Genomic DNA, 57,671 nt, shown 5'->3' on the forward strand with positions numbered 1-57,671 from the left:
AATATTATACGGCTGATCTTCAAGGAAAAGTTCCATGATCGATTTTCCAAGATATTCAGGATTTTCAAGTGGTTGTGCGATCACCTCACCATTTTCTGTATCAACCAATGGTTTTACAGGCGATAATGTTTTGTGTTGGTAATTAATATCCAGTTTTTCCAGCGAATGACTATTCATCATTCGGCTCACTTTATAATTTTCTTTCAAGCTAAAAGCTTTCTTCAAAATAGGAGCTAAACTTTCTGGTTTATAGCATTTTCTGTAGTCAATACTATATTTTTCAAAACCAATTTTTTCTTGTATAAACTCACCAGAAACTATTAAGGATTCTTCAAATTGCATATAGGTTTCGTTTTCTAATCCAATTCCCCAATAATATTTTTTTGTCTGATTGTCTTTCATTTATACTTGCTTTCTTTTTTAAGGTTATTATAGTTGTAAAGTCATTATTTTTTTAATCGAAATAGGAACCTAATTAGTTAAAATTAGAGACAGAAAACCTATAACGGATTAAGCATTATCGCCTCCATTATAAAAGTTTTTAGTTTACTTTTAAAAATATAGGAATTTATATTTTAGAAATTTTGCACTTGTATCGACTTAATGACAGATTAAAAAGTAAAATTTTATATTGGGGTAATAAAACTACTATTGTTATTAATCTCTTTTATATCAATAATTTAGGCAGAAGAATGGCGCAATCACAATTTTTGACATCCTTATTTTTTCTAAGTTGCAAAAGTAGTTTATTATTATCGTATTTGCAAGTGCTTAACAAGCTGATAATCAATATTTTTTTTTGAATGTTAGCGCAAATTATTGAATTGTATTTTTATTCATGGTAATAAAAGACATGAGAGGAATATAACTCGTCATTCCACCAATCTTTTCTAACTTCTGAAAAGTAATTATAATTAAGTTTTCCTGCTTGAGATTGTAGCGGATATACTACTTTGTTATTTTCGCGATACGCTTTATGTAAATCTGTTTCAGGAACAACAGGAACAATATGTCCGGAAAGTCCTTTTTCTTTTCTTTTGGCACAAATCATTCCAATTCCGCCATTAGTATTTACTTCATTCTGAATTTCATCAACAGAAAACATTCTTTTCCATCCAAAACTGGCTCCCCATTGTAAAAACCAATCGTGTATCGCGCTTGAGTAAATACGATCTACAGTTTCTTCAAAAATGGCTTCAACTTCTTGTCCATTTAATATCTTTTCAAGAGATTCGTCTGTCCACCAAACCGTCGGGAGATACACTTTAGAGAAATAACAATAATCATAAGAGTATACATTGCAATAGGTATCTTCTACAGTTCTTTGATATCTGATGTTTTGTTCAACATCCAATTTATCAATAAGTTGGTGAATGCTTTCTTTTTTACTCGCAATAGTAGTCAAATCTCTAAACGGAATAGTGGAATCCGCGATAGGTTTTTCTTTCATTTCCATAGAATCTAATCGAGATTCAGGATCTGGTAATAAATCGGCTTTTTTTATTTGACTATTCGGTATCGGATTATCATCCAATTGTACCGATGCTACTGATACGGTAGATTCTTCCATCTTAACTGCTTAAAATTATCTGGTTTTATGTTATAGAAATTAACCATTATTACAACATATTATTGTGAACCAAAAAGTAAATATAGTTATTTAACTTTCTAAAGGCTTACGAATAAAGACAAATTATAGAAAATAAGAATCGAATTAACACAAAAAGGCAAACTATAAGTTCGCCTTTTTGTGTTTGAAACAGTTAAGTTCAATAACTATTTGTCTTCGTTGTCATTATTTTTCTTTTCATCATTTGAAATCACATGTTGCTTATTTGCAATTTCTTCCTGACTTAAAGTGTTTTGTGACTCAACATATTTACTATTTTCCGGATTTTTAAGATCTTCAATAAACTCTTCCTTATATTGATATGGATCTTCGTCTCTCGCATAATTGTCATTATCGACAAGAGTATCTTGTTCTATATAATCAGGATCACTTTCTCCAAATTCTAATTTATCTTCCTGATTTGGTTTTTGTTCATATTGATTTTCATTTAATATATAACTTCCATCAATAAGCGTATTTTGATCAATATAATCAGGATCTGTCTGACCATATTCGTGGTTGTTTTGCTTTTCCATAATATTGCTTTTTTTTAAAATTATAATTTCTAACTCTTCAATTTTCTTCTGATTTTGAAGAACCCAAATTCGATATATTACAAATTTACTTTAGATGAATACAGAACTTATTACAGAAAAATAAAGTATAATTGCATAATTAATAGCTGGTTATCCAATAACTTAAAATTGATACAAATGATAAAATTTAACTATGCCGATTTTGAAATAGTAAAAAATATTGCTTTATCATTCCCCAATACCGAAGAAGGAATTTCGCACGAAGGAACGCCATCAGTAAAAGTTCGCGGTAAATTAATGTGCCGACTTCATGACAGCGGAGAATTTATTCCTATTCGGTTAGATTTTGAAATACGGGACAAGTATCTGGATAGTCATCCCGAAATTTTTCATTTGCCCGACCACTTTAAGGCGTATCCTTATATCTGTATGTGGCTGCATAATTACGATCGGAAATTATTAACCGAAATACTTGAACAGAGTTGGAAAGGCCTTTCAACTAAAAAACAAGTAATTGAATATAATGAAAGAAAAGCCGCAAATAGTGGAAGATAAATAGTATTGACATAAATTTTTAAAACCTTTTTTATTTTAAATATCAAGACCTCCATAATAAAATAGCGAAATAAAATAAAATTACAAATCAGTTTGTTTTTAATTCGATGATTTATAGTGATTTATATTTATGGTATATTCATTGTTTATTAGTAAATTTAATTATTGTCTTTAATAGTCTTTTATAGAACTCAAAAAAAGCTTTATAAAAAGAGGTAAAAGGCTGTCTAATTTTTTTTTAATATAATTCGTTAATAACCGATAAATATATAAATATGGAAAATGTAAAAGCATCTTTAACTGCTATTGATAGTTTGTTTTTAGATGAAAATAGTATCCCCCAAGAATATCAGATTTCAGAAATCCATCAAAGAGAATATCTCTTAAACGGTAAATTAGTTCCGTGGAACGGAGACGTTACAGAGGTTTTTTCTCCCGTTTTTGTGAATGGTGCTGACGGACTTAAACGTAAACTGGTTGGAACAATTCCGCATACTTCTGCAAAAGAAGCATTAGAATCGTTAGAAGCAGCTGTTGCAGCTTACGACGACGGGCAAGGAGTTTGGCCAACAATGAGCGTTGAAGACAGAATTAAATGCATGCAGAAATTTGTGTATTTAATGATTCAGCAACGTGAATTAGTTATTAAACTTTTGATGTGGGAAATTGGAAAAAGTCTTCCTGATTCTACCAAAGAATTTGACCGAACTGTAGAATATATCAATGCCACAATTGATGCCTTAAAAGATTTAGACAGACAATCTTCACGATTTGAAGAAGCAGAAGGCGTTTTGGCTCAAATCAGACGATCTTCTCTTGGTGTTGTTTTGAGTATGGGACCATTTAATTATCCTTTAAATGAAATTTTTACCACGCTGATTCCGGCCTTAATAATGGGAAATACCATTTTATTTAAACTTCCAAAACATGGTGTTTTAGCGCATTATCCGTTATTGAATGCCTTTAAGGAAGCATTTCCTCCGGGAACGGTAAATACACTTTACGGAAGAGGCGCAGAAATTATTTCTCCATTAATGGAAAGCGGAAAAGTAAATGTATTGGCTTTTATTGGGTCAAGTAATGTCGCAAATGGATTAAAAAAACTGCATCCAAAAGCCAACAGATTACGTTCTATTTTAAGTCTTGATGCAAAAAATGCGGCCATTGTAACCAAACATGCCGATATAAATGTTGCTGTAAGTGAATGTTTACTTGGTTCATTATCGTTTAACGGGCAACGCTGTACGGCATTAAAATTAATTTTTGTGCAGAAAGAGATTGCCGATGAATTTGTTCAAAAATTAAGCGAAGCTGTTGCAGCCTTAAAACCGGGACTTCCGTGGGATAAAGATGTGAAAATTACACCGCTTCCGGAATTTGATAAACCGGCTTATCTTAAAAATTGTCTGGATGATGCTTTGGCAAACGGAGCAAAAATTATAAACGAAAACGGAGGATATACTAATAATTCATTCGTTTTTCCGTCTGTTGTTTATCCAGTAAATGATAAAATGAAATTATATCACGAAGAACAATTTGGTCCAATTATTCCGGTTGTTCCTTTTGATTCTATCGATGAACCAATTGATTATCAAATTAATGCTTCGCATGGAATGCAGGTAAGTATTTTTAGTGAAGATCCGAGAGAAGTAGCCAGTTTAATTGATCCGTTTGTGAATTTGGTAAGCCGTGTAAATATTAATTGCCAATCACAACGTGGACCGGACGTTTTTCCGTTTACCGGAAGAAAAGACAGCGCAGAAGGAACTTTATCGATTTCAGATGCATTACGTTCTTTTTCAATTCGTTCGCTCGTTGCCACTAAAGCTACAGATGCCAATAAAAAATTGTTTAACTCGATTGTAAGAGATCATGATTCTAATTTTTTAAGTACAGATTATATATTTTAAGGGAAAGCGAGCAATTGTATTATCTTTGTTAAGCTAGAAAAATTAGCTTTTTAAAGTTTTATACCCACGATATGTTTGAAGTTTTTGCCAAATATTTACTGAATCAGATACAATTAAGTGATGAAGAATTAGAAATGATTCGGGAAGTTACCGTTGTACGCAAATTGAGAAAAAATCAATACCTGCTTCAGGAAGGCGATATTTGGCGTTTTAATGCTTTTATTACAAAAGGCTGTTTGCGAACGTATAGTGTAAATGATAAATCGAACGAGCATATCATTAATTTTGCCATTGAAAATTGGTGGATAGGAGACAGGGAAAGCCTTCTTAACGGAACGCCTTCACGTTTTAATATCGATGCAATCGAAGACAGCGAAGTATTATTGATAAGCAAAGATAATTTTGCAATACTTACCAAAAGCATTCCTCAATTTCAGGATTTGGTGAACCTAATTATTGAAAGAAGTTTTGTTGCAAGTCAAAACCGAATTAACAGCAGTATAAGCCATTCTGCCGAAGAAAAGTATAAAAACTTTATGGAAAAACAGGCTCATATTGCTTTAAGAGTTCCGCAGCACATGGTCGCTTCTTATTTAGGAATAACGCCTGAAACTTTAAGCAGGATTAGAAAGCAGAGTTTGAAGAAATGAGTTGATAATTATGAATTGTTAATTAGAAATACGGAATACTAAAAAAGGGTAGAAAACAATGTTTTCTACCCTTTTTTATTTTTATAAAATTGAATTATGCGTTTTGTCCGCCATCAACTGTAATGGTTGTTCCGGTAACAAAAGAAGCTTCGGGACTTGCAATGAATGCTACTACATTTGCAATTTCAGAAGGATCAGCATAACGTCCTAATGCTACACTTGCTTTTACAACTTCTGAAAAATCTGTATTATCAGGGTTCATATCGGTCGCTGTTGGCCCGGGATGAATGGTGTTTACCGTAATTCCTTTTTTTCCTAAATCCCAAGCCCAGCCTCTTGAATAAGCCGCAAGAGCAGCTTTTGAAGCCGCATAATCTGCAAAACCTGCAAAAGGTAAACGATCTGCAAAAGTAGAACCAATATTGATGATACGTCCGCCTTCGCCTAAATATTTGGTTGCAGCTCTTACGCCTGCAGCAACACCTGCCGTATTTACAGCGTGTAATTCTTTTAAAGCATCCAGTGTTTCATCAGCATTATCAACTACACTATAAACAGAAACTCCCGCGCTGTTTACTAAAATGTCTAATTTTCCAAATTTTTCAGCTGTTTGGTCTACAGTATTTTTAACAGAAACAGGATCTCCGCTGTTTGCTTTTATTGCAAATGCTTTTCCGTCGTTATTTATAATTTCATTGGCTAATGCCTGTGCTTTTTCTTCAGAACTTACATAAGTAAAGGCTACAGCAGCTCCCTCTGCAGCCAATTTTTTTACGATTGCAGCACCAATTCCACGACTTCCACCAGTTACTAATGCTACTTTGTTTGCTAATTTTTCCATGATCTAATTTTTAATTTATGAATTCTATTAATGTATAATTGATTTAATTTGAAGTGTTTAATAAATGCAATCCCGAAAGTGGTCCGCCTGGAAATTGCTGCATTGCGCCGCCGGGAACCAAACTTCCGAGATCAACTCCTGAAAAGTTTAAGGTTTCTAAAAATACTTTGACACTGTTTTTAGCTTTTGAATTATCACCGGAATAAAAGATGACAGTTCTTTCTTGATTTTTACCATTTGAACCAATCACCGCAGGCTGTAAAGTATTGAATGCTTTTACAATATGTGCATTCGGTAAAAGTGAAGCCACAATTTCGCTTGATGTTTTTCTGCCCAAATCAGGAAGAATAAATCCGGGATTAATAATGGGATTGTTGGCGTCAAGAATAATTTTTCCTGTCATATCCGGCAAATCCTTAACAGAATCTTCCAGTTTTTGCCACGGAATAGAAAGCATGATAATATCAGCTTCTGCAGCTTCTTGTTTACTGACTGCTTTTACATTATAACCTATTCTTTGTGCTGCATCTTTTAGTGAATCTGCTCCTCGGCTGTTGCTGATAAAAACTTCGTGTCCGGATTGAGCTGCTCTTTGAGCAAAAGCTAAACCTATAGCTCCGGCTCCTATAATTCCTATTTTCATATCGTTTATTATTATATTGTTGATATTGATTTTAATAAGACAAAGTTATAGCAGGAGTGAGGGGCAGACCAATGACCTTTAAAGCAAAAAAGCCTTGACTTATGTCAAGGCTTTTGTTATTTTTTGGCAGATAAACTTCTGATTCTGCTTAATCTTTCGGCCGAAACGCCCAAATAAGAAGCAATCATGTGCAGGGGAACGCGATTAAAAATATCGGGAAATTTTTGAATAAACTGATTGTATCGTTCTTCTGTACTAAACGTCATGGCATCATTTACTCTGTTTTGTGCCGCAATGTAGGTTCTGTTTATAAGATTATTTATCATTGAGAGAAATTCAGGAATCTCAATAAATAAGTTATCCATATCTTCTCTTTTAATTAGTATCAAAATTGATTCTTCGAGAGCATCAATATTATATTTGGATGGCGTTGCATTTAGTAAAGCTTCGCGATCGCCAGCCCACCAGTTTTCTATGGAGAATTTTATAATATGTTCGGCACTTTTGTCATCTACGGTATACGTTCTCAGGCAGCCGGAACATACAAAAGCATAATGTTGCCAAAGATCGCCTTCCTGCAGCAAATATTGTTTTTTGCGCAGTTTTTTAATTTTTCCAACCTCACGAATCTTTTCAAAATCATGATCAGAAATAGTGACTTTACTATTAATATAGGTCTTAAAAAATTCGAAGGCAGTATTTTGAGTTTCCTCAGTATTTTTCATAATCGGTTACAGACTTTTTGATGAGCTAAGTTACTTCAAAAAAAGATAATTCAAGAGTTAAAAACCTTGATTAAAGTCAATTTGTTTGATATTATATATCAATGTTTTCCAAAGTTAGAAACAAGAACTTTGTAACATTTATAATAATTAAACGATTGTATTATGTCACATTTTAAAAGCGATGAAGCGCTCTTGTTAACAACCAAACTTTATGTAGGAGCGTGGCTTTTATCTAACAGAAGATTACACAATTTAATTATCAAACTTTCTGAAGAAGAAATCTATAAAGAAATTTCTCCCGAAAGAAACCGAGGGATTTATCTTTTGGGACATCTTGTTTCTACAACCGATACGATGATTGAGTTATTGGGTTTTGATAAAAAAAGATATCCTGAACTCGATGCTGTTTTTGTTTCTGCACCCGATAAATCAGGCAAAATTTTTCCAGATTTTGAAGTTTTAAAACAAAATTGGGAAAAGATAAATGCTGTTATGTTAGAACATATCGAAAATATGTCGCCGGAACAATGGTTAGAAAAACATGCTTCTGTCAGTGAAGATGATTTTAAGAAAGATCCAACCCGAAATAAACTGAATGTTTTAATTAGCAGAACCAATCATCAAAATTATCATTTAGGACAATTGGTTTTGTTATTATAATATTTATATCAATATCTTTTATGATATAAATTTTTTATTAAACACATAGAGACATAGATTTAAAAAATGATTTATTAAGGTGTTAAAAAAAATCTAGATTTTAACACATAGACTTACACGCAGAACTATGTGAATTAATGCAAGTGAAACGCCTTTTTAACCCACAGAAAAACTATGTTCCTATGTGTTTAAAATAATTACACACAACAGCATATTTATATTTTTTTGGTGTTTTGATTTCTAATTCGACTAAGCGTTTCTGCAGAAATTCCCAAATAAGAAGCAATCATGTGTTGCGGAAATCGGGAATGTACATCCTGAAATTTATGAAGGAAATTGGTATATTTTTGTTCCGATGTTAAACTGATATTCGACAAAACCCGATTTTGAGATTCTATAAAACTAATCTCAAACAGCTTTTTCATGAATTTTGCAAAATCAGGGATTTCAGCTAAAAGCTTTTCAAAATTTACTTTCGAAATCAATACCACTTCAGAATCTTCGAGAGCATCAATATTTAGATTTGAAGGAATTTCAGAAGAATAACTTTCCATATCTCCCGTCCAGGAATTCTCCAAAGAAAAATCAATAATATGCTCAATGCCGCGATCGTCTACACTATACGTGCGCAAAAGTCCTTTTAAAACAAAAGCATAATAACGCCAAATATCACCTTCCTGCAGCAGAAATTTTCTTCTCTTAATGTTTTTATGAATAAGAGATTCCTGTATTAATTCAAATTCGGGTTCAGAAATTTGAAGTTTCGTTTTTAAATAATCGAGAAAATCCTGATACATAAGAATGAGTTTGAGTAAAATTATCGATTTTTTGATATATAATAAAAAAATCCCGCCATAAAGCGGGATTTTGAAGTTAAAAGAACTTGGATGTTTATTTTTTTAATCCGTCGATAAAAATGTAAAGCGATTTAATTTTGTTGTTTTCTATCGCAAAAACATCCTGACCAGTAATTGTATCGGGTTTGCTTTCTGGGCCAAACTGCCAGAAAAGGCGTGCAATATTATTGTGTGTTTCAATTGGTTTTGCCAAAGAGAATTTAAATCCCGGATGTTTTTTCTGAAGATCATCAATAAACGGATTCAAGTCTGCAGTTCCGTTTAAAATAAAAAACGGATCTACAATATTCACATCTTCGGTATAAATCAGTTTGAAGTTTTTGGTTCTTTTCTCTACATTTTTTTCACCCCAGGTTGCCAAATGTAACTGAAGTAATTTTTCTACTTCAGTTGTAGCCATAACTTTTGTTGCGCTGGTAATCGCAAAAGATTCTCCAGCCAGTTTTGGTGACCATAATTTAGTCTTCGGATTTTCTTTTTCATACGCTTTTCCGTTAGGGTACGAAACCAGTTCAAACTGCGCTCCCCAAGGCGCTAAAAAATAAACCCATGATTCGCCTGCAGTTGGTCCCGCAGTACTTATATTAGGATCACTCAAAACGGTTATCCCTTTTGATTTAAGATATTTTACGCTGTTATTAATATCATCAGTATAAAAAGCAGTATGATTCCAGCCAAGATCATCTCCATAAGGTACTTCTTTATTTCCTTTTGGTGATTTGTATTCAAATAATTCAATATTAGCTCCGTCACCAGCTCTTAACGATATGATTTTTTCAACCTGAGCACCAGAGTGAATTTTGTATTTTTCTCTCCAGGCATCATCAAGTTCAAAAGGGCCAATTTCTGTTACAGGCGTAAAACCTAAAATATCTTTAAAAAATGGCAAAGCCGTTTTCATGTCAGGAACTGTAATTCCAATGTGTTCAATGCCTTTAACTACAGGAGTTTGAGCAGATGTATTTTGCGAAAATATTGTTGTTAGCGTTAACATATAGATTGTTTTATAAATTGTTTTCATTTGTTTTATCATTTTATTTCTGTTAGAAACTCTGAAATTGGTTTTCTAACTTTTTTTACTTTTAAATTATAATCGTTGGTTTCGTCTCTGTAGCCTAAAGCTAAAAGCATGGAACTTCTTAATCCTTTTTCCGGTAATCCTAATAACTCATCAAGTTGTGGAGGATTGAAACCTTCCATTGGTGTTGCATCAATTTTTTCGAGTGCGGCTGCAGCTACAGAAAGCCCAAGTGCAATATGTGCCTGTTTTGCGGCGTGATGGAAATTTTCTTCTTTAGTAAAATTCCCAAAGTAATTGATGGCGAAATTCTTTTGGCGTTCGGTTACGGTTTCTTCCTGATTTCGCTGTTCGTTAAGATGTTTAAAAACACCATCAATTCTTTCAGGCGTATAATTATCCCAGGCTGCAAATACCAATAAATGGGATGATTCAATGGCTTGCGGTTGATTCATGGCGATTGGCAGAATTTGTTGTTTAAGCTCCTGATTGCTGATCGCAATGATTTCATAAGGCTGTAAACCAATTCCCGAAGGTGCAAGATGAGCGGCTTGAATAATGCGTTCGACAATTTCGTCAGGAACTTTCTGGCCTGTCATTTTCTTGGTTGCATAACGCCAGTTCAGTGCTTCTATAATAGATTTCATAGTAGTTTATTTTGAAGAGTTAATAAGGCTTTACGAGTTTTGCAAAGCCTTATTTTAGTTGAATTAGTTGCTGTAAGCAGAAAGCCATTTCGCTTTAATCTCTGCTCTTGCAGTAATAAATTCCTGATCTGTTCCCTGGGCAATGGCATCAAGTGGTAAACGTAACGGACGAGTACCTTTTTCCATGTTTACAAGAGACAAAATACCGTCGGCAATAGTTTGAGGGTTCATATCGTATTGCGCCATTTTTCCAAATAAAGCACCGCCAAGCGCGTTGAATTTAGCCGCAGCTTCTTCTCCGTATTCGGCAATAATATCTGCTTTATCAGCTTGAAGTCCTGATTTTTGACCGTTGTTCATTTCTGTTGGATAAACGCCCGGCTGAATACTTACGTTTTCAATTCCGAATTCGCTTAATTCATCCTGAATTCCTTCTGTAATACTTTCTACACCAAATTTAGAAGCTAAATAAGGACCCATAAAAGATAAAGTATGTCCGCTAGCGCCAGAAGTAAGGTTGATAATTAAACCATTTTTAGCTTTACGCATACTTGGTAAAACGGCTTGATACGTACGAATAACTCCGTAAAAGTTAACTTCAAACATGTTTCTGATCTGGTCTAAAGTCCATGATTCCCAAACACCATATCCGGCAACTCCGGCATTGTTTATAAGTACGTCGATTGTACCATGTTTGGCTAAAGTTTGTTCGAATGCTTTTGTTACAGACTCATCGTTTGTAACATCAATATCAACGACTTCAACATTTGGCAAAGCTGCCAATTCTTTTGCAACGGCTTCGTTTTTACCGTTTGTTCCGCGCATACCTGCAATAACGGTATGACCAGCATTTGAAAGTGTGATTGCAGTTAATTTACCAAATCCTGTACTTGTTCCTGTAATAAAGATTGTTTTTGACATTTTGTATATATTTTAGATAATAATATACACAGGTTACCACTTTATTTTTTAATCTGACTGAGGAAGTTTTTAATATAAAGATATACCTGTTTAATTATATATAACACTTCCTTATACAAAAATAAAAAAGAGCAAATAGAAATATTTGCTCTTTAAGTGCTTATAAAAATCACAAAATCACAGGTTTGGACTTAGGTTAATTTTTAAAGTCTTATTTCTGTGTTATTTGCATGGGCATATAAAATTTTGATGATTGAATAATTCAATTCGCACATGTAAATAACACATTATCAAATATATAAAAAACAAAAGTAAGTTTATACTTACTTAGTGTTAAAGTTTAGATAATGATTTACCATCATCTTCTATTATTTATGACGTGAATTAATTATCCAATTCATTATATCTTATGTATTTATCCGCCACATTAAATAAACCAACAATTTAATACTCATCCATTTGATTTATATTTCTTAAATTCACATAAGTGTATAATTTGAAATTTAAGATATGGGAACACGTAAAATTTACGATCGCAATTTCAAAATAAAAGCAGTCCAATTAGGTACTGAGAGAGGTCTTTTAAAAGTTGCAAAAGAGCTTGACATTTCACACTCACTAATGATAAATTGGCAAAAAGAATATCTTAAATATGGATCAGAAAGTTTTTGCGGAATTGGTAACTTTAGAAACTCCGAACAAAAAAGATTACATGAACTAAAAAGAATACTTAAATTAAAGCTTCAATTATCAGAACTGAACATTGAGATTTTTAAAAGTGGAAGTGAATATATTTCTCAAGGCAAGCCAATGATTTATCATTTTATTGACAGTAATAAAGATAAGTATCCACTTAGAAAAATGTGTAAATTTTTAGGTACAACTCACAGCTCATATTGCAAATGGAAAAATCAAGTATTTTCACCACGACAACGTCAAACACTTTTATTAGAAGAAGAAATAAAGTCCATATTTTATGAATTTAAAGAAATCTATGGAGGTCAAAAAATTACTGCAGAATTACAAAGTCGAGGTTTTAAAATAAACACGTCCCAAGTTTCTGTCTATATGAAAAAACTAGGTCTTACTAGCAAAATTAGAAGAAACAGGAAGCGGACATCTGATGCACGTCATAATCATTATGTTTTTCCAAATCTTTTAAAGCCAACGTTGAATATTGAAGCACCTTGTCAGGTGTGGCTTTCTGATATAAATCATATTCAAACAGTAACAGGAGCTTTATACCTTACAATTATTATGGATTTATTTGACGAAAACATTGTTGGATGGAGTCTAAGTAATGTTTTAACCGTTAAAGGGACTACTGTACCGGCATGGGAATCGGCTGTCATCAATCTAAAAACTACGAAGAAATTAATATTTCATTCCGATAGAGGCATTCAATATGCCAATAAAATGCTTTCTGAGAAACTAGAGTCTTATAAATATATAAGACGAAGTATGAATCGAAAAGGAAGTCATTGCAATAATGCTGTTTCAAGCTTTTTTAAATCCATTAAAACTGCTCTAGTAGATTCAAATATGCTTTTAACGGACAAAGAGATGACAGAGAAAGTATTTGCATATATTGAAAATTGGTATGACAAAAAAGAGGGGATTCTACAATAAGTTATTAAACTTTAGCCTATGAAAACGTATGAACGTACTTTCAAAGAGAATGCAGTTAAATTAAGCTACGAACGAGGCAAAGGTCAAATTGTCAATATCGAAAGAGAGCTGGGAATAACTCCAAGTTGTTTAAACAGATGGCGACAAGACTTTGAAAAATTTGGAACAGGAAGTTTCTGTGGAACTGGTTACCTGAAATTAACTCCTGATCAGGCAATAATTACTACCCTTGAGAAAAAAATTAAAAATTCGGAACTTACATTGGAAATTTTAAAAAGTGGCAGTAAATATGTAGCTCAAGGAAAAGTAATGACTAAGGAATTCATTGAGAACAATAAACATAAATTTTCAATTTTAAAAATGTGTGACGCATTACAGGTATCTAGAACCACATATTATTTAAGGAAAAAACAAGAACTTTCAGGCACAGAAATTCGAATAAATTTATTAAAAGACGAAATTACATCCATATTTTATGAAAATAAGCAGAGATATGGATGTACAAAAATTGCTAAAGAACTTGAAAAGAAAGGATTTATACTATGTAGTTCACAAGTAAATATTTATATGAATATTTTAGGTCTACGTAGCAGACCTAAAAGAAAATATAAGCCGACGACAGATTCAAATCATAATCATTATGTATCTCCAAATGTTTTAAATAGAGAGTTTAAAGTTAGTGAGCCTGCTAAAGTGTGGGTTTCGGACATTACATATATACAAACAATGAGAGGCTTTGTATATCTTACCATTGTGATGGATTTATTTGACAGGAAAATCATAGGATGGAGTTTAAGTGACACAATGAGCACTAAGCAAACTACTTTGTCTGCTTGGGAAATGGCAGTTAAAAATAGGAAAATCAGTAAAGATTTAATCTTCCATTCTGATAGAGGTTCTCAATATGCTAATAAAATTTTCACTGATACATTAGACTCTTACAAGTGTGTTAGAAGAAGTATGAGTCGTAGACAAAATAATTATGACAATGCTGTTTCGGAAAGCTTTTTCAATTGTTTTAAAGCTGAATTAATTAGAGGAACTAAACTTTTAACGAGAAAGCAAATGAAGTTAGATGTAATTGAATACATCGAAAACTGGTATAATAAAAAAAGAAGGCATTCATATTTGGGGTTTAAAACAATCGAAGAATTTGAAAATATTAATAAATCCCTTTATGGTGTTGTTGTTTAGTTTTATCAAATGTAAAATTCATAATAGCATGTATCACAGTAATAATATCAGACACACCATTCCAAATATTGTTTAATTATATATAAACTATAATATTAAAACAAACATATCATGAAAACACTTTCAGATCACATTCAAGAAAGCTTCAGTCCTAAAGAAGAACAAAATACAGTTATAGAGAATCTAAATGACAATCAAGAAGAAGTTGTTAATGAGGATGAATCTGTAGAAAAAGAAAAACCGTCTGAATAAGGACGGCTTTTTTATTATTTCACTACGTATAAATACCTGATTTATTGCAAAATAAGCATATTTTGTTTTTTCTATTCGGTTTTTTGCTATATTAGTTTTGAATTAGTTTAACAATTAATTTCTTAATAGTAAAATTCAATTTTATTTATGACATTTATCGCTTCAGTTATTGCTAAAGACGGAGTAGCTATTGTAGCAGATTCGTTTGTAACAACTCTAGATCAATCCATTGACAGAGATTCTTTTCTGGATTATCTAAGTAAAACCAAGAATAAAAAATCGATACCAATTGAAGATATCGTTGATCTTTTCAACAAAAGGCCTTCCCATACCAGAAATTTTGCCGATAAATTATTTCAATTTGATCAATTTTCAGCCATCTCAACTGCAGGTTCAGCATATATAAATGGTAAAGAAATTAAAGATATTGTAAAATCAATAGCTATTGATATTCAAGCTGACGAAGGTGTTTATTACGCAAGAGATATCGAAGATATATTAAAAGACTTATGCTCAAAAGTAAGAGTTGAAGTTTTTGAACATCTAAAAAATAATGATTTCGGTGAGACTGACTTTGTTTTTTCACATTTTAATAGAGGCAAGAATAAACCACAAGTTTTTGTAATTCGAATGAGAGCTTCTAGCAAAGACAATTATGATGTTGCAGATGATACGATTGTTTCATATTCTGAGAAATCTCATTTAAAGATAATAACAGATGGTCAAGATGGTTTTGTCGATCGATTGATTTTTGGCTCTTTATATACAAACATAATCGATGTTAAAGATTTTTTCATAGAATATATTATAAAGAAATGCAAGCCAAAGTCTACTAAAAAAGCAGAAATAATTTCAGAAATAGAAGATATGTCCTTTTTAGAAAATATCATAAAAAATGATGTTTTTTACATAAAATTTAGAGAATTAAGTTTGCAAGAAGCAGTAGATTTGGCATCTTTATTGATTAAAATAATAATGGACATTCAAGTTTATACAGAAAAAATTCCTACAGTAGGCGGGCTTATAAGACTTGCTATAATCAATAAAGAAACTGGTTTTCAATGGATTTCAGGAGATAAGATTGTACCATCCAAAATAATTTAATACTTTTGTGTAATTTTTAAATCGAATAAGTTATGAAAGCAGAAAATAAACAAATAGAACCTTCGGCTTGGACTCAACTTACTGATAAGATAAAAGAAGTCGATAGAATGAAAAAACAAAGCAATATGCTTTTACAACAACAAATTGATTCTATCTTAGGAAACAAAAAACTTAAAATAAATGTCCCTAAGAATTTTAAGGAAACTGAGTTATTTAAAACTAAACCGTGCTAATATATTAAGCCAACTCATTTGAGTTGGCTTTTTTATTAAATATAAAAACTTAAATCCCTAATAGTCCTTTCGAAGCACCTAAACTATCTGTAAATTGTCTTCGAGTATTTGTCATGGGATCAAATGGCACAAAAGAAGGATTTCCTGCATATAGTTCTCCTAATTTTGAAATTTGATCGTTAAGCTTTTGTGCTTGTGATGTTGCATTTTTCCAAGCATTTATGTTTCCTGTGGACAATTTACTTTTCTGAATTCTGTATAATCCTAAATATTTATCAAGAGTTTTAGAATGTGGAATAGTCTGTTGAACTAGTGATTTGAGCTTGATTTGATAATTGTCTAGTGAAGTTATGTATGACGGATTATTTTTTAGTTCATTATATGTCCAATTATCTAATTTAACCTCACAGGTTTTAGATTTGATGTAATAATAGTTTTCGTAGTAAGCTTCCTTTGTTTCATACACCTTGTACCCTTGTTTCTCTACAATCTTTATTAGTTCTTGCGTTTGAATGAAAGCCATAATAGATTTTAAATTTTCTTCCTTCATTACATATAATTTACCAGAAGAATCATTTTTATAAATACTGTAAACGATTTCAGATAAACCACCATCATTATTATATTCATTCGATGTATCAACCAACTCATTTTCAATATAATTTCCTCGACGGTCGTCTCTTCTAGCGTAACGATATTGATTAGGTGTCTTCGAATAAGAGCCAATGATTTGATTGTCACTTGGAATCTCATTGCTTAGAAATAGTACCGGTCTTTTAGTCTCGATAATAGTGTCATGTAGAAGAGACCATAATTTAAAGTCTTTATCTTTCATGTATTTATATACATTTCCTGAAATCGATAGAGAATTGTTTTCTTGGCCTACTGCCCGTGTAGTAAATAAAAATGTTGAAGTGGAAATAATGGCGTACGCGAAATGCATGCAGTACTTTTGATAGTGCTTTTTCATTGTGTGGTAATTAGGATTTATAAATGTTTATTGCAAAAAATAAGCGTGGACATTTACACCAAGCTAAATCCAGGATTACCACACCCTTAAACAAGCAATGATGCAAAGCCACGCCATGACGGCGCACTTCACATACATTATTTGCTTGTTAAATCGAGAAGCTGTTGAGCCTCAGGGTGGTAATTCGGATTTAGCAATAACGTAATTAAGCACGAATATTTTTACATTACAAAAATAATTAAAAAGGATGACGTGGGACAATGAAAGTTACACAATGTTTTGATTGTTTATGAACAGAATAGTTCTGATTTTACTTATGATAGATGTTATATTATAAATAATTTAAAACATCTATATCATGTTCAAACTTCGTCTGTATAAATTTTTGAGTACCTTTATTCCTTACTTTAAAAGGAAACTAATGAATTCTATTTATAATCTTATTAAGACTAGTGCGGACAATCACATTAAGGGATATATTCAGAAAGATCTATTTACAATAGTACCTATTACTAATTCAGTAAAACCAAATAATGTTAAATATGCAGTAAAATATCAAAATGTAAACTTTTCAATTGAAATAGAATATATTAACAATCAAATGGAAATTTCATTTCTTTCAACTGAATTAATTTCTTCTAAAACAGCATTATTTGATATTTCTCGTTTTGTACAATTTGTTGAATCAATATCAACTCAAAATTTAATAAGACAAATTCAATTCGTTTTAAGCCATGGATAAAGGAGTTATTTTATATTAATTTAGTAAGTTTCTTTAAAGTTTTTATTTCGATAAATGTATATAAAACCAGTATTTATACTTGTAAAGATTTAATATCAAGTCTGTATATTTATCGAAATTTAATGTATATGAAAATTGATCTTTTTTCTGCTTGGAATTGGTTTTGGTTCTTTGTTATTTTTTCAGCTGGAGCCTCTGCAACAGTTTATTCTCTTTATCAATATTATCAAAGTGTTGTATCCGATGATGAATTATCAAATCAAAAAGTGAAAACAGAATATTATCAAAATGAAACACTTAAATATGCTCTGGGTGACGGTTATGCAGTAGTTTTATTAGGTGAGAATCCGAATCAAAATACTTTTAACGTATTTTTAGAAAATACTTCTAAATACCCGATTTATGATAGTGAGTTATCAGGTATAAATTACACTCAGTTAAAAAATTGTGGAATAAATGAATCTGCAAACGAAGTGATTGTTAACAGAGCTTGTTTCTTAGCTAACAACGCTATCATATTCGAAAATCACAATTTAAAACCAGGAAAAATATCTCCATTGAATTATGCATTTCGAAAGGAAACACGATCATTATTTTATGTATTTCAACTAAGTGCAAGACACATTACAACTATTCAATACTGTATAAATTTGTACGATGTTGCGACCAGCAGATACACATATAGCTATAAACTATTTAAAATAGAACCGAATAATAGTTATACATTATTGAAAGAAGGAGGTCCTCAATTGAATCCTGAGATATGGAAGCAAAATTTACCATACTGTAAAGAAATCAGAATAGAAGGACTTTAATTATTTCTTTTCTTCCTCATTCTTCAAAGTACCTTTCATAATACCACCCTCCTTTGCAGGACTTGTCATCATTAGGGTGGATAAATCTTCTTCTATAGGCTTCTCTTCGAAAACTTCTTTTACTGTTTTTTTATTTAGCGATTCTTCCATATGTTTTGCAAGTGGTTTCATAAGATAGAGTTTATAATATATATAAGGATTTAAAAAATACTTTTGTTAAAATGATGCATTTTGTCGAGTTTATTTTCCGTTTGTCTATAATTAAGCTCTTGTCAAAATATTCAGCATAAAATTAGTTTCCGTTTTATTATATTTGAATGATTTACGCTGAGTAAATCTTAAAATTATCAGATATAATTAATTTATGAATACTGAAAATCAAATTGAAGAGTATAATAGTTTAAGACAAGATTGCTGGAACGATGCGCTACATTCTTTTGGAACAGCATATATCTATTCGAAAAAGAGTCAAAAAATTGGTTGGCTTTTAAAAACAAATAATTTTCTAGGTATAATAGTTCCCGTTGTGATTGGGGGTATTGTAACGTCCTACAACATTTCTACTGAAGCATTAAAAGTGATATTGTTTTTTGCTGCGCCTATTTCATTAATGCAACTTATTTTATCAGTCCTATCTCTCAGTAATAAATGGGATGATTCTTACTCTTATTATCTCGAATCAACCAACGATAATTCTCAACTATCAAATGATTATAATAATTTAGCTAGATATCCTCCAGAAAGCAAAAATGAATTAAAATTAAAAAAAGACCTCATTGATGTGAAGTATCAAATTAGAAATACCAATGATACTAAATATCGATTATCTGATAAGCAAAAAAGAGAAGGTATGAGATATTCTTTAAGAAATTTTCAACGTACATGTGCTGGATGTGGCATAAAACCAGTTGATATGAAACCAACTAACTGTGGCGTATGTGGTGATTTTTAATATTTAACTAACAATTTATAATATGACTAATAACAAAAATGTACTTAGGGTACTTAATGGATTTCTAGAATTATCTACTTCAGAAAAAATTGAGTTAAAAAAAGAAATTGATGATTTAATCATTTCGGGAGTTTTGACAAATGAATATACCAACCTAAGTAAGAAAAGAGAGATTTCAGTCAAAATGTCTGCAAACTTAGGGCCAACAAACAATAATAATTGTAAATGTTGTGGAAGAGGTTAATAGTCAATCCCAATCATTAGATTGGGATTTCTATTATTAAACCTTTGCTATCAACTCCTTATAACTTAACCTTTCATCAGAATTGATCAATGTAAGGTTAAATTGTTCCCCCGTACTTAAAGTACGTATGTTATATCTATATGCAAATTCATCACAGTATCGATGTAGATGTTTATCACTTGTGAAGTGATATATTCCAATAATACCTCTTTTTAATAATCCCCAAAATCCTTCGATTCCATTCGTATGATATGAGCCGACCTTGAATAATCCTAAATTATGCTGGATAACTTTATGACTATAATGTTTTTCCAATCCACGATATCCTCTCCATCCATCACTAACAATAGTAGAACCTTTTTTAACTTTTCCATTGATGATACCTTTGAGAGTTATTCCTTCTGTATTCTCAACTACTTTCGTATAAACAATTCCATTGTTAAGCATTCCAAATACAGGTGTTTTAGTTTTGGTACTTCTACCTTGTGTATTAGCAATCTTTTTACCTTTACTGCGATTTTTATTTTTCCCTCCGACGTAGGTTTCATCAACTTGAGTTATTCCGTCAAATTCAAAATCAACTCTTGTACGAACCGAATTTCGAAGCCTACTTAGCATAAACCAAGCACTTTTCTGTGTAACTCCAATTTCTCTCATTAATTGATAGCTACTTACACCTTTCTTATTTGAGGTAAATAAATAAACAGCTCTGAACCATTTTTCCAAAGGAATAGTTGATTTTTCAAAGATTGTTCCTATTGTTACACTAAATGGTGATCTACAATCTTTACATTTGTAATAACCGTTGTCATATCCTCTCTTTTTGATTCGATAATGACTATCACGTTGGCTTCCACAATGTGGACAAATTGGTTCTCCATTCCAACGCAATTTTTCTAGGTGTTCTCGACAAGCTTTATCGGTGTTTAATACCTTTCCCATGTCGTATACAGATTTAAAAATCTGTGCAGTATCAAGTTCAATATCAATATGTTTGCTCATATTTGTTTTATTAAAAATAATACTTTTTGGCGTAATTGGTAAGGTTTTTCGTACTTTATTTAGACGAGTTGTTAACAATTTTGTAGGGTCAGGAAACCTAACAAAGGAGGGTTTTGGATGTTCTATCTCGCATTGAACTAGTAGAGCATTTAAAATATCTTCAACACTTTCTTGTAAAGAATTTGACTCGTAATCATGTATTAAGTCATCATAGTCAAACTGTGAGAAATCATATGTTTCATAGCAAGATTTAAAGTCATATTTGATGTCAGTCATAATTTTTGAGTTAGAATTATGACGAATTCAACAATGTTTGAAAAATGAAATGAATTTAATTTGAAAAGTTTTGAAAATCGAGGAGGTAAATCAATGATATTGTTTAATTTCTTATAATAGAAAACCTTACCTACTGGTAATAGATAAGGTTTTTGAAAAACAATTACTTTATGAAAACATCAATGAATTCTAATCCAATTGATATGACAGGAATCAAATCCCATAAAATTGATGAAAGCAATTTGTTGGTTTCGCTTTGAGAATTGTCATTTTCAGCTTCTGAAATGATTACAACTGTTACTTGGCAGTTGTAGAAATTTAAATTTTGCATATCAAATATTTTTACAGTTAATATTTGAATTCAACAACATTGTCAAAAAGATTAAATCACTTTTGGAAAGTTTGAAAAAGCCAGTTCGAAATGAACTGGCTTTTAAATGTTAGTTAAATGATATTTTGAGTATTTTTGAGTTAGAATATATACTAAAAACAAACCAAACCAATCTTATATTTTTAAGATATTCGTAGTTGGTAACCTGTGTATATTATTATCATATTTTAATTAGTGAAATATTTATAGTACAAAGTTGCGCCAGGAACACTAGTGAAGCCATTGATGTTTATTACAAAAAATCTTGACATTTGTCAAGAGAATGGAAGAACGGGACGTATTGTTTTATTTTTTATAAGCTAATTTCCTTATTCTGCTTAAGGTTTCAGGGGTAACGCCTAAATATGAGGCTAACATATGCCTCGGTACGCGATTGGCGAGTTGTGGATAAAATTCAAGAAAATGAAGGTATTTTTCTTCCGCAGTATAACTAATATCGGCCTGAATTCTTTTTTGCGTGGTATTCATACTTTTTTGAAGTATGCTGCTTATGATAGAACTAAAGGTTGGAATTTTTTCGCAGATTTTATCGAAATCGTCTTTATGTATTAAAAGTACAGTAGTGTTTTCGATGGCTTCGATATTTAGTTTCGAAGGTGTTTCGTTTAATAAACTGTCGCGATCGCCTGTCCACCAATTTTCTATAGAAAACTGAATCGTATGTTCAACATTATCAGCATCTACAGAATAACGTCTGACGCAGCCGTCGCAAATAAAAGCGTGAAAATTCCAAACATCACCTTCTTTTAATAAAAGTTGGTATTTGCGGAATTTTTTAACGGTACTGACAGATTCTATAAACGCCCATTCGTCATCAGACAAAGTCGCTTTACTTTCGATATATTTTTTTAATACACTAAACATATTACAAAGATATAGTATTTATAAACGGCTTAAATGAAATAAAAAGGCCGGAATTAGTGATTAATTCCGGCCTTAAATTATGATGTTATGATTGTTAGTTTCCGATAATAGTATTGGTCTGAAAAATGTTTATTTTATTTCCGTCAACATCTGTAATCATAGTACATAACATTTTATCACCTGCAAGATATTGTTCTTTCCAGACAAAACTAACTCCTTTTTCTTCAAGTTCTTTTGTAGCAACCGCCAGATCTTCAACTTGCAAAACAATTGATTTATTGCCAAGCGGAATTAAGTGGAGCGGGGCATCGGCAAATAAAGCTTCGATTCTTTCGGGATTCGGAATATTCAAAAGTTCGATACGCATTCCGCCGGCTTCCAAAATAGCCGCTTCTGCAGATCCTGATGGAATGGCAAATGTAGTACGGCTGACTAATTTGAAATCAAATATATCAGAGTACCATTTAATAGACTGATCGATATTTGAAACCGTAAAGGCTATATTGTAAAGTGAGAAGGAGGCAAGCCCTGTTTTATTTATTGCTGTATTTTGCATGTTTAGAGGATTTTAAAAGTTTGTATTTTTTGTAATGTATTTTTATGATACAAATTTCAAACAAATCTTATTTTAAAACATTGACATTTGATATGAAATGTATTGATATAGATCAAGGATATTTGATCTTTTAAACAAAGTAAATTGAGCTTTTGACTAAAGCGACTAGTTTTAATTCGGTCTAATTTTGCCTTTATAAAACAACCACTTAATAAAAAGAATTATGCAAAGAGTAGTATTGGTTACAGGTGCATCTGCAGGTATTGGTAAAGAAACGGCAAAACATTTAGCAGCAAATAATTATATCGTTTATGGTGCTGCCAGACGAGTAGATAAAATGAAGGATCTGGCTCAGCTAGGTATAAAATGTATTGAAATGGACGTTACAAATGATGCATCGATGCTGAACGGCATCAATACCATTATTACAAATGAAGGAAGAATTGATGTTTTGATAAATAATGCCGGTTTTGGTTCTTATGGCGCAATTGAAGACGTTTCTATGGAGACAGCAAAGTATCAGTTAGAGGTAAATGTATTTGGTGCAGCACGATTAATTCAATTATGTCTTCCGTATATGAGAGAAAATAAGTGGGGAAAAATTGTGAATATATCATCGATTGGCGGCAAGATTGCGAGTCCTTTTGGCGGCTGGTATCATGCCAGTAAATTTGCAATTGAAGGTTTGAGTGACAGTTTACGTAATGAAGTTAAACCATTTGGAATTGATGTTGTTGTAATTGAACCGGGCGGAATACAATCTGAATGGTCGGGGATTGCATTTGACAGTATGGTTAAAACTTCCGGTCATGGCGCTTATGGGGCAACGGTTAATAAACTGATGAAGACGTTTGCCAATATTGAAAAAAAGAATCCAGGCCCAATAATTATTGCAGAATTAATTTTGAAAGCTTTAAAAGCAAACAAACCGAAAACACGTTATCATGGAGGTTATTTGGCCGGACCAGCTCTTTTTATGCGAAAAATTTTGTCTGATAAAATGTTTGATAAAGTGACTATGAGTGCGATGAAATAAACAATTAAACAATTAACAATTATCAATTGATAATTGTTAATTGTTTACAGCTATTTAACATCCTTTAAAATCGTAATGATTTCAACAATTTCGGTACGTAAGATATTTATTTTACCAATGGTTTCGGTGGTAAATTGTTTCAGATTGGCTTCTTTCTCAATAACAGATACATAATTGCTAAGATCCTTCAGCATAAATATATCCAAACTGGATTTCATAGTATGCGAAAGTTTTTTAGCGGTATCAACATCATTTTTATGAACTGCTTCTTCTAATTGCTTTACTTCATTCGGGATTTTTTCTAAAAACAAATCGATCATATCTTGTCGAAAGTTAGGATCACCGCAGGAAACCTCATCTATAAAAGAAAAATCTATATTTCGTTTTTGAACAAGAGGAATATCTTTATTCATTACCGTTTTTATTGCTTCTAAAAGTACAGCCTGTTTAAACGGTTTTGGCACGTAACCATTCATTCCTTCCTTATAACAACGCTCTTGTTCACCCACCAAAGAGTGCGCTGTCATCGCAATAATAGGAATATTTAACTTCATTTCATTTCTAATGTACTGCGTAGTTTGGTACCCGTCTTTTACAGGCATCTGAAGATCCATTAGTATTAAATCATATTTGTTTTTTGATAATAAATGAATTCCTTCTTCACCATTTTCGGCAATATCCAACTCAAAACCAAAGTTGTAGATAACGCTTTTTACCAATTTTTGGTTTAAAACATTATCTTCACAAAGTAATATTTTAAATTTCTCCGAATTATATTCGGGTAAAGGAATTTTTACTTCTTCAAATTCACTGGCTTTTTTATAAGTAAGAACAAAGAAAAATTCTGAACCGTTATCAAGTTTGCTTTTTACATGAATTTCAGAATTCTGCAATTCAATTAACTGTTTTACAATATTAAGTCCAAGTCCTGTACCTCCAAATTTACGTGTAGTACTTTCTTCTGCTTGAGTAAAACGTTCAAAAATAGTTTCCAGTTTCTTTTCAGGTATACCAATTCCGGTATCTTTTACAGAGAATCTAAGTGAATAATCATCATCAGTTTCAGCAATCTTTTTTACAGAAACAGTAACTTCACCTTCTTCAGTAAATTTTAGGGAATTTCCCGCAAGATTAACCAGTATTTGGTTTAATCTTCCCTGATCGCCAATAACAAATTCCGGCATATCGGCATCCAGAAAGAGATTGAATTCAACATCTGCAGGAACTTTTACCTTTAATAAATCATAGATATGTTTAAGCGTATTTTTTAAATTAAATGGATGTGCATCTATCGTTAGATTTCCAGATTCGATTTTCGATAAATCGAGAATATCATTAACGATCAAAAGCAGGTTTTCTTCAGCAATTTGTACACTATTAATATAATCACGCTGAATAGCGTCCAGTCTTGTTTGGGCAAGAAGATCCGTAAAACCAATAATAGCATTTAATGGCGTTCTGATCTCGTGGCTCATATTGGCCAGGAAACTATCTTTTGCCAATACAGCGCGCTGTGCAATTTTTTTCTGAGTTGCCAGGTCTGTATTTTTTGTTCTTAATTCTAATTGGTTTATAATATGCTTTGCAACAATTGAAAGTGCATTTCGCTGGTTTTCATCAAGTTCTTTCGAAACATGATCGATAGCACAAATGGTTCCGATATTATAACCATCTGGTGTTGTAAGCGGAACTCCGGCATAAAATCGAACTTTAAAACCATCAACTACATTAGGATCATCTTTAAATGTTTCGTTTAAAAGTGTATCGCCAATTTCAACCATTTCTGATTGCATAATCGTATAGCGACAGAAACTAATATCACGCGGTACTTCAGATACCCCAATTCCAATTTCAGATTTAAACCATTGTCTGTTTTCATCTATAAATGATATGTGCGCAATAGGCACAGCACATATATAAGAAACAAGTTTAATGGCGTCATCAAAAGCATGTTCAGGAAGTGTGTCAAGTATATTATAACGTCTTAATGCTGCTAAACGTTCTGACTCGTTGTGAGGTATAGGTTGCTGGGGATTATTCATTCTAAAGGAAAGTAAAGTACAAAAGTATAAATAATATTAAATAAACTTATCAAAATGAGATTTCTTCTAAATTCTAGAGCTGTCTGGATGGAGATTAAATTAGAAGATTTTATTGACAATCTTAAATCAAAATGATAAAAGCGTATCATTTTGATAGGCATATTGATAAAGAGTACAGTTCTGTATTTTTTGATGTAAACTGCTTATAAACAGAGTTTAATATTCTAAAACGGATTGCAATATTGATATTGGTATCTAATTTGGATGATGTATTTGCATTGTATATTAATAAATTAGAAATACACGAAAAACAAACATGAAAACTGAACAGCAAGCCGTAGATTTTTCAGACAAAGACTTTTTGCCTCACCAAATTTCAGATAAAACGAACTTATTTAGTAACGATCAAAACCCTGAAGATCTAATTGAATTTTGGGTTGAAACTGCCAATTCTGACCATATTTTTTGGGTACAGGAAATTTGTGACATGACATTATCATCTGCTTTGGCTCGGGGAACTGGTATTTCCGGACGTTCACCGGAATTGATTAAGGAAAAAATAGAAAAGGGTGAAGCTGTTATTGCTTTTGCATTAGACGGAAGATGGGCGGGTTTTTCTTTTATTTCTTCCTGGGATAATGGTCGTTTTGTTTCTAATTCGGGATTAATAGTTGCTCCCGAATTCAGACATACCGGACTTGCAAAAAACATAAAAAGAAAAATTTTTGAATTAAGCCGCCAAAAATATCCCGAAGCCAGCATATTTAGTCTCACAACAGGTTTGGCAGTAATGAAAATGAACCACGAACTTGGTTTTGAACCCGTAACTTATTCAGAATTAACTACCGATGAAGCTTTTTGGGAAAACTGTAAATCATGTGTCAATTGCCCAATATTAAAGAGCAAAGAAAGAAAAAACTGTTTATGTACAGCGATGTTGTATAATCCGAAACAAAATAAGCATTGAATTTGATTAGTGATTTTGAACCTATTTACTAAATTCTTTATTATTGGCTATAAAAAAGAGAATATATTAAAATTGATTATTTTATTTTTTTATATTCTCATCTTTTTTGCCTTACAAAACAAACTTCATATCTATATTTATTCTTGATTTTTTATTTGCTTTTAAAATGTATTTCATTAATTATCAATAAGTTGATATGACGAAATCGTTGTATGAATCTTGATTTTTAACACATCTTTTCTTTAATTTATTTTTTAATTCTAGTTTCGTTATATCCTTTTTGTAGGAACAAACTAATTAAAACCTAAAATTATGAATGATCAATTACACGTTATTTTTTTTAAAAGAAACAAATGTTGTTATCTAATTTGGATCTTTTTTATTTTCTTAACTTCAAATTTATATGCGCAGCGTGGCTATTATGACGCGCCATATAAAAGGTATGAAGCAAACTTAGGTCAATTATCGAATGGCGCTACAGTTACTTCAAAATCATACATTCAGTCTGATCTTCAATCAGAAGCTTCAGATCAGCAATGTGTGAATCTTTCTGCTACAAATGCAACGGTTCAATGGACACTTACAGAAGCTGCAGACGGACTTGTAATTCGTTACAGTGTTCCTGACGGACAATCGGGTACTGTAGGCGTGTATAATGGAAACACAAAGCTTACAACGCTTACTTTGACTTCGACATGGTCTTGGGAATATTTGTGGAGTAACGGAAATCCAAATAATAACGGAATCACAAATCAAAACCCAAGAATGCGATTTGATGAAGTTCGTTATAAACTTCCTGCTAAAATAGCTGTTTCCGGAACTTTAAAAATAGTGAGAGAATCGGGTAACATTCATTTGGATTTTGCAGAAATGGAACCGGTTCCAACAGCGGTGACAGCTCCGTCAGGCGCTGTAACGTATAGCGGAAACGGAAGTGATCTTCAAACTTTTATCGACGCAAACGGCGGTAAAAAAATCTTCGTTCCAACTGGTGTTTATAACGTAAACCGTGAATTATATTTTGGTTCGGCAAACACTTCATTAATTGGAGCAGGAATGTGGTATACTCAAATTAATTTTACTAACACGAGCAGTTTAAACGGAGGATTGCGTGCGAATGCAAGTAATATTTCATTTACTGATCTTTATTTAACAACAAATTCAGCTTCAAGAAGCAATTCTTATAAAGGTATAAATGGAGTTTTCACAAGTGGTTCAATTGTAAAAAATATTTGGGCAGAACATTTTGAATGCGGTGCCTGGATTGCACAATACAATACAGGAGGTCCTGTAATTGCTGACGGATTTACATTATCTCATTGTCGTTTTAGAAACAATTACGCTGATGGAATTAACCTTTGTAAAGGAACTGCAAATTCTGTTGTAGAACATTGTAACTTCAGAAATAACGGTGATGATGATCAAGCGATTTGGTCTGCAGACGGATTGGAATGTATCAATAACACGTTTCGATACAATACTTCAGAAAACTGCTGGCGTGCCTGTGGTCTTGCTATTTACGGCGGAAAAAATAACAAAGCGTATAATTTAATTATTAAAGACAATCTGGAAGCGGGTATCCGAGTGAGTAATAATTTTCCGGGAGCTCCATTCAACAACGATGGAATGCATGAAATTCATGATATTACGGTATCAACCTGCGGAACTTTTAATGATACATACAATAATCCTGTAGCGGCTGTAGACATTTTTAGTGCTACAAATGCGGGATCTCAGGTTAAAAATGTTCAGCTTTATAATATCGATATTATAGATTCAAGAAATGATGCTATTTCTATCAGTAAAAGATCAGGCGATGGTATTTATAATCTTAGTTTTAAAGATATCACTGTTAACGGAACTGGTAAAGAATTTCCAAACAATAATGCATTGAACAGAAATTGGGGAAGAGGTTATTTTGTACTCATAGCAGGTTCTCCTGCGGGAAATGGTACGTATTGCAATATGAATTATTCGAATAGAGGCGGAAATGCAACAGCAAATGAAGAAATAAGCGCTATTGGTACATTTTCATGGACACAAAGTTCTAACTGTTCAACTGTAAATGTTCCAGTTACAGGCGTAACCATTTCGCCAACAACAGCCACTTTAAGCGTTGGTGCCACACAACAATTAACGCCAACTGTTGCTCCGGCAAATGCTACGAACAAAACAGTAACGTATAGTTCTAATAATACGGGCGTAGCAACTGTAAATGGTTCAGGTTTAGTTACGGCTGTTGCTTCGGGATCAGCAACAATTACGGTTACAACGCAGGATGGAGCTAAAACGGCTACATCTGTAATCACTGTAAATTCATCAAATGTTGCGGTTACAAGTGTGAGTTTAAGTCCTTCATCTGCAACATTAGCTGTAGGCGGAACGCAGCAATTAATACCAACAGTTTTGCCATCAAATGCAACAAATAAATCGGTTAATTATGCTTCAAACAATACGAGCGTAGCAACAGTTAATTCATCAGGTTTGGTTACAGCAGTTTCAGCAGGAACGGCTACGATTACTGTAACAACTGTAGACGGAAATAAAACAAGTACGGCAGCAATTACGGTTAATGCTGCAACAGGAAACTATTTTACAATTAAAAACAGATGGACTGGTAATTATTTATATGATGCGGGAGCCAATGTTGGATACGGAGCAACGGTTGCCAACAATAATTACAAATGGGAAAAAATTGCGATTGATGCTACTTTTTATATCTTAAAAAATGTGGGTACGGGAGATATGATGAACATTGAAAACTTAACCGGAGCAGTACAATGTAATGTTGGATCAACTGGTTGGTACAGTGCACAATGGTCAAGCGAAAACGTGGACGGAACTTACGTAAGAATTAAAAACAGATGGCAGACAGGAGCTATGATTCATATTGAAAACCTAAACGGTTCTGCTCAATATAATGGAGCTCAAAACAATTGGGAAAGTGCACAATGGCAATTTCAAACCACTTCTACAGCAAAAAAAGTTAATGTTGATGAAGTAGGAGTAATAGCCCAAAATAATGCTGCGGTTAGTGTTTATCCAAACCCGGCAACGAATAATGAATTTAATATTGTCCTGCCGGAATTAAAAGCAGGTGATTTGGCAACAGTAACGGTTATTGATATAAATGGCAGAAAGGTTTTGGTAAAAAAAATCAATACGTCTGCAAAAATCAATCATGAATTAGCTTCAGGAATATATGTTGTTACAATCAATTCGGATGCTTTTAATGTGTCTAAAAAACTGATTATTAAGTAATAGATAAAAAATACTTTTAATGAACTAAATTTTATTGATTCAAATTTATTATCGTAGCCATACATTAAAAACCTCCAAAGTCATTGATTTTGGAGGTTTTTTGGTTTTTATTTCTCATGTATTCCAAACACGATATTATAAGAAGGAAATCGCAGTTTAATTATCATAAAATGCCTGATTCAATTGGCATATAATTAAGATTTGTTTAATCTCAGATAGCAATATTGCTAATTTAATGTTATCAGTTTAAAAAAAATCCTACACAATAGAAAAATCCATTGTGATCTTAACTTCTTTGTTTCTAATGATTTAAAATTTACTAAAATTTTAGTTAACATTTTTTTTGCAAAAAAATCGATTAAAATTTTTGCTTTAATATTTTTAATTTACTTTTGTTCTATCAAACTAGTAGAATTTAAAAGAACTCAGTAAAATAAGGATTAAAGACTAAAATACATTTTCATTTTTGAACAAGCAACAACCATTTTTCGATTTATGTCTTATGAGTTATCGCTGTTAAAATTTCTTCAATCTCTAATTTCTCAAATTTTCAAATAAGATGGATCCTTAAAATTTAGGATTGAAATCTTACAAAGACCAATTTAAATAATAGTAATCCAAAATAAAAAAAAATGAAAAAACGAATGTGCTGCAAATAAAAAAACCATTTCTGTTGCAGCAGAAATGGCAAAGCTTAAAGAAATTGTTCATCTCTGTAAGGAAAGCGAGAATGGAGTAAATCCTTTTCGACTTACCTTATTTTTTAAACCAAAACAAAGTAATGAAAAAAAAATTAAATAGATATGCATGGATATGCATTTTGTTGATTTCCATAGGGATTAAGGCTCAGGAGACCAAACCTTTAATCCAATCAAAACTCGAAGGAACAGTAATAGATGCTGTTACAAAGGAGCCTATTATTGGTGCTTCAATAAACATTAAAGGAACGACACACGGTGTTTTAACAGATTTCGATGGTAAGTTTTTTTTCCAGACAGGACAAAAACTTCCTTATACATTAATCGTAAGTTTTCTGGGATATAAAAAAACAGAAACGGTAGTTACTGAAAATTCAGTTGTTATTGGTCTTACTCAAGAACAAAATGCGTTATCAGAAGTAGTTGTTACCGCACTTGGTATTTCAAAAGAAAAGAAATCTTTAGGATATACTACACAATCACTTAAAAATAAGGATTTGGTAGATACAAAAGAAACAAACTTTTTGAATAGTCTTTCAGGTAAATTAGCGGGTGTACGTATTACCAATTCACAAGGAGATATGGGATCTTCACGTATTATTATTCGTGGAGAAACTTCTATATCAGGAAATAATCAGCCATTATTTGTGGTAGACGGAATTCCGGTTGATAATTCTCAGTTAAATTCTCTTGCAGGAGTTGCAGCTTCACGTGATTTTAAAAATGCAATTGCCGATTTAAATCCACAGGATATTGAAACATTAACAGTATTGAAAGGTCCAAATGCGGCTGCTCTTTACGGTTCACGTGCTGCGCATGGTGTTGTCCTTATTACTACAAAATCAGGAAAAAGTCAAAAAGGACTTGGTATAAACTTTAGTTCAGGTATAACGATCTCTCAAGTGGCTACTTTACCTAAGTTTCAAAATTCATTTGGACAAGGTTCAAACGGAAAGTTTAGTTATGTAGATGGTAAAGGTGGCGGTATTAATGATGGAGTTGATGAAAGCTGGGGACCTAAATTAGACGGACGTCTTATTCCTCAATTTTATTCAAATGGAGAAGCTGTACCTTTTGTAGCTCACCCTGACAATGTTAGAGACTTCTTTCAAACAGGTATTACGCTTGATAATAGTATTTCTGTAGCGCAATCAAATGACAAAGCAGATTTCCGTTTAGGAGTAAATAATCAAAAACAAACAGGAATAGTGCCTAACAGTGAAATAAATAAAACAAACTTTACTGTTAACTCTAATTATCAAATATCTAAAAATGTAAAAGTAGGGGTAACGGCAAACTATGTTGTTACTGATGCTCCGGCATTACCGGGTGGTCCATCTGGTGGTCGTGCTGCGGGTGTAATGTTACAGTTTCTTTGGTTCGGACGTCAGGTTGATGTCAATCAACTTCAAAATAACAGAGATGTCAACTGGAACAACAGTTATTACAGCAATCCATATTGGAATGCTTATTACAACACAACCAGCCAACAACGTAACCGTTTAATTGGTGATATCCATTTAGATGCAAAACTTGCAGACGGACTTAACTTTAAATTCCGTACCGGAGTTGATTACTATAACGATCGTAGAAAATACACGATTAAGTATGGTACAAACGGAACTCCTTTCGGTTCGTATGCTGAAGATGCGTATACAGTAAGTGAAAGAAATACGGAAGGTATTTTTACTTATACTAAAAAACTGAGCGATGATTTTAGTTTGGATGCTCTTGGCGGATTCAATATCCGTAACCACAGTGATGCAAACAATTATCAAAAAGCGCCTCGTTTGGCTGTGCCTGATTTATATACATTAACTAATTCGAGAGATCCTTTGGCTTCTTCAAACTCAATAGCAAGATTAAGAGTTTATAGTGCTTATGCTTCAACACAATTTGGTTATAAAAACTATGCGTTTTTAAACCTTACAGCACGTAATGACTGGTCATCGACATTACCAAGCAGCAACCGTTCTTATTTCTATCCTTCTGTTAGTGGAAGTTTAGTTTTATCAGAAGCTTTAAATCTGAAAAGCAATACACTTGATTTCTTAAAATTACGTGGTGGTTGGTCTGAAGTAGGTAACGATGCAGATCCGTATCAATTGTCTACAGTTTATAATTTTCAAACTGCATTTGACGGAAATCCGATTCAAACTTCTTCACAAAAGAAACTTAATCCAGACCTTAAACCGGAAACTACACGCTCTACTGAAATTGGTTTAGAAGCTTCTTTCTGGAAAAACAGATTGCATTTTGATGCGGCTTATTACAACACGGATAGTTTTGACCAGATTTTGGAAATTAAAACAACTGCTGCGAGCGGATATAATTCACAATTAATCAATGCAGGAAAAATCAACAACCATGGTATTGAAATTCAGTTCGATGGAACTCCTGTTCAAACTGAAAACTTCAAGTGGAATATTGGCGTAAATTATTCAAAGAATATAAGCGAAGTAAAAATTCTTGACTATGATAAACAGATTCAAAACTACACAATTGGTTCTTCTGGAGGAGTTGATGTATTAGCATCAGTAGGAGAGGCGTATGGCGCACTTTATGGTACAGCTTATTTACGTGACGGAAATGGAAATATTGTAGTTGGTGCAAACGGATTACCGAAAGCTGATCCGCAAAAGAAAGTATTAGGACATTATACTCCGGATTATATAGCCGGTGTTACAAACACAATAACATACAAAAATCTTGAATTTTCATTTTTAGTTGATGCAAGTGTAGGTGGAGAACTTTTTTCAGGAACAAACAGAACAGGTAATTATACAGGTGTGTTAGCTCAAACGATGGAAGGTCGTGATGCTGCTAATGGCGGATTAAACTACTATCTTGATGGAACGACGAAAACCTTATTGCCTGGAGGAAGTGCTCCAGGAGGCGCGGTGGTATATGATGATGGAATGATCTTTAAAGGAGTATATGCTGACGGAACTCCAAATACTTCAGTTCTTAGTGCACAGGAATATTACAAAGCATCTTACAACATTAGTGAAGCCTACATTTACAGCTCAACTTTTGTAAAATTAAGAGAAGTAAAATTGGCGTACAATTTCAATAAATCATTTGTTAAGAAACTGGGATTAGCAGGAGCAAGTATTACTGCTGTAGGTCGTAACCTGTTCTTCATTTACAAAGATGCACCAAATATTGATCCTGAAACAGCTTTCAATACTGGAAATGCACAAGGTTTGGAGAGTTTAGCTTTACCAACTACCAGAAATTTCAGCCTTAATGTTAATCTTAAATTCTAAAACACAAAATCATGCTAAAAAAGATAGCTTATATAACTCTATTTGCATTGTCACTGACTTCTTGCAGTGATACGCTGGATGATATTAACAAAAATCCAAATGCAACAGAAACTCCATTAGCACCTTATTTGTTAACTGGAACATTAAAACAAGGCGCTGACTTATATTGGGGATCAACAAATAACTTTGATTCATCTTTGTTATTTGTGCAGCATTGGGCTAAAATCCAATATACGGAACCGGACAGATATGATGTGTCAAATACTTCGTTTACTACTTTGTGGAATACGGGATATGCAACTTTAATTACAGATTTAAATACGATCCTGAATTTCCCTGCAGATCAGGCAAATTCAAATTATAAGGGAATTGCATTGACTTTACGTTCATGGACATTTTTATTGTTGACAGATGCTTACGGAAGCATTCCTTATAAAGAAGCAGGTCTAAAAGTAACACCGGCATATAATACTCAAAAAGAAGTATATACAGGATTACTGGAAGATTTGACACAAGCTCAATCATTGTTAAATACATCAAACGGTGCCGTAACGGGTGATTTGGTTTATAAAGGAGATATTGCAAAATGGAAAAAATTTGTGAATTCGCTTCGTTTGCGTATTGCATTGAGAATTTCTGACAGAGAACCTGCTTTAGCGAAACAAGCTGCAATTGATGCAACAAGCGATGCTGCAGGCTTAATTAGCAGTAACGCAGATACTTTTAAATTTACTTACATCAGTTCACCTCAACAAAATCCGGCTTCGGCATGGTTTGAAACCAGAGATGATTATCGTATTTCGAAAACTTTGGTTGATAAATTAAAAGCATTATCAGATCCGCGTTTACCGGTTTATGCTCAGTTGCCATCAGATGCAACCGTGGGTACATACGTTGGTGGTGCGAATGGATTATCGAACAGTGATGCTAATAGCCAGGGATTTGCTAAAACATCAAAACCGGGTACTTATTTCCTTACGTCTACATCGCCTGCTGTTATTGCTTCTTATTCAGAAACATTGTTCAATCTTTCTGAAGCAGTTGCCCGTGGTTATATTGCCGGAGATGCAGAACAACTTTATAAAAGTGCAATTACAGCATCGTTCAATCAATTTAGTATTACTGATGCAACAGTTATTTCTAATTACCTGAATCAGGCAATTGTGAAGTATGATGCAACAAATTATGCAAAATCGATAGGTACACAAAAATGGATTGCATTCTATGGTCAGGGTCTTGATGCTTTTGCTGAATGGAGAAGACTTGACTATCCTGTATTGACAGCTGGTCCTGCTACGGTTTTGGATGGAAAGATACCTTCGCGTTTCTTTTATCCAGGTACAGAACAGTCATTAAACGGTACTAGTTACCAAGCGGCAGTATCTGTTCAGGGAAAAGACTTGCTTACTACAAAATTATGGTTTGATGTAAATTAAACTGCATCCCGAAAGAGATACACAAATCTGTTCCCCCAATGATATAAATATCTCGTTCGGGATAAAATAACCAACATATTTTACAAGCAAAACGAAAAAAGCTAAATCGAAAGATTTAGCTTTTTTTTTGATCCTTTTTATGCAATTTTTCATCCTCAAAATAATCGAAATCATTTTGAGTAATATTATATTCATAATTATGTATTGTTTATTTTTTCTACTATTTTTTTTACAAATTTAATTTATTTTATGATAAAAAATAAATTAAGCTCATTCGCAAGACTTTAATATACCCAAAAACGTATTTTATTACCCCCTGTTAAAATCATTATTAGTCATTTTTGTAACACAAATTATGAATGGATTTAATAAATCCTGAAGTGATTTTGTCAAACTAACTATTAACCAAAAATGACAAACCGAAAATGACAAACTTTACTAGGATCAAAAAAAGTCCTAATAACGTATCCGGATTTAATTTAAAAAAGAAAATGCTCATGTTATGTGTATTGTTTTCTTTATCTCAAGTTCATGGATATGCTATTGGTTCTGAAAGTACAACAGTGCTAAAAAATGTAGGAGAACAAAAAAACATTAACGGACAAGTTAATGATGAAAATGGCATGCCGCTGCCGGGAGTAACTATTTTAGAAAAAGGAACAAGAAATAGTGCTTTAACAGATTTTGACGGAAAATTTACTTTAAAAACAGAGAACGAAAACCCAGTGTTAGTATTTTCCTATTTAGGATATATAACTAAAGAAGTTACTTTAAAGGGCGAAACTATCGTTAATGTAAAACTACAAAAAGCTACAACTTCATTAGAAGAGGTTGTTGTAGTTGGTTATGGTAAAATGAAAAAAAAGGATTTAACGGGAGCAATTGTTCAGATAACACCTGACAGGCTGGCAAACCAAAATCCGCAAACGGTTCAGGATATCCTGAGAGGAACTCCCGGTATAAACGTAGGTTACGATCCTTCTGCAAAAGGAGGAGGGAGAATGCAAATTCGTGGACAAAGTTCTGTTTATAATCCTAATAATGATGGTGTGCATAATTCACCACTTATTATTTTAGACGGAATGCAGTTTTATGGAGAGCTTTCAGAAATTAATCCTGATGATATCGGCTCGATCGATATTTTAAAAGATGCATCGGCAGCATCTGTATATGGAGCGAAAGCGGCAGCAGGAGTTATTATTATTTCAACCAAAAAAGGTAAGGCCGGTAAGCCTGTCATTAGTTTTACTACAAACACGACGACTACCCGTAAGAGTGCCTATCGTAGTGTGTATTCCCCGGAAGGGTATTTAAAATACCGTGAAGATTGGGAAACTTCTGCAACTTATGGTGGTAATGCAACAACTGGCGAATACGGACCATGGATGGTAGGAACAGTTGCTAATGGTAAACCCGGATATTTTTCAAATCCTGAGGATTTAGGCAAGTGGGGTATTACTCAGGATCAATGGTTAGCGTACCAGCCAGCTGCACAAACAACAGGAAAAAGCACGAAGGAAGTATGGGGAAATCGTTTAGGTTTGAATTTCGATCCTTCGCTTATGGCTAATTTCCTGGCAGGAAAAACACACGATTGGAGTGACAGCTCTTTTAGAACAGGGATTAATCATGACAATAATTTGAGTATTTCCGGAGCAGGCGACAAGGTAAATTATTATATGTCTTTCGGTTATTTAACTTCGGAAGGAGCTATTGTTGGAAATGATTATAAATCAGCTCGTTCCAATATGAAAGTAGACGCTAAAATTACGGATTGGCTTGATTTTGGGGTAAATGTTAATTTTCAGGATCGTTCAGATGGAGATGTTACGCCTTCTTTAGATACACGTTCCGGTTTTAATAATATGATGAGAACCAGTCCGTTTGGAACTTTTACAGATGCAAATGGCAACTACGAAAGACAGCCGATGGGAAAAAATGTTTCGGGACAGAATTATAATTATTACTACGACCGTCAATTTATTGAGAAAGAGACAGGATATACCACATTGAATACCATTTTTAATACAAAGGTAACTTTACCTTGGGGCATTACATATTCATTTAACGTTGCTCCTCGTTATCAATTTTATCATGATCGTTATTTCGAATCGGCACAAAATCCAAATTGGGCTGCTGCTACCCACGGAGCAACCAGAAATAATAGTACAAGATTTGATTATAACCTGAATAATACATTAGCGTGGGATTATACAATTGCTGCAAAACACCATTTTATATTGACGCTTGTTCAGGAAGCTGAAGAACGTCGTTATTGGTCAGATGGAATGGATGCTTATAACATTCTGCCAACGGATGATTTAGGATTTCACAATGTTTCTACTGCAACATTGGCGAATAGTAAACTTAGATCAGAAGATACACATCAAACGGCAGATGGTTTGATGGCAAGACTTTTCTATTCGTTTGATAATCGTTATATGCTAACAGCAACTGTTCGTCGTGATGGTTATTCAGCATTTGGATCTTCAAATCCTTATGCCGTTTTCCCTTCTATTGGGTTTGCATGGAACTTTAAAAATGAAAAATGGTTTAACTGGGATCCGATGTCTGCAGGTAAATTACGTGTGTCTTGGGGTGAAAATGGAAACAGATCGCTTGACAATCCATACATTTCTTTGGCAAACTTAACAAATACAGGGACAATGGGATATTTAGATGCTTCAGGAAAACCTCTTGAACTGAAGTATTTATCACTTGATCGTATGGCAAATAAAAATCTGGAATGGGAAAAAACAAGATCAACAAATATTGGCCTTGACTTAGGTTTCTTACATGATCGTGTTACTGCTACTATAGATGCTTACCAAAAGATTACCCATGATATGATTATGAGCCAGTCCCTTCCTGGTTTTACTGGTTTTTCATCAATTGCAACCAATCTGGGAGAGGTTGAAAACAAAGGTTTTGAATTGAGTCTTAGCACGCTTAATATGAAAAGACCAAACTTTGAATGGCGTACTACACTTGGTTTTTCATACAATAAGAATACGATTAATTCATTGTATGGCAATATGGTAGAAGTTAAGGATGGCAATGGTAATGTCGTTGGAACTAAAGAGGGTGATGATTCAGCCAACGGATGGTTTATAGGCAGATCGATCACTCAAATTTGGGATTACAGAATAACCGGAATCTGGCAAAAAGACGAGTGGAAAGAGGCTTTAAAATACGGACAGCGTCCCGGAGATCCAAAAGTTGAAAACAGCTATACCGGAGACGATGTAGATGCGGTAGATGCAAATGGAGTTCCTTATAAAAAAGCGGTTTACAATGAAAAAGATAAACAGTTTTTAGGAGATAAAACGCCTCCTGTACAGTGGTCGCTGCGCAATGATTTTAAGATTTATAAAAATTGGGATTTTGCTATAAGTATGTATTCCTATATGGGGCAAAAAGACCTTAATTCAGGCTATATGAATACTTTCAATGATAGCAGTTTGTATAAATTCAACTTCAATCCGTATGTAAATCCGTATTGGACAGTTGATAACCCAACCAATGATTGGGCGCGTCTTGATGCTAAAGGACCTGCCGGAACTCCGGTTGCACCAGGAAAATTGTATGATAGAAGTTTTATTCGTCTTGACAATATTTCACTGGCCTATTCTTTACCAAGAGATTTTTTAGATCGCGTACACCTTAAAAATTTTAAAATTTATACTTCGGTTCAAAACGTAGCAACATGGTCTGCTTCTAAACAATGGAAATATTATGGAGACCCGGAAGGAGATGTTAATAATAAAGGAGGATTGGCGACACGAACGTTTAATTTAGGTTTTAATGTACAACTTTAAAAATTATTCAATAATGAAAATATATATAAATAATAAAATATCAAGACTGTTGCCTCTTATAGTATTGGCTACACTGTCTGGTTCTTGTTCAAAAGATTTTCTGGATTCAGACCCGCTTTCGTTTTACAAACCTGAAACTACATTTAATACAGAAGCGGGGTTGCAGGCAACTTTAGCACTGTGCGATAAACAGTTGCGTAATAATTATATTCACTTTAATGCTGCTGGTGTTAGTGTGCCCATTGGTACAGAATATCTTTTCTCTGATATGGCACAATATGGAAAAACGGATACGGCTGGTAATATTGCTGATTATGCTGCTACTGTCGTTCCTACCGGAACCTATCAAAGAGAGGTAGGCGAATCAATTTATCTTGGTTTTTACTGGACTGAAGCCTATACAGGTATTAAGAATGCTAATACTGTATTATCCTATATTGGTAATGTGACAACTTTATCCGAGGAGGTTAAAAATAAATATATTGGGCAAGCTTATTTTCACAGAGCATACCGTTATCTTAATCTGGTGTATCAATTTGGAGATATACCGTTGGTTACTAAAATTTTGGAGGCTCCAAAGCAGAGTTATTATTCTACTAAAAAAGAAGCCATCATAGAAATGATTACAGCAGATATGGAGAAAGCTGTACAATTCGTGCCAGAACAATCAAAAATAGGATATGTAGGTATGGTTAGCAAAGGAGCATGCCGCCAGTTACTGATAAAATGTTATTTGGCATCTGGTAGATTTGCAGAAGCTGAAGCACAAGCAGATATTCTTATTAATCAATCGGGGTATTCTTTGGTGCAAAACACTTTAGGAATTTTTGATCCGGGAGGAAATCCTACTGCATGGCCAATTACCAGAAATGTCATCTGGGATTTGCACAGACCTGAGAACAAGGTGATTTCTTCTAATACAGAAGCTATATTGGTTGCACCAAACGGAGGAGCACAATCATTTTTATCGTTTACTTCAATGAGAATTTTTGGACCTAACTGGAATGATGCTAATTTAATTACGCCTGATGGTAAAACAGCAGCACCGCGTTTTCCATTGACAGATAAAGTCAATTATAATGCAAAATATGATTATCAAAGAGCACTAGGGCGCGGTATTGGTACTATTAGTGGTTCTTATTATTCACAGCATCCTATGTGGGTTGTGAACGGTGTTGAGGACAATCTGGATCTTAGACATAACAGTACAGTTGGAAACTGGGTGCACATGACAGATTTAAAATATGCTCCCGGAGCAGGTGGAAGTGCAACTTGGGCTGGACAAAATTTTAGAATGAAGGATGCAAATGGCAAACTGTTAGCACAAGATTCTATTCGTGATTGGTTTGATTTTCCTCATTATAAAATCTTTTTACACGATGTTGTGGCAGAAGGTAATCCGGCCGCAAATGATTTTCAGGGAGCGAGTTCAGGATCTACTGCGCATTTGTACATATATCGTTTAGCTGAGACTTATCTATTGCGTGCAGAAGCGCGTTTTTATCAAGGTAATGCTAGTGGAGCAGCTCAGGATGTAAATGTTGTAAGAGCAAGAGCAAAAGCGTCACAAATGTATGGTACTGTAACTATTGGTGATATTTGTGCAGAAAGAGGAAGAGAACTTTATCTGGAAGAATGGAGAAATGTAGAGTTAAAACGTATTTCGCACTGTCTGGCCCTTAGCGGAAAACCAGATGAATGGGGTCATACGTACAGCATAGCTAATTGGGATAAACAATCCGGAACAGATGCAGCCGGAGGAAGTTATTGGTACCAACGTATTATACATTATACCCTATACAACAAATATCCGGCTGGTATTTCTATTAAACCGGGCGTAAAGTTTTATACGATGGACAAACGTAATAATTACTGGCCAATTCCGTATAGACTTGCTATTGAGCCAAATATAAAAGGTCAGTTAAGTCAGAACTTTGGTTATGATGGTTACAATGCGGGTGTAAAAGTCTGGGATAAATGGCAAGATGCCGTTGAAGATGAAAGTAAAATTTAAATCTATATTTTGGACTAAATCGAGGATTTAAATAAATGATCAAATAAATAGCTTTATAATATTCAAAGAAAGCTAAAGTAAAAACGAGTTAATATTATTCATTTAATATTTAACTCGTTTTTTATGCTGTCTTTTTTCTGTTTCCAATACAGAAATTAAAAAATACTAAATCGTTAATTATTAACGGATTGAATACAGTGTAATTTTTTGATGTTTTTTTTAGCGATATTATTTTTTAAACCTTAAAAATATGTACAAAACGCATAAACAGGATTTTTGTGTACCTAAAATCGTACTTTTTTAACCCTCTTGCTAATGGTTATTAAGCAACTTTGCAATATCAATTACTAATTGTATTGCTATCGATTTTGAGAATTATAAAAGTTTTCTTTTTCAGTATCAAATGATTGTAATTGTAATTTACTAACCATTTATTATTTACTAACCTTAACATTTTAAAAATGAAAAAATTATTAAAATTAACAAGTTTGCTATTTATTACAGCATTAGTGTTTAATTCCTGTGAAAAGGAACAAGATTTAAATGAGCTGCAAAGCACTAAAAAAGATGCGCCTGAAGTTACTAAAAAAGAAGCCGCTTCGTCTAGTGCCGCGTTAGAAACTAATGTTGCAGCATTAGGAACCGCCGGAGCAAGAACGATTACATTGCAGACCAATACACTATCGTGTCCTGGTGGTTTGTGTACATCGTATGGTGTTTGGTCAGAGGGAGTTTACACCGTTTGGTTCCAGATGAAATTTAATTCCGGATTTTATTGGAGCAGAGGTGGAAAATGCGGATATGGTATATTAATTGGTGATCAAAATACCGGTGGCGATCCGGGATGGGATGGAAATGGCGGTAGTGCCAGATTTATGTGGTATTGCCCAAATGGATCAAACTCTGCCAAAGGAAGCGGGGCTTATCTTCAGCCTTACGTTTATTATAAAGATCAGCCAGGACAATTTGGTAATGATTTTGGAAAGAAATACTACATACAAGAAGGAGTGACCTATAACTGCCAAATATCTGTGAAGTTAAATACCGGATCAAATACAAACGGATACGTAAAATATTATGTAAATGGAACCGAGATGTTAAATCAAACCATTCGTTGGGTAACAAACGATGCTAAACGAAATGTTAATGCGGTAAGTCTTCATACATTCCGTGGTGGTAGTCAGGAATACTGGAAAGCTCCTGTAACAAGTTCTATTTATTATCCAAGTGCATCCTGGGATGCTCAATAGTGAATACATGCTTTAAAACAAAAAGCAAATAACAATAGAAATTAAATAGTTTAAAAATTCCATAACAAATAGAAGATATTCTAAATACTCTTAATTAGGGCATTAAAATTTTCTTCTGTTGTTATGGATTTTTTTTGGATAACAGGATCTTATATTAGTAAATCATAATCTATTTTTACAAAGGACTATTTTTAAATTTAATTTTATTCAAATCAATAATATCAGCTTCTTGTCTGTCCGTTTCGTATGATATTTTTATTTCATGTTCAGATACAAATTCTATTTCCTTATCACATCCCATAGTACAGGATTCTACAGTAATTGGAAAATATAATTCTTTATTCTTGTCATATCCAATGATGTTATTTCGAAAATAAGAAACAATTTTAAAATCGGCATTTTCAATCACTTGATCATCATCATAATCTCCATTAAATTGAAATAAATTTTCAGAATAATAAGTGCTTCTTACAATAGTGGGATAAAAAATTTCAGAACCTCCAGGGTAATTATCTTTATACCATTTATGCTCAAAGTTGGTATAATAATTAATGTCTTTTTCTTTTTCAGTTGGCTTGTAAATCCATTTACTTTGATTAGCAAACTCGTATAATTCTTTCTTGATTATCATGTTATGCTCTAAGGTTTCATTTTCTGAGAATGTACCATCAACAAATTCTCCGGATCTCAGAGAATTTTCTCCAATATATTCTAATGTGTAAAATTTTAGCGTATTCATGTTTAACATTATAAAGCGCAAATACAAACTAACATCGCCATTACCCATTGGAGACTCTTTTGTTGCAAATAGAAAATAATCTATATTTTTAATTTTTTTTCTTAAAAAGTGTTGTCGATGAATTTTGACATGACTATATTCTCTTTTTAACAAAGTATCGGTTTGAATTAATTCTAAGCCTTCCTTGTTTTTTTTAAACTTTGAAACGATAACTGCGATTTTATCTCCAGCCAGCAAAAAATTATTATCGTCGCTGGCTTCGCTACCTGATATTTTAATTATTTCATTATTATCCGGGTTACTAATCGAGAATAAAGTTATCGGTTTTACTATTTCATCGCTATTTTCTTCAGTGTTTTGTTGTATGTTTTCCTTCTTTATTTTGTGGTCAGAAATCTTTTTGTCATTCTTACAAGAACAAAAAGTGATGATAGATAAGAGAATTAGAGCTAGTTTGTTTTTAATCTGTTTCAATTAATTTTTAGTTTTTGGTTGTCTGAAAGATAAAATTTATTTTATAATTTAAAAGTATCCAAAGTCTTTTTTAAAACGATTTTAAAATTTTATAATTGGTACATAAAATTTGCTAGTTTTACTGAAAAACAAATTGTGGTAAAAAAAATACTATTTCTGCTAATAACTGTACTAACATTAATAAGCTGCAAACAACAAAATGATGAGAATAAATCTTTAGATGTAAAAAAAGAGAATAGTAGCAATTCAAAATACCTTTCAAAAAAGGAGAAAGATACTGGCAGTACTATGCAGGTTGAAAAGACTGAAAAACTTTCTGAACTTCTTTTCAAATGCAAAGAAAATGACAATGGTATTTCAAGATACGACGACCCTCTAAATAAAACATGTGTATGCAATGACAGTACATTTAACAGTGCATACAAAATATTTTATGATGAATCGCCGGATTACATTCAGGATAATTTATTGAAAAAATTACCACAGAAAAATTCAGTCTGGAAAGCTGCTGATGCAGAAGTTACCTATAGCTGGATTCTGCAGGATACATTAAAAATAAATATGTTTTTTCAGGGCGGTGAAAACAATTATATCTTTTATAAAAACAGTGATAATAAAATGGAATACAAAGAATATTTATCGCTGCCATAGTTTTAATATTTAATCACAACTTAAACCATACAAATCTAATCCGCCAAGAAGTATGGTGTTAAATTTATTATTTTTTTGCTGAACGAGAACTCTTCTTTCAGGGAATTTACATTTTGATAGTTTTGAATTTTTCCCCCATAAAAAATCATCATTATAAGCAAAATATGCCGGACCAATATTAGCAAAAACTTTTACTCTGGTGGGATCTGTATCACTATATCTATAAACCAGACTATCATCCATTTTTTGGATTTTATTTTGAACAGCAAAATAGTTCTTTCCGTAATTTAGTTGCAATGGTTTGATGGAGCAGAGAATAGGTTTACCATTTTTGGCTGTATCAAAATTTTTAAACGTCAAACCAATAAAATTTTCTCTACAATCGTCAATTCTGCAAACTACTTCATCGACAGTTACTTCAGAAAATCCTTTGGTTCCGTAAACATAGTATTTTGGCTCGATAATTTTCTTAATCTCCTTTTCTAATTCTTTACTTTTAATAAGTTGAACGATTCCTAAAGTATCATAATACTCAAATTTTCTAACGTTTAAAGATGCATGTTTATAAAAATCATTTTCTAAAGAATCCGTTTCGTTTATTCTGGTGTAGATTTTTTCATATTCAGCATTTTTACCGGAATCAAATATTTCAACAACTATTGCAGTTGTATTATTTGCCAGATTATAAACAGGATAAATTGTGTTATCTGTAATTTTTGCTTCTATTTGTTTAGTATCGTCTGCTACGTTTTTTAATGGAATATTTCCAACTTTATTGTTTTTTTCTTTACAGGAAATAAACAAGGAAAATAAAATAATAAGGATTAGAGTAGTTGTTTTTTGCATTGATGATTTTTAAATATTGTATGATTAAAAAAACAGGAAGATGATTACTAACAGCAATCTATAATATCTACTGCTTTTTTTAGTTTTTTTGAATAACCAATATAAGTGGTATCTTCTTCTCCAAGCGAAATCGTGAATAAAGGTGTTTTATTATTTTGACATTCTATAAAAGCATCATAATTTATAAATCTCTCTTTTGATTGGCCAAGAACGTCATCCTTTTTTATTTCATTTTTATCAGATATGTCAGTAAATGATTCAACACTTAATATCTCTTTTGCTCTGTTTAGCATATATTTTTCAAGTTCCTCATCACTTTTAATATATTCCAAATCATAACCATTTATCAAATGATAAGTATCGAATGATTTTTCATATATCATTTCACCACCATTATTAAAAATTTTTAATACCGATGTTGTTTTATTTATATTCCCTTTGGGAACATTTAAGGTAAATTTATCATCAGTTGATAAATCTGAAAATTTTGTAAAGAGAGAATCTCTAAATTCTTCTTTGATTGTTGTATTACTAGCATTAAAATATACTGTTTCATGTACTTTTACGGCAGAACTTAAAGTATCTGTTGGTTTTATATTTTTTAAACTATCGTTTGCAACTACAGTTTTTTCGGATTGTAGCTTTTCATTACGATTGCAGGCATAAAGAAATAAAATTGATAAGAAACAAATTAGCGTATTTTTAAGCATCAGGTTTTATCTTTTGGTTGTTTTATAATTTCTTGTAATGTCAGTTTACTATCTGGATTTTTATCAAAAAATCCCATTTAGTTTTGGTGTTTTATAATTGTTTTTAGCGCTTCTTTTAGCGAATATAACAAATATTATTAAAAAGATTCTTTATTTATTTTGAGAGATATTCCAGATCTGTTTTGATATGATTTATAATAAATTGATATAAGTTTAATTCGGCAAAATGGCTACAATTAAAGGCATTTTGGCGAATTAAAACGGTGTTGTTTTATCCAATTTTGCAATACTATTAATTAAAATATAAAAACATGAATATATACACTTTTATCAACGACTGGATTGAAGCTGGTAATACTTTCGACACCTCAAAATACCTGAATTTCTATTTGGTTGATGCCGTTTTAGACGATCCGTCTGTTGGTCGAAAGTTTTTGGGACATGAAGGAATCAAAGACTATTTTAAAAGCTATTTTATTGGTTACAATACACATACTGAAATTGTAAGTTTGAATATTTCAGAAGAAGATCAAGTGTATCTAGAAGTAAAATTTACTGGCAATTTTCCGGAAGGAGAAATTGGAGGAACTTTTGAAATCACCTTTAAAAACAATAAAATCTCCTATTTAAAAGCAGATTTAATTCACTAAAAATAAAACCCAGGCAAAACTAATTTTCATTGCTTTCCAATCTTTTATATTTTTAATGAATAATATTTCGTTTATTACTTCTAAAAAAACAGATCACATAAATAAAAACTCATGAGAAAAATGCTTTTTACTGTTGTTGGTTTTGTATTACTTTTTAGTTGTCAAAATAATAGCAAACCTGTGTTGAAGAAGCCTGTTTTAAAAGTAGTTAAATTAGAAAATAGTAAATCTGATGATAATGAAGTTTATAATCTGGCATCGGTTGATACTTTACCTAAATATCCGGGTGGTATAGAAAAATTTCATGCTTTTTTAAAGAAAAATTATGTTATACCAGAAGAAGTAATTAAAAATGAAGCTCTGGGACATCCGGTTTTTGCAACTATTAAAATTGAAAAAGATGGAACCGTGTCTGAAATAGAAATTATTCGGGATTTTGGTTATGGATCGGGACCGGAACTAAAGAGAGTTTTGAAATTATCCTCAAACTGGGTTCCGGCGATAAAAGACGGAAAACCAGTAAGATGCTTGTATAGTATACCATATTATGTTTATTAAGTAGAATAAATTTCGGTAATTCTAAATGTAATATAATCAATAGCGAAATTAAAATATAATATATACTTTTATTAGCTGAATTAAATTGACTAACACACTAACCACATGAATTCTCAAAATCAAAAAAATGACATAAACCGACGCAAATTTTTACAAAGAAGCGCAAAACTCGCAGCAGCCGGAATTTACTTGGGAATGTTTGGAATGCCCACATTATTCGGAAATGAAATAATGGATAAAGATGGTACAGAAATTCCAAATATTAAGCTGAATAATGGACTAAAAATGCCAATGCTCGGATTTGGAACTTACGGTCTTAGGGGAGAAGTATGCCAACAATCTGTAGCTGATGCCATATCAACAGGATATCGCCTTATTGACACCGCAAAAATCTACGGAAATGAAGAAGCTGTAGGCAAAGGAATAAAACAAAGCGGAATCAATAGGAAAGAACTTTTTATTACCTCGAAACTTTGGGTTGATGATGCAGGTTATGAAAATGCCAAAAAAGGTTTTGAAGAGACATTGGCAAAATTAGGAGTTGAATATCTTGATCTCTACCTTATACACCGCCCGAGAGGTGATGTAAAAGGATCCTGGAAAGCAATGGAAGAACTTTACAAAGCAGGAAAAATCAAGGCTATTGGTATAAGCAATTTCGATTCAGACCAAATGGCTGATCTTTTGTCTTATGCGCAGGTAAAACCGGCTATAAACCAAATTGAAACACATGCTTATTATCAGCAAGGCAATTCATATAATGTATTAAAACAGCATAATATTCAAATGGAAGCGTGGGCACCTTTTGCAGAAGGCCGCAACGGACTTTTTACAAATGAAGTGTTTACTCAAATTGCCAAAAAATACAACAAAACTGTTGCTCAGGTAAATCTGAGATGGCATTATCAGCGTGGTATAGTTGCTATTCCCAGATCTTCGCAAAAAGCACACATTGTAGAAAACCTAAGGATATTTGATTTTAAACTTGATGATGCAGATATAAAAGCGATCGAAAAACTTGATTTAAATCGAACTCAGTTCCCGGAATGGAGCTAAAGCATAACTAACAAAGCCTGTTTCATAAGAAATGGGCTTTTTTTTTACTCAAAAAATAAAACTATCCGCAAATCAGCTCTACTGGAAATTCTGTAACATCCTGCTGAAATTTAATACTTCTTAGTCTCTTGTCATTTGTATCTTTAATAGTGTATTAAAACTATTATAAAAATCAAAAAAATAAAGTTATGGTAGAGATAAAAATAGAAAAAAAGAAACCTGTATGGCCTTGGATTGCAGTACTATTGGTAATCGGTGCAATTATATACTACATTTATTTTGTAGATCATCAGGTTGAAAGTGGAAACAGCGTAGAAATCGAAAACACTACAAGTACGCAATAGAACAAAACAACTGTAAAACAGACGGAATACTATTTTTCTTTAGCTGCTCAGGAAAATTTTAAAACTTCTTGCGCGTTTGCTTAAGAAAAGTGCTTAAAGAATTTATGAAAATTTAACTCAAACAGAATGGGCTGGTATTAACCAGCTGTATTGTAACGCAGTTAAATCTCAAAGGAATCTGAAAAAAAAATACTTAAAAAAAGAAATTATGGAAAATAAAAACAGAAATTTATATAGACTCGACGAGTTATCTGATTATAAAATTGCATCAAATTATTCTGATGTAAGAGGATGGAAAATAGTAGACGCTGACAACCGCACTATTGGTAAAATTGATAATCTTTGGGTGAATAAGGATATGCAGCGCGTTGTTTATCTTGATGTAAAAGTAGATAAAGAACTCATAGAGGATAACCGACATGAAGTGCATGATGTTATAGCGAATGATAGCAACAGAGAATTTATTTATAAGGAAGGAGACAGCCATATTATTATACCAATTGGATCTGTAAGTATAAATAAAGACACAAAAATTGTCATGGCAAACAGCATTGGATACGATACATTTAGAAATACAAACCGATACAACACTGTGCAAAATTTTGACAGGGAATATGAAAGAAAAGTAATGAAGTCTTATTATCCTGAAAATGATCCAGACTCGGTTTATTATAGTGATGATGACGGCTTTTACAACCGTAGAGAATTTGATAATAAATAGCACTGTTCATCAGATTTCCTACTGTTAATTAATAAATCACGATTATGGAAACGCAAATTATTGAACTGGAAAAAAAATACTGGAAGGGAATGGAAAATCATGAATATGAAACCGTAAAAAACCTTACTCAGTTTCCTTGTATAATTGCCAGTAAAAATGGTGTACAAAGTGTAGACGAATCTAAGTTTAAAAAGATGTTTGAATCCGGTGATGGAGACAAAATCAAAGTATTGAATATTTCTGATGTAGAAACAAAGTTAATTTCCGAAAATACGGCGATTATAGGATATATAATAGAATTAGGAATTACGGATGATAAGCAAAATTCTCCAACAAAATGTGCCTGCACTTCGACATGGATTAAAGAAAATGATAATTGGGTTTGTGCATTACATACAGAAGCAGAATTGTCTCAGCAATAGATTTTAAACATAAAAAATAAAAAAAAAACTCTAAATTATTGATTTAGAGTTTTTTTTGTAGCCATACAGAACAATTTTTATCCTGTCACTTTTAAAGATTCAATTTGTCCATCAACAATATCAAAATGAAAATTTAATAGTATTGGACTTCCGTCAAATGTACCTGAACATTCAGCTGATAAAACACTTGAAATACCATTTTCTTTATATTCAAGAGGTTTCATTACTGATCTGTATTTTTGGTTTGATTCTTCAATCCAATGCTGGATATTCGATTTTCCGTTATGGGTTTTGCCTTCGTCAAACACTTCGGCATTTTCAGAAAAACAATTGGTGTATGCAATGCTGTCAAAATTGTTCTGAGCATTAATCAAATCTGTTATTACTTTCGGTAAATTCATTTTTTTTAATTTTTTAATGTTATTAAATAGTTGGTACGGTTCCGCCATCGATTACAAATTCAGTCCCTGTTAAATAATTGGCTCTTGGTGAAACAAGAAAACCAACTAATTCAGCTACTTCTTCCGGCTGGGCAGGTCGGCCGTAAGGTATTCCGCCAAGTGCATCCATGACACTTTGTTGCGCTTCTTCTACAGTAATATTTGAATTTCTTGCAATCTCACCCAGCCAGGCTGTCGATGCTGTTGTATTTATCCATCCTGGCGAAACAGTCAGCACGCGAATACCCTTTGGCGTAACTTCATTGGATAAACTTTTGCTGTAATTTATTAATCCTGCTTTTGCAGCTGCATAAGGTAAAGTAGAATCAAATAGAGGCAGCTTACCCTGAATAGAAGCAATGTGAATAATAACACCACTTTTTTGATCTATCATTTGTGGTAAAAATCCTCTGTCAAGTCGGACAGGAGCGAACAAATTAGCCTGAAAAGTTGATTCCCAGTCTTCATCAGTTAACATTGAAAAACCGCCAGCAGGAGTTACTGAAGAACCAAGGTTGTTTACAAGAATGTCCAGCCTTCGTAAGTCGACAGCACTTCGCTAATTACTTTCTGCGTTCCTTCTGCTTTGCTTAAATCGGAAGGGATGAAATGCATATTACTGTTTTCATTTTCGGGAGCGTTCCTTGCGGTAATAATAACAGTTGCGCCAGCTTGCAGCAATCTTTCCGCAATTGCTCTTCCAGCTCCTTTTGTACCTCCGGTTACTAAGGTAATTTTGCCTGATAATTCATTTTGATAATCCATGATATATTCGATTTAAATTTCTTTGTACAAATCTCGGAAGTACGTTAATTCCTCACAAGTACGGAGTTACGATTCATATAGGGATAAATTTTTCCCCTATTGCACAGATTGGGATATACGTTTAATTTTGCAATATGTATGAGAGAAAAACAACACCGAACTTAAACTGCGGACTCGACCTTATTGGTGAAGTCTTATATGGTAAATGGAAGATTCGTTTACTTTGGTTTATCGATCAGGGACATAAGCGCCCAAGTGAACTACAGCGAAAAATTCCTGATGCTTCACGCAGAGTTTTAAACATTCAGCTTAAGGAATTAGAGGAGCATGAACTAGTCTCAAAGGTCATTTATCCTGTTGTACCTCCAAAAGTCGAATATAGCCTGACCGAATTTGGAAAAACATTAATTCCGGTAATTTCAGCTATTGGAAATTGGGGAGATGAACATGAGGCACGTTTACGAACCCTAATTTTGAAACGTTTAGAATCAAATCAATGATATCTTACTATGAACAATACATTTTCTGACAACAGCCAAATAGGCATCGTATCGACTTTCTCTGAACTTATAAATACCGATTTCAAAGATGAAATGAACGCACTTTGCTGGCACAGAAATTTAGATGGCGATTTTAACGAGATTGTAGCTCAATTATCTTTAGAAGAAAATATAACCGAAGTTCATCCGGAAGATCTAATCGCGCTCCAACTATCAGAAAAGGGGAGTATAGCAAGAGAAATAATTTTAAATGATCTACAATTATTAACTGATTTTGGCGCTTCGCCTGCTCTTAATTTATTGAAGTGTTACGAGCGTGATGATGAATTTGATTTCATATCGACAGATGTGTATTCGTTTCATGTCGATCGTTCGCCTATTGCAACAGATACTTTTTTATGTACCTATCACGGAGCGGCAAGTGATATTGTTTCTAATTCGCAAGCCGAGCAAAAAATCCTGATTCCGGAAATTCGAGCAAAGCTAAAAGAACTGCATGATGGACCAGAGGAAGAATTCGAAGATTTTTTGAAGGAAAATTATTTTGATTTGCATTATAAGATTCATCAGGATGCAGAACCTGTTAATTTAGGATTAGGAAATCTTTGGCGACTGGCCGTAGATCATCCAAAACAAAAAGTGCTGCCTTGTATACACAGAGCGCCAATAGAAAATGAAGGAGAATACCGATTGTTGTTGATTTGCTAGGGAAATTGTTGAAATAATGAAGCAGTAGAAACATAGAAACTTATATTGAAATTTTAGATCGCAGTAACTATGTTCAAAAAAACTAATTTCTTATCTTTGATATATGAACAAACAGACACCTTTTTCGGTATGTGGAGAATCATTGTCGGCTCCAATGCATATTTGCGGTTTTTTCGATTCAAGAGAACAGCAATATGAGGTAATTCTTCCTTATATTATGGAGGGCTTGGATGCGAATGATAAAGTCATTAACATTCTTGAAGGCAACCGTCACGGTGAACATTGCCGTTGTCTGGCTGATAATGGAATATCTATTACTGAAAAACTGTCGAGCGGTCAATTGGAAGTACTCGCTTCAGAAAACACCTATATCAAAGGCGGTGAGTTTGCTGCAGACAAAATGTATGATATGCTCGAAAAAACTTTATTATCGGCTTCAAGAGCTGGTTATGAAAGTGTCAGAGCTTGCGGAGATATGGTATGGGCTCTGAAGAACCTGCCTGGAACCGATGAACTTTTAGAGTATGAAGCCAGACTGAATCTGCTAACTCCAAAACATTCTTGTTCATTGATTTGTATGTACGATATCAGTAGTTTTAGTCAAAGTACACTTACCGATATATTGCTTACACATCCTTACGTAATCAAGAACGGAAAAATCAGCAAAAACGAACATTATGTAGAGCCTTTGGAATTTATTTCAAATCTTTCAAATTTTCGATCCAGCACGCTAAAATCCTAATAGATTATCTTTATTTCTCGCTAGTCCTATCTTTAGAAGAGTTTTTTTTGAAAGCTGTACGGAATGTCAACTATCGGAAGATTTCGAAAAATTTTGAAAAAAGAGCAGAATTTAGGTATTGTAAGAGATAACAAACCACATAATGTTAAATCATAGTTTTTCAAATTTATACATATTGAAATCGTCCGGATCGCCAATATTTACTGATAGATAATAGGGAGGTTTATTGCTCAGTAATCCTGAACCTGAAACTTCAAAGCTGCAATTGATTGTATAGCTTTGCTGCACACCATTTTTGTCTATATATGTTTTATCGATCCCAAAATCTTTATATCTTGTATTGCTAATTAATTGAACCGTTTTTACTTTCTGATTACCGCTTTTACCGATATGCCATTTACCAGAAATATCAATTGTTCGATTTTTAAAAAGATCGTCATCGGATATATAAAAAAAGTTAATTTTCTTTCCTGTAAAAGTTCCATCTTCATTTAAGGAGATTGATGCACCATCCTGAGATTTCCAGGTTCCAGATAATTCTATTGTATTTATTTCATTAGAACAGCTATTTAATAATATAGATAAAAATGAAATTGCTAAAATCTTTATAATTGCCTTCATATTAACTTGTTAAATAAATTTTATTGATACTTACTCAAATCGAGATTAAGAATAGTGCCTACTTTGCTAAACTCTTCATTAACCTTTGCATTCAGGACTAGTTGTTGATTGTGTATTGGATGATTAAAAATTAACTGATGTGCATGAAGCATCATTCCTTTGAGGTCAAAATTCTCCAGCCATAATTTATTTTGTTTGTTGCAACCATGCGGGCGACTTCCTAAAATGGGATGAAAAATATGTTTAAAATGTTTTCGTAATTGATGCATACGTCCGGTTTCAGGAATCGCTTCTACCAAACAATATCGTGACGTTGGTTTATTATTAAATTCTAATTCAACTTCGGCATTTTGCAAACGATGAAAGTAGGTTATTGCATTTTGTGTAATGTTATCATCATTCGTTAAATCATAATCAATCGTTAGTTCATCTGGAGACCAGCCACGTAAAATGGCTAAATATTTTTTTTCGACTTCGCGCGTGGCAAAACGATCATTCATAATTTTTAAAACGCCTGTATCCAAAGCAAATAACAAAACGCCAGAAGTTTTACGATCTAAGCGATGAATAGGATAAACGTGTTGCCCTATTTGATTTCTCAATTCCTGAATGGCATACACTTTTGCATCGCGCGCATAAAATGATTTGTGAACCAACAAGCCACTTGGTTTATTAATTGCGATAATATATTCGTCTTGGTAAAGAATTTCTAACATTGGGCAAAAGTAAAAGAGATTTCGATTGAAATCTCTTTTATTACTTTTTTATTTTGATACGTTTCTTATTTTAGATCTCTAACTATTTATCAAGTATGTTTTTATAAATTATTCCATCTTTTATAATCAACAATAATGTTTTGTCGTAGTCTTCAAGTATACTCAAATTTGCAATAGGATTTCCGTCTACTAATATAATGTCGGCATAAGCACCTTCTTCTATAACACCCAATTTGTTTGGATATGGATTACGTGGACCGCTCATAGTAAGTAATTCTGCATTTGTAGAAGTAGCCATTTTTAATATTTCATAAGGCTTGTACCAACGCAATAACTTTACAAGATCTCCTGCTCTTTTTACCGAATGCTCAGGTTCAAACAGACAATCAGTTCCAAATGCAGTTTTAATGTTATATTTTTTTGCAAAATTATATGCTTTATCAGTACCGCTCATCATAGTTTGTTGCTTGATACGATTTGGAGAACCATCAGCATATAAACTTTTACCTTCATCTATAAAAGGCTGCAGGCTTAACCATGCCTTTTTATCGGCTAACATTTTTGCTGTTGTATCATCAATAAGTTGAGCATGATCTATACAAAGTACTCCTGCACGCAATGCAGTTTGTATTGCTCTTGGTGTATAAGCGTGAACAGTAACATACGTACCCCAATTTTCTGCTGCATCAACAGCGGCTTTCATTTCTGCTTCTGTAAATTGAGATACATCTAAAGGATCATAAGTTGAAGAAACACCACCACCAGCCGCTAGTTTTATTTGTGTGGCACCAAGGCGAAGCTGCTCCCGTACACGTTTCAATACCTGATCTGGACCATCAGCTATTACACCAAAATTATTACGTTCGGTAAAATCAAGGCTTGCTGCGATATCTTTTGGGACAGCATTAGGCAGAAGAAAGTCACCATGACCACCGGTTTGGGAAATCATGGCACCTGAAGGATAAATACGTGGACCAATAATTAAACCTCTGTCTATCGCTTTTTGCAAACCACCTGCAGGACCAGCAAGATCTCTGAAAGTTGTAAAGCCCTGCATAAGGTCTTTCTCTGCAGATTTAATAGCATTTGCAGTAATGTATTCTATATCACTGTTCATTAGTTCTGTGATATTCATCGATTCCATCATGATATGTGTGTGGGCATCAATAAGGCCTGGCATCAAAAATTTTCCTTTGCCATCAATTATGGTAGTGTTTCCACTTTTATCAGTTGAGATTGGTGATGTAGAAATTTTGCTAATCAGATTATTAACAATTAAAATATTTCCATTAATTGTTTTTTCATCTTTACCATTAAAAATTTGAACATTGTTGATAAGGATTGTTTTTTGAGCCATTATATAAAATGAACTCAGTAAAATTGCAATTGTCAATAATTTTCGTTTTATAAAGTACATATTTATAATGAGTATTAAATTATTAAACTACTAATATAGTAAATATTGTGTTAAATTGTTGGTTTTCAGTGAGGAGTTCTTATGGAAAACTGTGAGAATGTCTCAGAAATCCGAACAAAGCTAAAATAACCTGATCACTCGGATATGTGCAACGATAGCGCGAAAATTCTTTTCCGTTTCTAATATTAATAAAACTGGATTTTCTTTTTTAATTCTGTTAAGATATACTTTGCGACACGGAGATTTCGATTGAAATCTCTTTTATGAGGTATTTATTTATATGCTTTTCTTTTTTATTCATATATATTTACCTCAATTTGGGTCATTTTGTTTGTCATATATATAAATAAGTTGCCAGTAATTTTAAACGAAAAACAATAAAAAATGAGACAGATTCATTTGATACTATTGATTATTTTGACATTAAATAGTTGTGTTAAAAATAAATTAGAACCTAAAGAGCTTTATAACCTAAAAGCAAATGAAATAATTTTTGAAACATTAAAAGAAAACAATTGTAATTGTTTGTTAGAAATTCCAAAACAATCTTTGATTGAAATGAGTAGTTATGAAAATCCAAGTTATGATATTCGTAATTTCTTGAAAAATGAATTAAAAAGTAAAAACAATATTGATCTCGATACTTTGGTAAGTCTTTCGAAAAATTTCACATTGAATATAGATGCATTAGAAAAAAATAATGTCAAAATTATTAACCTTAAAGATATTCCTAAGTTTGGAGATACTATTGGTAACGGCAATGTTGAAAAAAATTTAAAAATGTGTCCAAAAGGGATAATCAATTTTAATAAACCAGTTTTTGATAAAACGTATCAAAAAGCAGTTCTTGATTATAGTTTTGCATTTAGTTGTACAAAGACTTATCCACTTCCAATTTATCAATTTAAAAACGGTAAATGGAATCGAATTAAAAAAATAAAAAAGTAGTGCTAGCGACTAAAAACGATGAGAATAAAAAAAATACGAGGGCATAATAGAATTCATAGACAAATTGAAAAATGGAAAATTGATAGTTTGTCATATAATTTAAATCCTTATCTAGAAAATGAAAACCACCGAGACTACATCAAAATTTATGTGAGCCCTTTTTGTAATCTTTCAATAACGAACAGTATTATTCCTGAACCAAAAGGAAAAACAAAAAAACTGATCTTATCTTCACTATTAGAAATATATTCGTATTGGGAAGAATTGCTAAAAAAAACTGGCAAGCCATTTTATTTAAAAATTTGGCTATTTGAGCCTAGATTTTCTAAATCTCAAGTTGTTTGTGCAATCGGAGATGATATAGATTATTACAAAAATACTTTTACAGCATCGGAAGAAATTATAGTTTTTAAAAATGACCGATACGGTAAAGAAATGCAGTCAGAAATGGAATTAATTGATTGGAAGTTATTTTTAGATGAAGATGTTTATTATGATGATGAAGTTGGAGACAAAGAAATGTATATTTTTGAAAGTGACTATTTTGAATCCAGACGTCGATTTAAAAAAATGATGAAGAAAGAACATCGAGTGAAAAAGTTTGAATGGTTAGGAGAAAATCGAGAATCTTATATTTTTAAAAAAGGGGAAGTTTGGTTAGGAGGAAAGTAAAAACGTTATACAACAACAGTTTTAAGAAATTGGAGCTTTAATGCTAAATTTAAAGATAATCCCGTTCGTGAGCACAAGATTTGACAAATCCCAATAATAGGCTTAATTTAGTCGAAAACATGGTAAGTTATCACGAAATCAACAAAAAAATATTCTTGTAAAAGAAAACTAAAATGAATAAATATAGATTAATATACATCATTTTTTTAATTCCGATTTGTTTATTGGCTCAGAACGCACCGACAAAATCTACAATCCAAAAAATAATTAGAAGTAGTCAAGTGAAAATGAAAAATGGTAAGTTTTCTTTACCTTCAAATACATCATGGGAATTCAATAACATTGACAGTTTGTATTTTAAGAAAGATACTCTAACAGCTTTTG

General features: G+C 32.7%; 58 protein-coding genes and 1 pseudogene (2 of these 59 only partly in view). 34 read left to right on the forward strand and 25 right to left on the reverse strand.

Annotated elements, in window-relative coordinates; translation table 11 throughout:
* The 3 genes from GKZ86_RS05815 to GKZ86_RS05825 all read right to left on the reverse strand — a co-directional run.
* On the reverse strand, nucleotides 1–402 hold the 5' portion of the coding sequence (locus GKZ86_RS05815) for a hypothetical protein (RefSeq protein WP_154782159.1). It extends 1,140 nt beyond the left edge of the window; only the first 402 of its 1,542 coding nucleotides appear in the window; the start codon lies at nucleotides 400–402; its stop codon lies beyond the left edge, outside the window.
* 430 nt (nucleotides 403–832) lie between these two features.
* Nucleotides 833–1,570: a hypothetical protein gene (locus GKZ86_RS05820; RefSeq protein WP_154782160.1), complete on the reverse strand. Its 738-nt coding sequence runs from the start codon at nucleotides 1,568–1,570 to the stop codon at nucleotides 833–835.
* 206 nt (nucleotides 1,571–1,776) lie between these two features.
* Nucleotides 1,777–2,145, reverse strand: a complete 369-nt coding sequence (locus tag GKZ86_RS05825; protein WP_154782161.1) for a hypothetical protein — start codon at nucleotides 2,143–2,145, stop codon at nucleotides 1,777–1,779.
* A 177-nt stretch (nucleotides 2,146–2,322) separates the two neighbouring features.
* Here GKZ86_RS05825 and GKZ86_RS05830 point away from each other — a divergent pair, with 177 nt between their 5' ends.
* The 3 genes from GKZ86_RS05830 to GKZ86_RS05840 all read left to right on the forward strand — a co-directional run bounded on the left by GKZ86_RS05830 (nucleotide 2,323) and on the right by GKZ86_RS05840 (nucleotide 5,260).
* Complete coding sequence (locus tag GKZ86_RS05830) at nucleotides 2,323–2,700, forward strand: hypothetical protein (protein ID WP_154782162.1); 378 nt, start codon at nucleotides 2,323–2,325, stop codon at nucleotides 2,698–2,700.
* Between the two features lie 275 nt (nucleotides 2,701–2,975).
* Complete coding sequence (locus GKZ86_RS05835) at nucleotides 2,976–4,610, forward strand: NADP-dependent glyceraldehyde-3-phosphate dehydrogenase (RefSeq protein ID WP_154782163.1); 1,635 nt, start codon at nucleotides 2,976–2,978, stop codon at nucleotides 4,608–4,610.
* A 71-nt stretch (nucleotides 4,611–4,681) separates the two neighbouring features.
* Nucleotides 4,682–5,260, forward strand: a complete 579-nt coding sequence (locus GKZ86_RS05840; protein WP_154782164.1) for a Crp/Fnr family transcriptional regulator — start codon at nucleotides 4,682–4,684, stop codon at nucleotides 5,258–5,260.
* Between the two features lie 94 nt (nucleotides 5,261–5,354).
* Here the strand turns inward: GKZ86_RS05840 and GKZ86_RS05845 are convergent, their stop codons facing one another.
* From GKZ86_RS05845 to GKZ86_RS05855, 3 genes are all read right to left on the reverse strand, one after another.
* Entirely contained in the window at nucleotides 5,355–6,101 is a 747-nt protein-coding gene (locus tag GKZ86_RS05845; RefSeq protein ID WP_154782165.1) for an SDR family oxidoreductase, read from the reverse strand.
* Between the two features lie 43 nt (nucleotides 6,102–6,144).
* Complete coding sequence (locus GKZ86_RS05850) at nucleotides 6,145–6,744, reverse strand: NADPH-dependent F420 reductase (protein ID WP_154782166.1); 600 nt, start codon at nucleotides 6,742–6,744, stop codon at nucleotides 6,145–6,147.
* A gap of 116 nt (nucleotides 6,745–6,860) precedes the next feature.
* Complete coding sequence (locus GKZ86_RS05855) at nucleotides 6,861–7,469, reverse strand: Crp/Fnr family transcriptional regulator (protein ID WP_154782167.1); 609 nt, start codon at nucleotides 7,467–7,469, stop codon at nucleotides 6,861–6,863.
* Nucleotides 7,470–7,631: 162 nt separating this feature from the next.
* Between GKZ86_RS05855 and GKZ86_RS05860 the strand changes: the two genes are divergently transcribed.
* Nucleotides 7,632–8,129, forward strand: coding sequence for a DinB family protein (locus GKZ86_RS05860; RefSeq protein WP_154782168.1), 498 nt, complete (start codon nucleotides 7,632–7,634; stop codon nucleotides 8,127–8,129).
* Between the two features lie 215 nt (nucleotides 8,130–8,344).
* On the opposite strand, the gene GKZ86_RS05865 is transcribed toward GKZ86_RS05860, so the two are convergent.
* From GKZ86_RS05865 to GKZ86_RS05880, 4 genes are all read right to left on the reverse strand, one after another.
* Entirely contained in the window at nucleotides 8,345–8,926 is a 582-nt protein-coding gene (locus GKZ86_RS05865; protein WP_154782169.1) for a Crp/Fnr family transcriptional regulator, read from the reverse strand.
* Nucleotides 8,927–9,020: 94 nt separating this feature from the next.
* Nucleotides 9,021–10,007 carry a VOC family protein gene (locus tag GKZ86_RS05870; protein WP_154782170.1) on the reverse strand — a complete coding sequence of 329 codons (987 nt, stop codon included), beginning with the start codon at nucleotides 10,005–10,007 and terminating at the stop codon, nucleotides 9,021–9,023.
* A gap of 8 nt (nucleotides 10,008–10,015) precedes the next feature.
* A complete protein-coding gene (locus GKZ86_RS05875; RefSeq protein WP_154782171.1) occupies nucleotides 10,016–10,651 on the reverse strand; it encodes a nitroreductase family protein in 636 nt (211 codons plus the stop codon).
* Nucleotides 10,652–10,714: 63 nt separating this feature from the next.
* Nucleotides 10,715–11,572 (reverse strand): SDR family oxidoreductase, encoded by an 858-nt coding sequence (locus tag GKZ86_RS05880; RefSeq protein ID WP_154782172.1) that lies wholly within the window; start codon nucleotides 11,570–11,572, stop codon nucleotides 10,715–10,717.
* A gap of 510 nt (nucleotides 11,573–12,082) precedes the next feature.
* Here GKZ86_RS05880 and GKZ86_RS05885 point away from each other — a divergent pair.
* The 5 genes from GKZ86_RS05885 to GKZ86_RS05905 all read left to right on the forward strand — a co-directional run bounded on the left by GKZ86_RS05885 (nucleotide 12,083) and on the right by GKZ86_RS05905 (nucleotide 15,984).
* Nucleotides 12,083–13,201 carry an IS3 family transposase gene (locus GKZ86_RS05885; protein ID WP_154782173.1) on the forward strand — a complete coding sequence of 373 codons (1,119 nt, stop codon included), beginning with the start codon at nucleotides 12,083–12,085 and terminating at the stop codon, nucleotides 13,199–13,201.
* A gap of 18 nt (nucleotides 13,202–13,219) precedes the next feature.
* Nucleotides 13,220–14,395, forward strand: coding sequence for an IS3 family transposase (locus GKZ86_RS05890; protein WP_154782174.1), 1,176 nt, complete (start codon nucleotides 13,220–13,222; stop codon nucleotides 14,393–14,395).
* 111 nt (nucleotides 14,396–14,506) lie between these two features.
* Nucleotides 14,507–14,647 carry a hypothetical protein gene (locus GKZ86_RS05895; RefSeq protein WP_154782175.1) on the forward strand — a complete coding sequence of 47 codons (141 nt, stop codon included), beginning with the start codon at nucleotides 14,507–14,509 and terminating at the stop codon, nucleotides 14,645–14,647.
* Nucleotides 14,648–14,794: 147 nt separating this feature from the next.
* Nucleotides 14,795–15,751, forward strand: coding sequence for a hypothetical protein (locus GKZ86_RS05900; protein WP_154782176.1), 957 nt, complete (start codon nucleotides 14,795–14,797; stop codon nucleotides 15,749–15,751).
* A 32-nt stretch (nucleotides 15,752–15,783) separates the two neighbouring features.
* The gene (locus GKZ86_RS05905; protein ID WP_154782177.1) at nucleotides 15,784–15,984 is read left to right on the forward strand and encodes a hypothetical protein; all 201 of its coding nucleotides are present in this window, start codon (nucleotides 15,784–15,786) and stop codon (nucleotides 15,982–15,984) included.
* A gap of 49 nt (nucleotides 15,985–16,033) precedes the next feature.
* Here GKZ86_RS05905 and GKZ86_RS05910 read toward each other — a convergent pair whose 3' ends face one another.
* Nucleotides 16,034–16,954 (reverse strand): hypothetical protein, encoded by a 921-nt coding sequence (locus GKZ86_RS05910; RefSeq protein WP_154782178.1) that lies wholly within the window; start codon nucleotides 16,952–16,954, stop codon nucleotides 16,034–16,036.
* Nucleotides 16,955–17,375: 421 nt separating this feature from the next.
* Between GKZ86_RS05910 and GKZ86_RS05915 the strand changes: the two genes are divergently transcribed.
* Nucleotides 17,376–17,696, forward strand: a complete 321-nt coding sequence (locus GKZ86_RS05915) for a hypothetical protein (RefSeq protein WP_154782179.1) — start codon at nucleotides 17,376–17,378, stop codon at nucleotides 17,694–17,696.
* Between the two features lie 128 nt (nucleotides 17,697–17,824).
* Nucleotides 17,825–18,511, forward strand: a complete 687-nt coding sequence (locus tag GKZ86_RS05920) for a hypothetical protein (protein WP_154782180.1) — start codon at nucleotides 17,825–17,827, stop codon at nucleotides 18,509–18,511.
* Here the strand turns inward: GKZ86_RS05920 and GKZ86_RS05925 are convergent, their stop codons facing one another.
* Nucleotides 18,512–18,682, reverse strand: a complete 171-nt coding sequence (locus GKZ86_RS05925) for a hypothetical protein (protein ID WP_154782181.1) — start codon at nucleotides 18,680–18,682, stop codon at nucleotides 18,512–18,514. It lies immediately after the preceding gene.
* 193 nt (nucleotides 18,683–18,875) lie between these two features.
* Here GKZ86_RS05925 and GKZ86_RS05930 point away from each other — a divergent pair, with 193 nt between their 5' ends.
* Together GKZ86_RS05930 and GKZ86_RS05935 are read left to right on the forward strand one after the other, a co-directional pair.
* Complete coding sequence (locus GKZ86_RS05930; RefSeq protein WP_154782182.1) at nucleotides 18,876–19,463, forward strand: mobilome CxxCx(11)CxxC protein; 588 nt, start codon at nucleotides 18,876–18,878, stop codon at nucleotides 19,461–19,463.
* Nucleotides 19,464–19,485: 22 nt separating this feature from the next.
* Nucleotides 19,486–19,707 (forward strand): hypothetical protein, encoded by a 222-nt coding sequence (locus tag GKZ86_RS05935; protein WP_154782183.1) that lies wholly within the window; start codon nucleotides 19,486–19,488, stop codon nucleotides 19,705–19,707.
* A 36-nt stretch (nucleotides 19,708–19,743) separates the two neighbouring features.
* Here the strand turns inward: GKZ86_RS05935 and GKZ86_RS05940 are convergent, their stop codons facing one another.
* The 4 genes from GKZ86_RS05940 to GKZ86_RS05955 all read right to left on the reverse strand — a co-directional run bounded on the left by GKZ86_RS05940 (nucleotide 19,744) and on the right by GKZ86_RS05955 (nucleotide 22,796).
* Complete coding sequence (locus tag GKZ86_RS05940) at nucleotides 19,744–20,985, reverse strand: IS1595 family transposase (protein WP_228526540.1); 1,242 nt, start codon at nucleotides 20,983–20,985, stop codon at nucleotides 19,744–19,746.
* Nucleotides 20,986–21,148: 163 nt separating this feature from the next.
* Nucleotides 21,149–21,316: a hypothetical protein gene (locus tag GKZ86_RS05945; RefSeq protein WP_154782184.1), complete on the reverse strand. Its 168-nt coding sequence runs from the start codon at nucleotides 21,314–21,316 to the stop codon at nucleotides 21,149–21,151.
* 345 nt (nucleotides 21,317–21,661) lie between these two features.
* Nucleotides 21,662–22,240, reverse strand: coding sequence for a Crp/Fnr family transcriptional regulator (locus GKZ86_RS05950; RefSeq protein WP_154782185.1), 579 nt, complete (start codon nucleotides 22,238–22,240; stop codon nucleotides 21,662–21,664).
* Nucleotides 22,241–22,334: 94 nt separating this feature from the next.
* Entirely contained in the window at nucleotides 22,335–22,796 is a 462-nt protein-coding gene (locus GKZ86_RS05955) for a VOC family protein (protein ID WP_154782186.1), read from the reverse strand.
* Between the two features lie 223 nt (nucleotides 22,797–23,019).
* On the opposite strand from GKZ86_RS05955, the gene GKZ86_RS05960 reads away from it, so the two are divergent.
* Nucleotides 23,020–23,832, forward strand: coding sequence for an oxidoreductase (locus tag GKZ86_RS05960; RefSeq protein WP_154782187.1), 813 nt, complete (start codon nucleotides 23,020–23,022; stop codon nucleotides 23,830–23,832).
* Nucleotides 23,833–23,882: 50 nt separating this feature from the next.
* On the opposite strand, the gene GKZ86_RS05965 is transcribed toward GKZ86_RS05960, so the two are convergent.
* Nucleotides 23,883–25,874, reverse strand: coding sequence for an ATP-binding protein (locus tag GKZ86_RS05965; RefSeq protein WP_154782188.1), 1,992 nt, complete (start codon nucleotides 25,872–25,874; stop codon nucleotides 23,883–23,885).
* 316 nt (nucleotides 25,875–26,190) lie between these two features.
* Here GKZ86_RS05965 and GKZ86_RS05970 point away from each other — a divergent pair, with 316 nt between their 5' ends.
* From GKZ86_RS05970 to GKZ86_RS06000, 7 genes are all read left to right on the forward strand, one after another.
* Entirely contained in the window at nucleotides 26,191–26,841 is a 651-nt protein-coding gene (locus GKZ86_RS05970; RefSeq protein WP_228526541.1) for a GNAT family N-acetyltransferase, read from the forward strand.
* A gap of 312 nt (nucleotides 26,842–27,153) precedes the next feature.
* On the forward strand, nucleotides 27,154–30,102 hold the full coding sequence (locus GKZ86_RS05975) for an Ig-like domain-containing protein (RefSeq protein ID WP_154782189.1): 2,949 nt from the start codon (nucleotides 27,154–27,156) through the stop codon (nucleotides 30,100–30,102).
* A 781-nt stretch (nucleotides 30,103–30,883) separates the two neighbouring features.
* A complete protein-coding gene (locus GKZ86_RS05980) occupies nucleotides 30,884–34,069 on the forward strand; it encodes a SusC/RagA family TonB-linked outer membrane protein (protein ID WP_154782190.1) in 3,186 nt (1,061 codons plus the stop codon).
* Between the two features lie 11 nt (nucleotides 34,070–34,080).
* Complete coding sequence (locus tag GKZ86_RS05985) at nucleotides 34,081–35,505, forward strand: SusD/RagB family nutrient-binding outer membrane lipoprotein (protein ID WP_154782191.1); 1,425 nt, start codon at nucleotides 34,081–34,083, stop codon at nucleotides 35,503–35,505.
* A gap of 425 nt (nucleotides 35,506–35,930) precedes the next feature.
* On the forward strand, nucleotides 35,931–39,323 hold the full coding sequence (locus tag GKZ86_RS05990) for a SusC/RagA family TonB-linked outer membrane protein (protein WP_154782192.1): 3,393 nt from the start codon (nucleotides 35,931–35,933) through the stop codon (nucleotides 39,321–39,323).
* 13 nt (nucleotides 39,324–39,336) lie between these two features.
* Nucleotides 39,337–41,337, forward strand: coding sequence for a RagB/SusD family nutrient uptake outer membrane protein (locus GKZ86_RS05995; RefSeq protein WP_154782193.1), 2,001 nt, complete (start codon nucleotides 39,337–39,339; stop codon nucleotides 41,335–41,337).
* A 461-nt stretch (nucleotides 41,338–41,798) separates the two neighbouring features.
* Complete coding sequence (locus GKZ86_RS06000; RefSeq protein WP_154782194.1) at nucleotides 41,799–42,587, forward strand: polysaccharide lyase; 789 nt, start codon at nucleotides 41,799–41,801, stop codon at nucleotides 42,585–42,587.
* Nucleotides 42,588–42,762: 175 nt separating this feature from the next.
* Here the strand turns inward: GKZ86_RS06000 and GKZ86_RS06005 are convergent, their stop codons facing one another.
* A complete protein-coding gene (locus tag GKZ86_RS06005) occupies nucleotides 42,763–43,800 on the reverse strand; it encodes a hypothetical protein (protein WP_154782195.1) in 1,038 nt (345 codons plus the stop codon).
* 135 nt (nucleotides 43,801–43,935) lie between these two features.
* Here GKZ86_RS06005 and GKZ86_RS06010 point away from each other — a divergent pair, with 135 nt between their 5' ends.
* Nucleotides 43,936–44,451: a hypothetical protein gene (locus GKZ86_RS06010; protein WP_154782196.1), complete on the forward strand. Its 516-nt coding sequence runs from the start codon at nucleotides 43,936–43,938 to the stop codon at nucleotides 44,449–44,451.
* A gap of 9 nt (nucleotides 44,452–44,460) precedes the next feature.
* Here the strand turns inward: GKZ86_RS06010 and GKZ86_RS06015 are convergent, their stop codons facing one another.
* Both GKZ86_RS06015 and GKZ86_RS06020 read right to left on the reverse strand, forming a co-directional pair.
* Complete coding sequence (locus tag GKZ86_RS06015) at nucleotides 44,461–45,297, reverse strand: hypothetical protein (protein WP_154782197.1); 837 nt, start codon at nucleotides 45,295–45,297, stop codon at nucleotides 44,461–44,463.
* 47 nt (nucleotides 45,298–45,344) lie between these two features.
* Nucleotides 45,345–46,007, reverse strand: coding sequence for a hypothetical protein (locus GKZ86_RS06020; RefSeq protein ID WP_154782198.1), 663 nt, complete (start codon nucleotides 46,005–46,007; stop codon nucleotides 45,345–45,347).
* A gap of 311 nt (nucleotides 46,008–46,318) precedes the next feature.
* Between GKZ86_RS06020 and GKZ86_RS06025 the strand changes: the two genes are divergently transcribed.
* The 6 genes from GKZ86_RS06025 (at nucleotide 46,319) to GKZ86_RS06045 (ending at nucleotide 49,758) form a co-directional block, all read left to right on the forward strand.
* Nucleotides 46,319–46,657, forward strand: a complete 339-nt coding sequence (locus GKZ86_RS06025) for a nuclear transport factor 2 family protein (protein WP_154782199.1) — start codon at nucleotides 46,319–46,321, stop codon at nucleotides 46,655–46,657.
* A gap of 111 nt (nucleotides 46,658–46,768) precedes the next feature.
* The gene (locus GKZ86_RS06030) at nucleotides 46,769–47,215 is read left to right on the forward strand and encodes a hypothetical protein (RefSeq protein WP_154782200.1); all 447 of its coding nucleotides are present in this window, start codon (nucleotides 46,769–46,771) and stop codon (nucleotides 47,213–47,215) included.
* 105 nt (nucleotides 47,216–47,320) lie between these two features.
* Entirely contained in the window at nucleotides 47,321–48,271 is a 951-nt protein-coding gene (locus GKZ86_RS06035) for an aldo/keto reductase (protein ID WP_154782201.1), read from the forward strand.
* A gap of 188 nt (nucleotides 48,272–48,459) precedes the next feature.
* Nucleotides 48,460–48,615, forward strand: coding sequence for a hypothetical protein (locus GKZ86_RS25225; protein ID WP_194632454.1), 156 nt, complete (start codon nucleotides 48,460–48,462; stop codon nucleotides 48,613–48,615).
* 208 nt (nucleotides 48,616–48,823) lie between these two features.
* On the forward strand, nucleotides 48,824–49,336 hold the full coding sequence (locus GKZ86_RS06040; protein ID WP_154782202.1) for a PRC-barrel domain-containing protein: 513 nt from the start codon (nucleotides 48,824–48,826) through the stop codon (nucleotides 49,334–49,336).
* Nucleotides 49,337–49,380: 44 nt separating this feature from the next.
* Nucleotides 49,381–49,758 (forward strand): DUF4440 domain-containing protein, encoded by a 378-nt coding sequence (locus GKZ86_RS06045; protein WP_154782203.1) that lies wholly within the window; start codon nucleotides 49,381–49,383, stop codon nucleotides 49,756–49,758.
* Between the two features lie 77 nt (nucleotides 49,759–49,835).
* Here GKZ86_RS06045 and GKZ86_RS06050 read toward each other — a convergent pair whose 3' ends face one another.
* Nucleotides 49,836–50,159 (reverse strand): nuclear transport factor 2 family protein, encoded by a 324-nt coding sequence (locus tag GKZ86_RS06050; RefSeq protein ID WP_154782204.1) that lies wholly within the window; start codon nucleotides 50,157–50,159, stop codon nucleotides 49,836–49,838.
* Between the two features lie 22 nt (nucleotides 50,160–50,181).
* Nucleotides 50,182–50,963 (reverse strand): annotated as a pseudogene (locus GKZ86_RS06055) (SDR family oxidoreductase).
* 134 nt (nucleotides 50,964–51,097) lie between these two features.
* Between GKZ86_RS06055 and GKZ86_RS06060 the strand changes: the two are divergent.
* From GKZ86_RS06060 to GKZ86_RS06070, 3 genes are all read left to right on the forward strand, one after another.
* Nucleotides 51,098–51,463: a helix-turn-helix domain-containing protein gene (locus tag GKZ86_RS06060; RefSeq protein WP_154782205.1), complete on the forward strand. Its 366-nt coding sequence runs from the start codon at nucleotides 51,098–51,100 to the stop codon at nucleotides 51,461–51,463.
* 9 nt (nucleotides 51,464–51,472) lie between these two features.
* Nucleotides 51,473–52,171 carry a DUF1826 domain-containing protein gene (locus GKZ86_RS06065; protein WP_154782206.1) on the forward strand — a complete coding sequence of 233 codons (699 nt, stop codon included), beginning with the start codon at nucleotides 51,473–51,475 and terminating at the stop codon, nucleotides 52,169–52,171.
* 103 nt (nucleotides 52,172–52,274) lie between these two features.
* Nucleotides 52,275–52,913, forward strand: coding sequence for an MEDS domain-containing protein (locus GKZ86_RS06070; protein ID WP_154782207.1), 639 nt, complete (start codon nucleotides 52,275–52,277; stop codon nucleotides 52,911–52,913).
* A gap of 150 nt (nucleotides 52,914–53,063) precedes the next feature.
* On the opposite strand, the gene GKZ86_RS06075 is transcribed toward GKZ86_RS06070, so the two are convergent.
* From GKZ86_RS06075 to GKZ86_RS06085, 3 genes are all read right to left on the reverse strand, one after another.
* The gene (locus GKZ86_RS06075) at nucleotides 53,064–53,534 is read right to left on the reverse strand and encodes a hypothetical protein (RefSeq protein WP_154782208.1); all 471 of its coding nucleotides are present in this window, start codon (nucleotides 53,532–53,534) and stop codon (nucleotides 53,064–53,066) included.
* A 20-nt stretch (nucleotides 53,535–53,554) separates the two neighbouring features.
* Nucleotides 53,555–54,250 carry a pseudouridine synthase gene (locus GKZ86_RS06080; RefSeq protein ID WP_154782209.1) on the reverse strand — a complete coding sequence of 232 codons (696 nt, stop codon included), beginning with the start codon at nucleotides 54,248–54,250 and terminating at the stop codon, nucleotides 53,555–53,557.
* An 82-nt stretch (nucleotides 54,251–54,332) separates the two neighbouring features.
* Nucleotides 54,333–55,667: an amidohydrolase family protein gene (locus tag GKZ86_RS06085; RefSeq protein ID WP_154782210.1), complete on the reverse strand. Its 1,335-nt coding sequence runs from the start codon at nucleotides 55,665–55,667 to the stop codon at nucleotides 54,333–54,335.
* Nucleotides 55,668–56,051: 384 nt separating this feature from the next.
* Between GKZ86_RS06085 and GKZ86_RS06090 the strand changes: the two genes are divergently transcribed.
* The 3 genes from GKZ86_RS06090 to GKZ86_RS06100 all read left to right on the forward strand — a co-directional run.
* Nucleotides 56,052–56,615: a hypothetical protein gene (locus GKZ86_RS06090; protein WP_154782211.1), complete on the forward strand. Its 564-nt coding sequence runs from the start codon at nucleotides 56,052–56,054 to the stop codon at nucleotides 56,613–56,615.
* Between the two features lie 18 nt (nucleotides 56,616–56,633).
* Nucleotides 56,634–57,287, forward strand: coding sequence for a hypothetical protein (locus tag GKZ86_RS06095; protein ID WP_154782212.1), 654 nt, complete (start codon nucleotides 56,634–56,636; stop codon nucleotides 57,285–57,287).
* Between the two features lie 173 nt (nucleotides 57,288–57,460).
* On the forward strand, nucleotides 57,461–57,671 hold the 5' end (the start) of the coding sequence (locus GKZ86_RS06100) for a hypothetical protein (RefSeq protein ID WP_154782213.1). Its footprint extends 293 nt past the window's final position; 211 of the gene's 504 nt are visible here — the first part of the coding sequence; the start codon lies at nucleotides 57,461–57,463; the stop codon falls past the right edge of the window.

Source organism: Flavobacterium sp. LC2016-13, from assembly GCF_009707955.1.
Classification (GTDB): Bacteria; Bacteroidota; Bacteroidia; order Flavobacteriales; family Flavobacteriaceae; genus Flavobacterium.

What these genes read in the sequence shown, in the direction of transcription:
- GKZ86_RS05985 (WP_154782191.1), top strand. Translation starts at nt 34,081, where the DNA reads ATGCTAAAAAAGATAGCTTATATAACTCTATTTGCATTGTCACTGACT.
- GKZ86_RS05915 (WP_154782179.1), top strand. Translation starts at nt 17,376, where the DNA reads ATGAATTCTATTTATAATCTTATTAAGACTAGTGCGGACAATCACATT.
- GKZ86_RS05855 (WP_154782167.1), bottom strand. Translation starts at nt 7,469, where the DNA reads ATGAAAAATACTGAGGAAACTCAAAATACTGCCTTCGAATTTTTTAAG.
- GKZ86_RS05920 (WP_154782180.1), top strand. Translation starts at nt 17,825, where the DNA reads ATGAAAATTGATCTTTTTTCTGCTTGGAATTGGTTTTGGTTCTTTGTT.
- GKZ86_RS05840 (WP_154782164.1), top strand. Translation starts at nt 4,682, where the DNA reads ATGTTTGAAGTTTTTGCCAAATATTTACTGAATCAGATACAATTAAGT.
- GKZ86_RS25225 (WP_194632454.1), top strand. Translation starts at nt 48,460, where the DNA reads ATGGTAGAGATAAAAATAGAAAAAAAGAAACCTGTATGGCCTTGGATT.
- GKZ86_RS06000 (WP_154782194.1), top strand. Translation starts at nt 41,799, where the DNA reads ATGAAAAAATTATTAAAATTAACAAGTTTGCTATTTATTACAGCATTA.
- GKZ86_RS05925 (WP_154782181.1), bottom strand. Translation starts at nt 18,682, where the DNA reads ATGAAACCACTTGCAAAACATATGGAAGAATCGCTAAATAAAAAAACA.
- GKZ86_RS06045 (WP_154782203.1), top strand. Translation starts at nt 49,381, where the DNA reads ATGGAAACGCAAATTATTGAACTGGAAAAAAAATACTGGAAGGGAATG.
- GKZ86_RS05955 (WP_154782186.1), bottom strand. Translation starts at nt 22,796, where the DNA reads ATGCAAAATACAGCAATAAATAAAACAGGGCTTGCCTCCTTCTCACTT.
- GKZ86_RS06030 (WP_154782200.1), top strand. Translation starts at nt 46,769, where the DNA reads ATGAGAAAAATGCTTTTTACTGTTGTTGGTTTTGTATTACTTTTTAGT.
- GKZ86_RS05990 (WP_154782192.1), top strand. Translation starts at nt 35,931, where the DNA reads ATGACAAACTTTACTAGGATCAAAAAAAGTCCTAATAACGTATCCGGA.
- GKZ86_RS06085 (WP_154782210.1), bottom strand. Translation starts at nt 55,667, where the DNA reads ATGTACTTTATAAAACGAAAATTATTGACAATTGCAATTTTACTGAGT.
- GKZ86_RS05870 (WP_154782170.1), bottom strand. Translation starts at nt 10,007, where the DNA reads ATGAAAACAATTTATAAAACAATCTATATGTTAACGCTAACAACAATA.
- GKZ86_RS06080 (WP_154782209.1), bottom strand. Translation starts at nt 54,250, where the DNA reads ATGTTAGAAATTCTTTACCAAGACGAATATATTATCGCAATTAATAAA.
- GKZ86_RS05820 (WP_154782160.1), bottom strand. Translation starts at nt 1,570, where the DNA reads ATGGAAGAATCTACCGTATCAGTAGCATCGGTACAATTGGATGATAAT.
- GKZ86_RS06065 (WP_154782206.1), top strand. Translation starts at nt 51,473, where the DNA reads ATGAACAATACATTTTCTGACAACAGCCAAATAGGCATCGTATCGACT.
- GKZ86_RS06025 (WP_154782199.1), top strand. Translation starts at nt 46,319, where the DNA reads ATGAATATATACACTTTTATCAACGACTGGATTGAAGCTGGTAATACT.
- GKZ86_RS05980 (WP_154782190.1), top strand. Translation starts at nt 30,884, where the DNA reads ATGAAAAAAAAATTAAATAGATATGCATGGATATGCATTTTGTTGATT.
- GKZ86_RS05945 (WP_154782184.1), bottom strand. Translation starts at nt 21,316, where the DNA reads ATGCAAAATTTAAATTTCTACAACTGCCAAGTAACAGTTGTAATCATT.
- GKZ86_RS05900 (WP_154782176.1), top strand. Translation starts at nt 14,795, where the DNA reads ATGACATTTATCGCTTCAGTTATTGCTAAAGACGGAGTAGCTATTGTA.
- GKZ86_RS05975 (WP_154782189.1), top strand. Translation starts at nt 27,154, where the DNA reads ATGAATGATCAATTACACGTTATTTTTTTTAAAAGAAACAAATGTTGT.
- GKZ86_RS06015 (WP_154782197.1), bottom strand. Translation starts at nt 45,297, where the DNA reads ATGCAAAAAACAACTACTCTAATCCTTATTATTTTATTTTCCTTGTTT.
- GKZ86_RS06035 (WP_154782201.1), top strand. Translation starts at nt 47,321, where the DNA reads ATGAATTCTCAAAATCAAAAAAATGACATAAACCGACGCAAATTTTTA.
- GKZ86_RS05965 (WP_154782188.1), bottom strand. Translation starts at nt 25,874, where the DNA reads ATGAATAATCCCCAGCAACCTATACCTCACAACGAGTCAGAACGTTTA.
- GKZ86_RS05950 (WP_154782185.1), bottom strand. Translation starts at nt 22,240, where the DNA reads ATGTTTAGTGTATTAAAAAAATATATCGAAAGTAAAGCGACTTTGTCT.
- GKZ86_RS06070 (WP_154782207.1), top strand. Translation starts at nt 52,275, where the DNA reads ATGAACAAACAGACACCTTTTTCGGTATGTGGAGAATCATTGTCGGCT.
- GKZ86_RS05865 (WP_154782169.1), bottom strand. Translation starts at nt 8,926, where the DNA reads ATGTATCAGGATTTTCTCGATTATTTAAAAACGAAACTTCAAATTTCT.
- GKZ86_RS05905 (WP_154782177.1), top strand. Translation starts at nt 15,784, where the DNA reads ATGAAAGCAGAAAATAAACAAATAGAACCTTCGGCTTGGACTCAACTT.
- GKZ86_RS05890 (WP_154782174.1), top strand. Translation starts at nt 13,220, where the DNA reads ATGAAAACGTATGAACGTACTTTCAAAGAGAATGCAGTTAAATTAAGC.
- GKZ86_RS05960 (WP_154782187.1), top strand. Translation starts at nt 23,020, where the DNA reads ATGCAAAGAGTAGTATTGGTTACAGGTGCATCTGCAGGTATTGGTAAA.
- GKZ86_RS06095 (WP_154782212.1), top strand. Translation starts at nt 56,634, where the DNA reads ATGAGAATAAAAAAAATACGAGGGCATAATAGAATTCATAGACAAATT.
- GKZ86_RS05935 (WP_154782183.1), top strand. Translation starts at nt 19,486, where the DNA reads ATGACTAATAACAAAAATGTACTTAGGGTACTTAATGGATTTCTAGAA.
- GKZ86_RS05830 (WP_154782162.1), top strand. Translation starts at nt 2,323, where the DNA reads ATGATAAAATTTAACTATGCCGATTTTGAAATAGTAAAAAATATTGCT.
- GKZ86_RS05930 (WP_154782182.1), top strand. Translation starts at nt 18,876, where the DNA reads ATGAATACTGAAAATCAAATTGAAGAGTATAATAGTTTAAGACAAGAT.
- GKZ86_RS05895 (WP_154782175.1), top strand. Translation starts at nt 14,507, where the DNA reads ATGAAAACACTTTCAGATCACATTCAAGAAAGCTTCAGTCCTAAAGAA.
- GKZ86_RS06060 (WP_154782205.1), top strand. Translation starts at nt 51,098, where the DNA reads ATGTATGAGAGAAAAACAACACCGAACTTAAACTGCGGACTCGACCTT.
- GKZ86_RS05860 (WP_154782168.1), top strand. Translation starts at nt 7,632, where the DNA reads ATGTCACATTTTAAAAGCGATGAAGCGCTCTTGTTAACAACCAAACTT.
- GKZ86_RS05825 (WP_154782161.1), bottom strand. Translation starts at nt 2,145, where the DNA reads ATGGAAAAGCAAAACAACCACGAATATGGTCAGACAGATCCTGATTAT.
- GKZ86_RS05850 (WP_154782166.1), bottom strand. Translation starts at nt 6,744, where the DNA reads ATGAAAATAGGAATTATAGGAGCCGGAGCTATAGGTTTAGCTTTTGCT.
- GKZ86_RS05845 (WP_154782165.1), bottom strand. Translation starts at nt 6,101, where the DNA reads ATGGAAAAATTAGCAAACAAAGTAGCATTAGTAACTGGTGGAAGTCGT.
- GKZ86_RS05880 (WP_154782172.1), bottom strand. Translation starts at nt 11,572, where the DNA reads ATGTCAAAAACAATCTTTATTACAGGAACAAGTACAGGATTTGGTAAA.
- GKZ86_RS05995 (WP_154782193.1), top strand. Translation starts at nt 39,337, where the DNA reads ATGAAAATATATATAAATAATAAAATATCAAGACTGTTGCCTCTTATA.
- GKZ86_RS05835 (WP_154782163.1), top strand. Translation starts at nt 2,976, where the DNA reads ATGGAAAATGTAAAAGCATCTTTAACTGCTATTGATAGTTTGTTTTTA.
- GKZ86_RS06050 (WP_154782204.1), bottom strand. Translation starts at nt 50,159, where the DNA reads ATGAATTTACCGAAAGTAATAACAGATTTGATTAATGCTCAGAACAAT.
- GKZ86_RS06090 (WP_154782211.1), top strand. Translation starts at nt 56,052, where the DNA reads ATGAGACAGATTCATTTGATACTATTGATTATTTTGACATTAAATAGT.
- GKZ86_RS05910 (WP_154782178.1), bottom strand. Translation starts at nt 16,954, where the DNA reads ATGAAAAAGCACTATCAAAAGTACTGCATGCATTTCGCGTACGCCATT.
- GKZ86_RS06040 (WP_154782202.1), top strand. Translation starts at nt 48,824, where the DNA reads ATGGAAAATAAAAACAGAAATTTATATAGACTCGACGAGTTATCTGAT.
- GKZ86_RS05885 (WP_154782173.1), top strand. Translation starts at nt 12,083, where the DNA reads ATGGGAACACGTAAAATTTACGATCGCAATTTCAAAATAAAAGCAGTC.
- GKZ86_RS06075 (WP_154782208.1), bottom strand. Translation starts at nt 53,534, where the DNA reads ATGAAGGCAATTATAAAGATTTTAGCAATTTCATTTTTATCTATATTA.
- GKZ86_RS06020 (WP_154782198.1), bottom strand. Translation starts at nt 46,007, where the DNA reads ATGCTTAAAAATACGCTAATTTGTTTCTTATCAATTTTATTTCTTTAT.
- GKZ86_RS05940 (WP_228526540.1), bottom strand. Translation starts at nt 20,985, where the DNA reads ATGACTGACATCAAATATGACTTTAAATCTTGCTATGAAACATATGAT.
- GKZ86_RS05970 (WP_228526541.1), top strand. Translation starts at nt 26,191, where the DNA reads ATGAAAACTGAACAGCAAGCCGTAGATTTTTCAGACAAAGACTTTTTG.
- GKZ86_RS05875 (WP_154782171.1), bottom strand. Translation starts at nt 10,651, where the DNA reads ATGAAATCTATTATAGAAGCACTGAACTGGCGTTATGCAACCAAGAAA.